Origin of the sequence: Halomonas sp. H33-56, from assembly GCF_040147035.1 — a bacterium.
Taxonomy (GTDB): domain Bacteria; phylum Pseudomonadota; class Gammaproteobacteria; order Pseudomonadales; family Halomonadaceae; genus Halomonas; species Halomonas litopenaei.
Window position 1 is genome coordinate 3780942 of the sequence record NZ_JAMSHP010000001.1, and the last position, 57671, is coordinate 3838612.

Genomic DNA, 57671 nt, shown 5'->3' on the forward strand with positions numbered 1-57671 from the left:
GGCACTGCTGGCGATCCACGAGCGTGCGCCCGGCCAGGCGATGACGGTGATGCGCCAGGACCAGGCGCCGGCGGACGCCCAGCGCTATCTGCAGGCGCTGATCGACGCCCGAGCCGGCCAGACCGGCTCGGCACTGAATACGCTCGACGGCCTGGCACGGGCCCACCCGGATACCGCCCTGCTGCCCGCCAGCGCCGTCCAGGTGGCGCTGGAAGGCGGGCGCGTCGACGAGGCCATCGAGCGTGCCCGGCGTCAGTTGCGCCTGATGCCAGGCTACCCACCGACCAGCCAGCTGCTGGGCGAGGCGCTCTTGCAGCGCGACCCCGACGCGGCCTACCGGGAACTCCACGAACTGGCCCAGCGCCGTCCCGAGGATCCCACCGTGTTCGGGCTGCTGGCGGAAGCCGCCGGGCGCAGTGGCCGCGAAGCCTGGGGCCATCTGGCCAGAGCCGAGCAACTGCAGCTGACCGGTGAGATCGATCGCGCCATTCGCCAGCTGGAGGTCGCCGAGGCGATGGCCGAGCGCGAAGGCGACCTTAACGCCAGGTCAAGCATTCAGCGTCGTCGAGACGCCTTCCTCGACTACCGCCGGACCATGGAGAAATTCCGCTGAGCAGGAAGCTCCGCTGAACCCGACAGCGACGGACGCGGCGACGACACCGTGCTCAGGCGACGCAACGCTCAGGCCCGCCAGCCCACAGACGACTCGGCCCAGGAACAAAAGCGCCCACGAGACTCTCTCGTGGGCGTGGGCTCGTGGGCGCGGGGTGTCACCAGGAAAAGTAACGGCTGACCTCAGGCCTGAAACTCCAGCATACGCGTCAGCGGCTTCAGCGCCTGGGTGCGCAGGGCGTCGCTGACCTGGATTTCACCGCTGCTCTCTCGCAGCGCGGCGGCCAGATTGTCCAGGGCATTCATCGCCATCCACGGGCAGTGGGCGCAGCTTCGACAGGTCGCGCCATTGCCCGCCGTCGGGGCCTCGAACAGGGTCTTGTCGGGCACCGCCTGCTGCATCTTGAAGAAGATGCCGCGATCGGTGGCGACGATCAGCTGCTCGTTGGGCAGCTCCTTGGCCGCCTTGATCAACTGGGAGGTGGAACCGGCGACGTCGGCCAGACTGACCACCGCTTCGGGCGACTCCGGGTGCACCAGTACGGCGGCGTCCGGATAGACCGACTTGAGGTCCTCGACCCCCTTGGCCTTGAACTCCTCGTGGACGATGCAGGCGCCGTCCCACAGCAGCATGTCGGCGCCGGTCTGCTTCTGGATGTAGCCGCCCAGGTGCTTGTCCGGGGCCCACAGGATCTTCTCTCCCCTGGCCTTGAGGTGCTCGATGACGTCCACCGCGATGGAGGAGGTAACGACCCAGTCGGCACGCGCCTTGACCGCCGCCGAGGTGTTGGCATAGACCACCACGGTGCGATCCGGATGGGCGTCGCAGAAGGCCGCGAACTCGTCCTCCGGGCAACCCACGTCCAGCGAGCAGGTCGCCTCCAGGGTCGGCATCAGCACGCGCTTTTCCGGTGACAGGATCTTGGCGGTCTCGCCCATGAAGCGCACGCCGGCCACCACCAGCGTATCGGCCTCGTGGCGTGCACCGAAGCGCGCCATCTCCAGCGAATCGGCGACACAGCCGCCGGTCTCTTCGGCCAGCTGCTGGATGGCGTCATCGGTGTAGTAGTGCGCCACCAGTACGGCATTGTGAGCCTTGAGCAGGCGCTTGATCTCTTCGACGCGCGCAGCGTCTTCCGAGGGAATACGGGTAGGGCAGTACGGGCGCGCGAGATGCTCTCTGATCTCGGCGCGAGAAGTCATGATCGTCATCGTGTCTACCACTGTGATCGACAGGGGATCCCCCTGCTGATGGGACAGTGCCGCGAACGCTCCGTTCGGCGACACGCCAGGAGAACCCTCGAGCGTGGAGCCCGGCGCCGATAGCGCCAGCGGCGACTCCTGATGCGGCGCTGGAAAGGCGTCACTGCCGCTCCAAACCCGCTGCCGGTGGTTCTCTCCCTCGCCCATGCGTCTATCGCAGCGGCGAGTCACTTGACAGTTTAACGCAGGCGGACGGTTATGCCGAGTCTCCACGCATGGTATCGGCCCAAGATTGCGCCTGCGGCATACCTGTTCTCGATTCCCTGTCGACACGATGGCATCGGCTCGACGCCGTCGGCGCGGCGTACTTGCGCCGCTTGAGGAACGGTCTGTTCAGGCTGACAGCGCCGTCGTGGCGGCGGCGGCGGCTCCAACCGCGGACTGCGCACACGAAAAACGGCCCCCGCTGCAAGCAGCGAGGGCCGTGAATCTGGTGGGTCGTGTAGGATTCGAACCTACGACCAATTGGTTAAAAGCCAACTGCTCTACCAACTGAGCTAACGACCCGATCATGACAGGACATCGTCCTGACCATGCACAGGTTCGGATGGTGGGTCGTGTAGGATTCGAACCTACGACCAATTGGTTAAAAGCCAACTGCTCTACCAACTGAGCTAACGACCCTTCCGAACGGGTGCAGATATTACGGATATGCCCCTTTCGACGCAAGTGTTTTTTTCGATTACCGTATCTTTAGCGCTTCTTGTCGCCGCGATCCGGCTTGCCGCCACGCTTCATCGTATGCACCGGGCGACGCTTGTTCTTGTCGCGGCTCCAGCGATTCTTCTCGTCCGGCGTCAACTCAGGCACCTTGCGCGATTCGAGTCCCGCCAGTCCGGCCAGGTCGTCGACCTCGTCCTGGGAAAGCTCGGTCCACTCGCCGGCCTTGGCCCGCTTGTCGAGGAAGATGTTGCCGTAGCGGACCCGCTTGAGGCGACTGACGGTCAGCCCCTGGGACTCCCACAGACGCCTGACCTCGCGGTTGCGGCCTTCCATGATGACCACGTGGAACCAGGTGTTGATGCCCTCGCCGCCGAACTCCTGGACGTCGCTGAAGCGTGCCGGGCCATCCTCGAGCATCACGCCTTCGACCATGGCCACCACGTGCTCGCGCTTGACCTCCCCCATCACTCGCACTGCGTATTCGCGCTCGATCTCGGTGGAAGGATGCATCAGCCGATTGGCCAGCTCGCCGTCGGTGGTGAACAGCAACAGCCCACTGGTGTTGATGTCCAGGCGGCCAATCGCGATCCAGCGCTCGCCCTTGAGGCGCGGCAGGCGGTCGAATACCGTACGCCGCCCCTCTGGATCCTTGCGCGTGCACAGCTCGCCCTCGGGCTTGTTGTACATGATCACCCGCCTTGGCACCTCGTCGGCGGCGCGCAGGGTGATCGGTCGGTCATCGAAACTGACCCGGTCACGGGCCTCCACTCGGTCGCCCAGGGTCGCCACGCTGCCGTTCACCTTGACCCGACCATCGGCGATGGCGGCCTCCATCTCCCGGCGGGATCCCAGGCCGGCACGCGCCAGCACCTTCTGCAGTTTTTCGCTGGTGGTCGTCATTCGTCGTTCTCACTCTCTGTAGGTTCCACCCCCGAGGCAGCGTCATCATCGACGCGGCCCCGGGCGCGTTCGGACAGCCTGGCTTCCAGATCGGCAAAGCTCAGGCGAGCCCGTTCGGACGCCGTCCCGGCGTGCTCGTCGTCGGCCGTCCCGGCCGTCGTCTCGGCTTCCTCGCGGGAAGCCGCCAAATCCTCGTCGTCGGGCATCTTACCCGCCGTCGTCTCGGCTTCCTCGTGGGAAGCCGCCAAATCCTCGTCGTCGGGCGCTTGGCCCGCCGTCGTCTCGGCTTCCCCGCGGGAAGCCGTCACTTCATCCTGATCGGGCGATGATGCCTCGCCTTCCTCGGTCTCGCCTCTTTCGGTTGCAGCTTCAGCGCTGCCAACTTCAGCGCTTCCATCTTCAGCGCTTCCATCTTCAGTGGGTTCACCCTCGGCAGTTTCACCCTCGGCGGTCTCACCATCGTCGTCCAGCGGCTCGTCGGCCTGGGCCAGCAGCGCCGAGGGCGGAGGCGGTGGCTCGTCCTCGGTGTCGAACTGTTCGAACTGCTTGAGCTCGTGCATCGGCGGCAGCTCGTCGAGGGTCTTGAGCCCGAAATCGTCCAGAAAGCCACGGGTAGTGGCGAACACCGCCGGTCGTCCCGGCACGTCTCGGTGCCCGACCACGCGAATCCAGCCACGATCGAGCAGGGTGCGCATGATCGAGCCGCTCACCGTGACCCCGCGGACCTCCTCGATATCGCCCCGGGTCACCGGCTGACGATAGGCGATCAGCGCCAGCGTCTCCAGCAGCGCCCGGGAATAGCGCTGGGGGCGTTCATCCCACAACCGGGCGACCCAGTTGGCCAGCCGCGGGCGAATGCGCAGCTGGTACCCGGAGGCGGTCTCGATCAGCTCCATGGCGCCTCTGAGGTGACGCTCGGACAATCGCTCCAGCGCTTCCTTGAGCGCCCGTCGCGGCGGGCGCTCGTGTTCATCGAACAGCTGTTCGAGGCGGTCCAGCGCCAGCGGTTGGCCGGCGGCCAGCAGCGCCGCCTCTACGATGTCGTCCAACGCATCGGGCGTCTCCATCACGCTCATGCGGGCTCATCTCCCTGTGTCTTGTCAACCGACTGACCGATACGCCGATCCGGTTCACCGGCATCATCGAAGGCGCTGTCGTCGCCCGCCTCGTCGTCAACAGCGCTGTCCTCGGCGGCACTATCGTCCAAGGCATCATCAAAGGCATCGTCAGAGGCATCACCGAAGGTATCGCCGAAGGTTTCGTCGTCGAAGGCGCTCTCGCCATCGTCCTCGAGCCCTTCGTACGGATCTTCGTCGCCGTCCTCGGCCAATCGTGCCCTGACGTGGATCGGTGACATCGGCGCATTCTGGACGATTTCGATCATCGCCTCCTTGGCCAGCTCCAGGATCGCCATGAAGGTCACCACCACCCCGGCCCTGCCCTCTTCAAGCGAGAACAGCGCCTCGAAGGGGGTGTAGTGCTCATGGGTCAGGCGCTCCATGATCGCCAGCATGCGCTCCCGGGTCGACAGCACTTCACTTTCGATCTGGTGGGCCTGGTTGAGTTCGGCCCGGCGCAGAATGCCGGCCAGTGCGCCAAGCAATTCATCGAGCTCGACGTCCGGGTGGATGACCCGTGCCTCCACCGGGGGCAGCGCCGCCCGGGCCGGAAACCAGTCACGTCCAACCCGGGGCAACTCCGCCAGGGCCTCGGCGGCGAGCTTGAGCCGCTCGTACTCCTGCAGGCGGCGAATCAGCTCGGCGCGGGGGTCTTCGTCCTCGTCACCGTCTTCGCTCCTGGGCGGGCGCGGCAGCAGGGTGCGCGACTTGATCTCGGCCAGCATCGCCGCCATCAGCAGGTACTCGCCGGCCAGTTCGATTTCCATGGCCTTCATCAGTTCCACGTACTCGATGTACTGGTGGGTGATGGCGGCCACATTGATCGACAGAATATCCAGATTCTGCCGGCGAATCAGATAGAGCAGCAGGTCGAGCGGTCCCTCGAAGGTCTCGAGAAAGACCCTGAGCGCCTCCGGGGGAATGTACAGATCCTCGGGCAGCTCGGTGATCGGCTCATCGAACAGGCGTCCCAGCACCTGGGCGTGGGCTTCGACCTCGGCGTGAGGGACAGCACCGGCCTGGGCCTGCAAATCGCCCTCGGTGTCAGGCCGAGTCGCTGCACCTTCCTCGTCAGTCCCACCCTGGGGTTGTTGTGTCGTCGGCGAGTCGCTCACGCGTGGGGGACCTGGGTTGCCATGGTAGTGGTTACGATGAACAAGGGAGGATGCGGCCGCTTGGACCGAGGCGCCACCAATCCCCCAGTCTATCAAGCTCCGCGCGATCTGGCTAAATCAGCGAGGCCCAGGCGGCACTTCAGTCGGCGCTATCGGCGGTGCGATAGCGGCCGCGATAGTCGAACAGCTTTTCACGCACCTGCCAGTGACGCCCCACCTTGCGTCCGACCACGAAATCCGGGGCCCTGAGTCTTTGCTGCTCGCGACATACCTGATCGGGTGACGTCGGCGACCAGGGCACTCCGGGCGCCCGGGCGTGATCACGCAGAAACACCGCCTCGAAGGCCCGCCGCTGGGCGGGCGTCTCCAACGCGAACCACTCGGCCAGGGTGGCGCCATCCTCGTCATGGTAGGTGACCTTGAGCCGCGGCAGTCCGCGCCCATTGACGGTGGACTCGAGCAGCATGCCGCTGACCCGCAGCACCCTGGCGTCCTTGAGCTTCAAGGCCTCGCGCAGCTTGTCGTCGGCGTCCACCAGCAGCGTCTGGCAACCATGGCAGCGTCGGGCGGCGATATCGTTCTCGGCGCCGCAGTCGCCGCAGGTCTTGAAGCGAAAACGAAAGTCGCACTGGCGCGCCCCTGGCTCGGCGGCAGCCAGCGCCCTGCCTTCGGCGTCGACCAGGCCCTGGCAGCGACGGCCGAAGTGTTCGATCACCAGCTCGCCGTCGCGCTTGCCCCAGAACAGGTTGGCGTGGCCACACAGCGGACAGGGCACCTGCACCGGCTCGCTGTCGCTGTCCGGCCGCGGGCTGCCCACCTCCGGCGCATACAGGTCCCAGGGATTGCCGGCGTAGTCGAGGATCAGACAGTCGCGCTTGCCGGGCGAGAGCCTGAGTCCCCGCCCGACGATCTGCTGGTACAGGCCGACGGACTCGGTGGGCCTGAGGATCGCGATCAGGTCCACATGGGGCGCATCGAAGCCGGTGGTCAGCACCGAGACGTTGACCAGGTACTTGAGCCGTTTCGCCTTGAAGTCCTCGATCAGCCGGGTGCGCTCGTCGCTGTCGGTATCGCCGGTGATCAGTGCCGAGGCCTGTGCCGGCAGATAGCCGAGGATCTCCTCGGCGTGGGCCACGCTTGCCGCAAACAGCATGACCCCCTCGCGCTCCCGCGCCCGCTCGATCACCTCGGCGATGATGCCTGGCGTGGCCCGGTGCCCGGCCACCACGCGATTGAGCTCTTCCTCGCGATACAGCCCGCCGGTTCCCGGCGCCAGTTGTGAGAAGTCGTAGCGGGCCACCGCCGCATCCACCTTGAGCGGGCTTGCCAGGTAGCCCTGGCGCACCATCAGCCGCAGCGGCTGCTCGAACACGCAGTCGCCAAAGAAGCTGTCCGCGTCACCGCGCACCATGCCGTGGTGGTGGCGGTGGTAGATGAAGCCCTGGCCCAGTCGATACGGAGTCGCGGTCAATCCCAGTACCTTGAGCGAGGGATTGCGAGAACGCAGATGGTCGATGACCCGCCGATAGGAGGAGTCCGCGTCCAGCGATACCCGGTGGCACTCGTCGATCACCAGCAGGGTGAAGGGGCCATGGGCGTTCTGCTCGTCGCTCACCGCGTCCAGGTGGCGGACCACCGACTGCACCGAGCCGAACACCACCTGGCGGGCGCTCTCCTTGCGCCCGAGTCCGGCGCTGAAGATGTCCGCCTCGAGGCCGTAGGCCAGGTACTTGGCATGATTCTGCTCGACCAGCTCACGCACGTGGGCCAGCACCAGAACCCGCCCTCGGGCCAGGCGGGCCAGTTCGGCGATGACCAGCGACTTGCCGCTGCCGGTGGGCAACACCACCACCGCGGGCTCATCGGACTGACGAAAGTGACCAATGACGCGTTTCACCGCCTCGTGCTGATAGGGCCGCAGCTCTGGCCTGACGGAGGCGGGAGGCGACGATGGCGGGAGCCGGGACTCGGTCTGGGGCATGACGACGCCTTTACTCTGCAGGGTTCGGCAAACATTGATCCACGACACATCAGCGTGTACTCGGCGCCAGTAGCATGGGCGGCTGCGCGTCGAACCGACGCACTCTACGCCAAGCGCTCGATGCTCCACAACAGGGCCGGACCCTCCCCACCCTCCGGGCAGCCCTGGGGCACCGGCCTCGGCGAGTCACGCCGCACGTCAAGCGGCTCCGTCTTCAAGGACTCAGCCATGTCGCTTCGCCAACTCTGTCAGATGGCCTCCCTGCTCGTCTTTGCCGGTCTGCCCCTGCTGCAGGGCTGCTCCGAGGGAGATCCGCCCCTGGCCAAGCAGGTCACCCGCCCGGTCAAGCTGCTCACCCTGGACGAGATGGGCAATCGCTCCCTGACTCGCTACCCCGGTGTGGTCGAGGCCTCCGAACGCACCGACCTGGCCTTTCGCATCGGCGGGGAACTCAAGGAGCTGAACGTCCAGGCCGGCCAGGCGGTCACCAGTGGCGAGCGTATCGCCCTGCTCGACGACCGCGACGCCCGCAACGCCTTGTCCAACGCCCAGTCAAGCTACGACCTGGCGCTGGCGACCTACCGCCGCATGCAGATATCGCTGGAAAAAGGTGCCATCAGCCGCGCCGCCTTCGATGAAGCCCGGGCGGCCTTCCTGTCGGCCCAGGCCCAGTTCGACCTGGCCAAGGACCAGCTCGGCTACACCGAGCTCAAGGCGCCCTTCGACGGCGTCATCGCCAGCGTGCCGGTGGACAATTTCCAGGTGGTGGCCCCCCAGCAGACCATCGCGGTGCTGCAGCAGCCCGGCAATATCGACGTGACCTTCGACCTGCCCGAACAGCAGATCCGCCAGCTCGATCTGGAACGCGTGCGTGCCGCCCTCGAGAAGGCCGACAGCGTCGCCTGGGTGCGCTTCGGCGATGACGAGCGTCGTTTCCCCGCGCGCTACAAGGAGCACGATACCCGCGCCTCCAGCGGCACCCTCAGCTACACCGTCACCCTGACCCTGCCGACGCCGGACGACGTCTACGTGCTGGCCGGCATGAGCGCCGTGGTATCGATGGACCTCAACGCCCTGACCGGCGAAAGCGACGGCCTGTGGCGGGTGCCGCTGGGCACCGTGGTCACGCTGGAGGACGACCCCGAGGCCACGGTGGTGTGGCGCTATATCGCCGACGACGAAGCCTCGGGCAAGGTGGAAGCGGTACCGGTACAGGTCCGCACCGCCAGCGACGACGGCATCTTCATCGCCGGCGATCTGGCGGCCGGCGATCGACTGGTCGGCGCCGGCGCCCATCTGATGCGCCAAGGTCTTCGCGTCACCGCCTGGACCCAGGAAGAGGGGCTCTAGGTCATGGTCGGCTATTTTCTGCGCAACAAGACCATCAGCTGGATGGTCACGATCCTGTTGTCGGTGGGCGGTATCGTCTCCTTTCTCGGCCTGGGGCAGCTGGAGTTTCCCGACTTCACCATCCGCATGGCGCTGGTCAGCACCGCCTACCCCGGCGCCAACCCGCAGCAGGTCGAGGAAGAGGTGACACTGCGCCTGGAAAAGGCGATCCAGGAGATTCCCAACCTCAAGCGGGTCAGCTCGGTGAACAGCGCCGGGCTCTCCCAGATCACCGTGGAGCTCGACACCGACGTCCAGGGCACTGCCCTGCCCCAGTACTGGGACCTGCTTCGGCGCAAGATCGGCGACGCCCAGGCGGGCCTGCCCCCCGGCACCTCGGAGTCGCTGGTGGTGGACGACTTCAGCGACGTCTACGGTCTACTGTTCAATCTATCCGGCGATGACTACAGCCTCTACGACCTGAAGAATCAGGCCGACTTCCTGCAGCGCGAACTGCGCCTGATCGAGGGCGTCAAGAAGGTGGTGATCGCCGGCGATCGCCCGGAGCAGGTGACCATCTCGCTCAACCGCGAGCGCATGCAGGCTCTGAACATTCCCCCGGATGCACTGATCGGCCTGCTCAACGCCCAGAACGCGGTAGCCGACGCCGGCAGCGTGCGTCGACACGGCAAGATCATCTCGCTGCAGCCCAGCGGTGAATTCAGAAGCGTCGAGGCGCTGGAGGACCTGATCGTCGGTCGCCCCGGCGCCAACCCGGTGCACCTGGGCGACATCGCCACGGTGACGCGCGCGCTCACCGACCGTCCCGGTCAGCTCTACCATGCCGACGGCAAGCCGGCGATCTCGCTTGGCCTGTCGTTCGTGTCCGGGGTCAACGTGGTCAAGGTCGGCGAGGCGGTGGACGCCCGCCTGGCCGAACTGGAATCCCGCCTGCCGCTGGGCATGCAGCTGACCCCGGTCTACCACCAGCCCCAGGTGGTCAAGGAGGCGGTGTCCGGCTTTGTCATCAACCTGATGGAGTCGGTGGGCATCGTCATCGTGGTGCTGCTGGTGTTCATGGGCCTGCGCTCCGGCCTTCTGATGGGGCTGATCCTGTCGATCACCATCCTCGGCACGCTGATGCTGATGGCCGCCCACGGCCTGCAGTTGCAGAAGGTCTCGCTGGGGGCCCTGATCATTGCCCTGGGCATGCTGGTGGACAACGCCATCGTGGTCACCGAAGGCATGCTGATCGGCCTTGGCAAGGGCAAGAGCAAGCTCGAGGCAGCCAAGGAGGTGGCCGACCAGAACTGGCTGCCGCTGCTCGGCGCCACCGCCATCGCCATCACCGCCTTCGCCCCCATCGGCCTGTCACCGGACGCCACCGGCGAACTGGTGGGCTCACTGTTCTGGGTGCTGTTCTATTCGCTGCTGCTGAGCTGGATCACCGCCCTGACGCTGACCCCCTTCTTCTTCGACATCTTCTTCAAGGACCGGGTGATCGGTGACGGCGACAGTCACGAGGATCCCTACAAGGGAGTGATTTTCCAGCTGTTCGGCTGGCTGGTCGACAAGGGCATTCGCTTTCGCTGGCTGACCATCGCGGTCTGCGTGGGCCTGCTGGTCGGCGCCTTCGCGCTGTCCTCCAACATCAAGAACGCCTTCTTCCCGGATTCCACCACACCGCTGTTCTTCGTCGATGTGTGGATGCCTGAGGGCACCGATATTCTCGAGAGCGAGCGGGTGGCCTCGCGCCTGGAGGCACAGGTGGCGACGATGGACCAGGTCACCCACGTGACCAGCGTGATCGGCGGCGGCGCCCAGCGCTTCACCCTGACCTACTCGCCCGAGGACCGCTATCCGAGCTACAGCCAGCTGATTGTCGAGACCGAGGATCTCGACAGCCGGGCCAGGCGCATGGCCGAGATCATCACCCTGCTGCGCGATGACTACCCCGAGGTGCAGTACAAGGTCCAGGCGCTGCAGGTCGGCCCTTCGGCCAAGGCCAGCCTGGAGGCGCGCCTGTACGGCCCGGACCCGGATACCCTGCGCAAGCTCGCCACCGAGGTCAGCGAGGTGTTCCGCGCCGATCCCTTCGTCGACAGGATCCGCCTGTCCTGGGGAAATCGGGTCGAGGAGCTGACGCCTGAGTTTCTCGAGCAGCAGGCGCGGCGCGTCGGCGTCACCCGCCAGGCGCTGCACCAGGCGTTGCTGATCCACAACGACGGCCAGATGGCCGGCGTCTACCGCGAGGGCTCCGACCTGATCCCCATCGTGCTGCGCGATGAACGGCAAGAGCGCTACGGCCTCAACGACATCGCCAGCCTCAACGTCTGGAGCGCCGAGCAGCAGACCTACATCAGCGCCGGCAGTGTGCTGGGGCCGCTCGAGACCCAGCTGCATGATCCGCTGATCAAGCGTCGCGACCGTCAGCGCATGCTGGCGGTCTACGCCGAGCCGCTACCGCTGTCCGGCGAGACGGCGGCCAACATCCTTGCGCGGCTCAAGCCCCGGATCGAGGCCATCGATCTCCCCGAGGGCTACCACCTGGGCTGGGGCGGCGAGGACGAGACCTCGCGTGACGCCAAGAAGGCGCTGTTCAAGTTGTTGCCGCTGGGCATCCTCGGCATGTTCATCCTGACCATGCTGCTGTTCGGCAACCTGCGCCAGTCGCTGGCGATCTGGGCCATCGTGCCCTTGACCGTGATCGGTATCGTCGGCGGTCTTCTGACCTTCAACGCCCCCTTCACCTTCATGGCGCTGCTCGGCACCCTGAGCCTGGTCGGCATGGTGCTCAAGAACGCCATCGTGCTGGTCGAGGAGATCAAGATCCAGATGCCGCTGTACGAGGCGCCCTTCGATGCGGTGATGGCCGCCGCCATCAGCCGGGTACGGCCGGTATCCATGGCGGCGATCACCACCATGCTGGGCATGATCCCGCTGTTCGGCGACGCCTTCTTCGCCTCCATGGCGGTGGTCATCGTGTTCGGTCTGGGTGCGGCCACCTTGCTGACCCTGGTGATCCTGCCGGTGATCTACGCCACCCTGTTCCGCATCCATCCTCCGTCGCCAGTCGAGGGGCCTACCGGAACCTGACCCCTATCGGAAGGTGACTGCAAGACAAGGCCCTCGCGGGCGATACCCGCGAGGGCCTTGTCGTTGGCTTGCGGCATAGGCCGCCGGCGCTCAATCGAACCGCGGTGGGCGCCCGTCCAGGCGTGCCCGGGTCGCTTCTCGCTGCTCGCGCCCGGCCAGCAGGTTGCGCTGCAGTTCGGCTTCCATGGCCAAGCGTCCGCGCTCATCCAGGCGCGGCGCCTCTCGCCACAGCCGACGCGCCGCGGCCACCGCCTTGGGCGAGCGCCGGGCCATGGACACGGCGAGCTCCAGCGCCGCCTCGCGCGGGTCCTCGTCCAGCCGCGAGGCCAGCCCCAGCACCATGGCCTCGTCGCCGGCCAGATGGCGGCCGGTCAGCATCAGATCCTGAATCACGTCCTGACGCAGCGCGGCGGCGGTGACGCTGACCGCCATATCCGACATCAGCCCCCACTCGATCTCCGGCAGCGCCAGCGTCGCCTCCGGGTGGACGATACGCAGATCGGCACCCAGCGCCATCTGCAGGCCGGCGCCAAAGACGTGACCATGCAGCGCCGCTACCACCGGCGCCCCCAGGTCACGCCAGCCAAGCGCCAGGCGCTGGGCCGGATTGACCCCACTGGCGTCCGGCGTCAGCAGCCAGGCCACGCGCTCGGGGCTTGCCACCACCGAGGCCACGTCCAGTCCCGAGCAGAAGCTCTCGCCCTCGCCGGTAAGCACCACCGCGCGCAGGCCCACCCGTTCGCCCAGCCAGCGCTGGACCTCGAGCAGGGCGTCGATCATCGGCGGATCCATGGCGTTGTGGCGATCTGGCCGCTCGAGATGTACCCGTGCCACATGGTCGATCAGGGAGACGCTCAAGCGGTCATGAAAACTGCGCTGGGTGGATGAGGACATGGAAGCTCCGTCGATAAGGTGGCCGGTCAGGTGATCGATAAAGGGGCGAAACTGTGCAAGCGGGAACTTCAACTTGGCACCTGACGCCGCTCGATACAACACCTGACGTTGTCCCGGATACGACAACGCCGCCCGCAGGCGGCGTTGTCGTGGGTCAGGAGGGACTGGAGGATCAGCCCAGCCACACCCGGGCATTGCGGAACAGCCTGAGCCAGGCGCCGTCCTGGCTCCACTCGGCCGGCCGCCAGGAGTTGGTGACGGCACGCACCACCCGCTCCGGGTGGGGCATCATGATCGTCACCCGGCCATCCGGCGTGGTCAGGCCGGTGATACCGGAGGGCGAGCCGTTGGGGTTGGCCGGGTAGCGGGTGGTGCACTGGCCGTGGTTGTCGATATAGCGCAGGGCCACCTGGCCCGAGCCCTGCATGCTGCGCAGGTGGGCGCTATCGCGAAACTCGGCGCGGCCCTCGCCATGGGCCACGGCGATGGGCAGGCGCGAGCCTTCCATGCCGGCCAGCAGGATCGACGGGGTCTTCTCCACCTGCACCATGGCCACTCGGGCCTCGAACTGCTCGGACTCGTTACGCACGAAGCGCGGCCAGTTCTCGGCGCCGGGGATCAGCTCCTTGAGCTGGGACAACATCTGGCAGCCGTTGCACACGCCGAGGGCGAAGCTGTCGTCGCGCGCGAAGAAGTCGGCGAACTGCTCGCGGGCGCGGGGGTTGAACAGCACCGACTTGGCCCAGCCACCACCGGCGCCGAGCACGTCGCCGTAGGAGAAGCCACCACAGGCGGCCAGCCCCTTGAATTCGTCGAGACCGACACGTCCCTCGAGCAGGTCGCTCATGTGCACGTCGACCGCCTCGAAGCCGGCCTTGTCGAAGGCCCAGGCCATCTCCAGGTGACCATTGACGCCCTGCTCGCGCAGGATGGCGGCACGCGGACGTGCGCTGTTGACGAAGGGCGCGCTGATGTCCTCGTCGACGTCGAAGGTCGGGCTGGCACTCAGGCCCGGGTCACGGGTGTCGAGCAGGTTGTCGAACTCGTTCTTGGCGCACTCGGGGTTGTCGCGCAGAGCCTGCAGGCGGTAGCTGGTCTCGCTCCAGGTGCGCTGGGTCAGCTGCCGGGTGGTCTCCAGCAACGGCTCCTCGAACAGGGTCACGCGGATCTGGTCGTCGTAGCGCGGACGGGCGATGACGCCGCAGGTCTCGATACCGGCGGCGGCGAACTGGGCCAGCACCTCTTCGGTGTGCTCACGGCTGACCTGGATGACCGCCCCCAACTCCTCGCTGAACAGCGCGTCCACCGCCTCGGCGGCCTCGTCGATCAACCAGTCGAGCTTGATCTCGAGCCCGGCGCGGCCGGCGAAGGCCATCTCCAGCAGGGTGACGATCAGGCCACCGTCGCTGCGGTCGTGGTAGGCCAGCAGTCGACCGTCGGCGTTGAGCCCCTGGATGACGCTGAAGAAGGCCTTGAGGTCCTCGGCGTCGTCCAGGTCCGGGCAGTCGTTGCCGACCTGGCCGTAGACCTGGGCCAGGGCGGAGCCGCCCAGACGATTCTTGCCGGCGCCCAGGTCGATCAGCAGCAGGTCGCTCTCGTCCTGGTCGAGGCGAATCTGCGGGGTCAGCGTCTTCATGGCGTCGGTGACCGGAGCGAAGCCGGTGATCGCAAGGGTCAGCGGCGAGGTCACCGCCTTCTGCTCACCGTCCTGCTCCCAGGCGGTGCGCATGGACATGGAGTCCTTGCCCACCGGCACCGCGATGCCCAGCGCCGGGCACAGCTCCATGCCGACGGCGTGCACGGCGTCATACAGCGCCTGGTTCTCGCCTTCATGGTCCGCCGCGCTCATCCAGTTGGCCGACATCTTGATGTCGCCAAGCTGGGCGATCGGGGCAGCGGCCAGGTTGGTGATCGACTCGGCCACCGCCAGGCGTGCGCTGGCGGCGGGGTCGATCAGCGCCACCGGCGACCGCTCGCCCATGGCCATGGCCTCACCGGCGTGGGTATCGAAGCTTGCCGTGGTCACCGCCACGTCGGCCACCGGCACCTGCCAGGGACCGACCATCTGGTCACGCGCGACCTGGCCGGTGATCGAGCGGTCGCCAATGGTGATCAGGAAGCTCTTGGAGGCCACGGTGGGCAGACGCAGCACGCGATCCAGCGCCTCGCGCAGGTCCAGGTTGTCGAGCATCACACCGGGCAGTTCCAGCGGGGCACGCTCGAATTCACGCTGCATCTTGGGTGGCTTGCCGAACAGCACGCTCATCGGCAGGTCCACCGGGCGGGTGTCGAAGTGGCCGTCCACCACCGCCAGGTGGTGTTCTGCGGTGGCCTCGCCGACCACCGCGTAAGGGCAGCGTTCGCGCCGGCACAGGGCGTCGAAGGTCTCGAGATCCGCAGGTGCCACCGCCAGCACGTAGCGCTCCTGGGCCTCGTTGCACCAGATCTCCAGCGGGCTCATGCCGGGCTCGGCGTTGGGCACCTCGCGCAGGCTGAACAGACCACCACGATCGCCGTCCTTGACCAGTTCCGGCAAGGCGTTGGACAGACCACCGGCGCCTACGTCGTGGATAAAGCAGATGGGGTTGTCGTCACCCAGCGCCCAGCAGCGGTCGATGACCTCCTGGGCACGCCGCTCGATCTCGGGGTTGTCGCGCTGAACAGAAGCGAAGTCGAGATCGAAGCTCGACGAGCCGGAGGCCATCGACGACGCTGCGCCGCCGCCGAGCCCGATCAACATCGCCGGGCCACCCATCACGATCAGCTTGCCGCCCACCGGGATCTCGCCCTTGGCCACGTGCTGTTCGCGGATGTTGCCGTAGCCGCCGGCGATCATGATCGGCTTGTGGTAGCCGCGACGCTCGATGCCGCTGGCACCGAGAGCGTCCTGCTCGTAGGTGCGGAAATAGCCGGTGAGGTTGGGACGGCCAAATTCGTTGTTGAAGGCGGCGCCGCCGATGGGGCCCTCGAGCATGATCTCCAGGGCGTTGACGATGCGCTCGGGCTTGCCGTAGTCGAACGCCTCCCAGGGCTGCACGAACTCGGGGATACGCAGGTTGGACACGGTAAAGCCGGTCAGCCCCGCCTTGGGCTTGCCGCCGATGCCGGTGGCGCCTTCGTCGCGGATCTCGCCGCCGGCACCGGTGGCCGCACCGGGATGAGGCGCGATGGCGGTCGGGTGGTTGTGGGTCTCGACCTTGGTCAGGATGTGGATCGGCTCCACTTCCCCGCCGTAGCTGGCGCGCTCACCGTCACGACCGGTCAGCGGGGTGGCGAAGAAGCGACGCGCCTCGCTGCCCTTGATCACCGCAGCGTTGTCGCTGTAGGCCGACAGGATGCCGTCCGGCGAGGCCTCGAAGGTGTTCTTGATCATCTTGAACAGCGAGTGGCTCTGGGCCTCGCCGTCGATGACCCAGTCGGCGTTGAAGATCTTGTGGCGGCAGTGCTCGGAGTTGGCCTGGGCGAACATCATCAGCTCGACGTCGCTGGGGTTGCGGCCCAGCTCGACAAACGCCTCGACCAGGTAGTCGATCTCGTCCTCGGCCAGGGCGAGTCCCAGCTCGCGATTGGCGACCTCAAGCGCAGTACGGCCACCCTCGAGCACGCCCACCTGGCCCAGCGGCGCCGGCTCATGGTGGGCGAACAGGGTGGCGGCGTCGGAGCTGTCTCGCAGCACCGTCTCGGTCATGCGGTCATGCAGGCCGGCGACGATGGCGTCGAAGTGGGCTTCCTTCAGCGTACCGCGCACCTTGATGCGATAGAGGATGCCGCGCTCCAGGCGGTTGATCTGGGTCAAACCGCAGTTGTGGGCAATGTCGGTAGCCTTGGATGACCAGGGAGACTGGGTGCCGATACGTGGCACCACCAGCAACGCAAGCCCCTCCACATCGCTATCCTGCTGTGCCGGCCCGTAGTCGAGCAGGCGCTCGAGCAGGCTCAGTTCGGTGGCATCGAGCTCCCGCTCCAGATCGGCAAAGTGCACATACTCGGCGTGCAGCGCCTCGATCTCGGGGACGGACACACGCAGTTGAGCCAGCAGCTTGGCGTGACGGAAGGTGGACAGGGCGGGCGCTCCGCGCAGTTCGAGCATATCCAGGAGCCTCTGAAGATCAGCGATAAAAGAAGGGGGCCGCGGCGGGCGAGACGGCATATGATACTGGAAACCGACGGGTGCGAGAAATCGATGCGGATGACAGCGCCCCGTGGGCTGGGTAAGGTGGGCGCTCCACCATGAGCGATTTTGCCCCGATGAAGGACGGTTTCCGTCATGCGCGGCGCCTGCGCATCCTTGCCGCCAGTGGCCTGGGCCTGCTGTGGGCGCTCTGGCCAACACCGCCCGGCCCCTCCTCAAGCGCTGCCCTGGAGCGAGTACTGGCACGTGATTTCATCACCGTGCACACCCGCAATACCCCCTTTACCTACTACGAGGGGCGCCAGGGACCTACCGGCTTCGAGTACGAACTGATGCGTCGCTTCGCCGACCGCCTCGGGGTCAGCCTGAACCTGAGCGATGACCACCATGTGCAGAGCGTGCTCGACGCGGTGCGCCACCAGGGCGACCTCGGCGCGGCCGCCCTGCCGCTGGATCCGCTGGCGGAAGGCCTGGTGTTTTCGCGCCCGATCCTGTCGATGCAGCCGATGGTGGTGTATCGCCGAGGACTGCAGCCGCCCAAGGCGCTCGATGACCTCAAGGACTGGAACATCGGCATCGCCAAGGGCACCGGCATCAGCCGCGTCATGCACGAATTGCAGCGCGAGCACCCTCGCCTCAGCTGGAAGGAAGCGGAAGACCTGGAGATCGCCTCGCTGCTCAGGCGCATCGAGGATGGCGAGCTGGACGCCGCGGTGGTGTACGCCCACCAGTTCCGCCTCAATCGTCTGTTCTTCCCCGAAGTGGAAGACGGCTTCGACATCGGCGAGCCGGTGACCATGGCCTGGGCCTTCTCCGGGAAAGACGGTCTGGCGCTGATCGAACGCGCCAATACGTTCTTCGACGAGCTTCGCGCAGACGGTGAACTCGACCGCCTCACCGCCCGCTACTTCGGTCATGACGACTATCTCGAGTACGTCGGCGCCCGGGTCTTCATCAACCACGTCAACAAGCGCCTGCCCCGCTTCGATGCCCTGTTTCGAGAGGCCGCCCGCGCGCAACACTTCGACTGGAAGCTGCTGGCGGCGGTGGGTTATCAAGAGTCCCACTGGGACCCGGAGGCAACGTCGCCCACCGGGGTGCGTGGGCTGATGATGCTGACCAACGCCACCGCCGAGGAAGTCGGAGTATCGAACCGGCTGGACCCGGCCCAGAGCATCGAGGGCGGCGCACGCTATCTGCGCAGCGTCGAACAGCGATTGCCCGAGTCGATCACCGGGGAGGACCGCCTCTACATGGCACTCGCGGCCTACAACGTGGGCCTCGGCCATCTGTATGACGCCCGTGATATCGCCCGCATGCGGGGTGGCAACCCGGATCTGTGGCGTGATGTGCGTGAGGCGCTGCCCCTGTTGCAGGAAAGCCAGTGGCACAGCAAGACACGCCACGGCTACGCAAGGGGTGGCGAACCGGTCATCTATGTGCAGAATATTCGCCGCTATCTCGAGATCCTCGACTACGTCGATCGCAGCCAGCAGCAGTTCCACCAGCTGAATGCCCGCCTGCCCGATCAAGCCGACGCCGAGATCTTCGAACTCGTGCCCCCCATGCCCTAGGACACCTTGCCTTCATGTCTCGAATTGCCCTGTCCATGACGCTGCTGGTCATCCTGCTGGCCACGGCGGGACTGATCGTCGACCCCTCGATGATCCAGGATCAGAGCCACAGCGCCAGCTGGACCCTGCTGCTGCTGACCGGCATCGGCCAGGCGATGTGGTACTGGCGTGGGGTGAGGATGTCGGTCGTGTGTCTGTTGCCGGTGCTGGCGATCCTGCTGCTGGGCCTGGCCAGCTACCTGCTGCCCGAAGCCCTGATCTCTTACGTCACGCTCGACCAATGGGCATCGTGGCTACCCGGGGTCCAGGGCCTCGACGATCTTCGACCGCCCTTGATGGAGCTGCTCATCCTGCTGGCGCTGACTGGCGGGCTGCTGGGACGCACCCGGGCGAGCCTGGCCGCCCCGCTGCTGCAGGCGCTGGCGGCGCTGTTACTGGTCACCGAAGCGCTGCTGGTGATCACCGACGAGATCCGCTCGCCGCAGAACCTGGCAGGCACCCCCGCCAGCATGCTGTTGCTGGCGCTGTTGCTGGTCGCCCAGTTCGTCGGCGTGGTCTCGGGGTGGCGCCACACCCGGATCAGCATCCTGCGCAGCCTGATTCCCTCGCTCGCCCTGGTGCTGGTCAGTCTGTTCGTCTGGAACCAGCAACGTGTGTACGTGGACCAGCAGCTTCAAGACGAGCTGCAGGGCGAATCGGATCGTCTGGCGACTCAGCTTGGCGCCGAGATAACGGCCCACCTGGAGGCAGTGAGACGTTTCGCCAGCTTCTGGAGCCTGCTGGAAGAGGCCCCCAGCGCCGAAGAGTGGGAGCGCCAGGCCGCCTTTTACCACCAGGACTTCAGCTACTTTCTCAACATCGCCTATATCGAAGCCGACGGTACCATCCGCCTTGTCCACCCACGCGATGACAGCAACCGGGCGATCATCGGCATCAATGCACTAGACGTGGACCGCCCCTACGTCGACGCACTGGCGAAGGCACTTTCCGACAACCAGGAGGGCCACACCGGCGTCGTGCCACTGCTGCAGGGGATGCCCGGCATGATCTACTACCTGCCGATCACCTCCCCCGACCAGCAGCGCGTCACCGGCGCTGCGGCCATGGTGCTCAGCCTCCCGGTGCTGGCCGACAAGCTCTACGCCGAGACCCTGCTGGACCGTGAGCATATCCGCATGCGCTTTGCCGTGGACGGTGACACCATCCGCGACTGGCCGACCAGCGAGTCGCCAGGCCCATGGACCACGCTTAGCCTGCTTGCCCTTGACGAACAAGAGCTGACCGTCGCCTTGAACGCCTCCACTGGCTACTTGCTGGGTCTGCGTTCGCGCCAGCCGGTGGCCAGTCTCAGCATCGGGCTGCTGCTGGCTTACCTGCTGTACATGGTGGTATTCGGCCACCACCGCATGTCGGTACAACACTCGTCGATGTACCGCTCCAACGAGGAGCTGCGCCGAGAGGTCCGCCATCGTACCGAACTGCAGCGTGAGGTGGAGTGGCTTGCCGGCCACGACGAGCTGACGCTGCTGCCCAATCGCCGCCTGTTCATGTCGACGTTGCGAGAACAGCAGGAGTGCCGCCCGCTGAGCGTTCTTCTGTGTGACATCGATCACTTCAAGAGCATCAATGACCAGCTCGGCCACCAGGCGGGGGACGAGGCGCTTCGTCGCTTCGCCCGAGTGGGACGCCTGGCGATGCCCGAAGGGGTGGTGCTGGCCCGTTACGGCGGCGAGGAATTCGTGGCCCTGCTGACCGGGGTGGCCGCGGACGAGGCCGTCGAGATCGCCGAATCCCTGCGCCAGAGCGTGATGAACTGCGGCGTTGAGCATGCCGATGGGCGCCCCATGACGGTAAGCATCGGCATCGCCAGCCACGGCGCCGGCGACCTGATCGCCGAAGACCTGCTCCACCGCGCGGATCTGGCGCTTTATCGGGCCAAGCGGCAGGGGCGCAATCGTATCGAGGTTTGTGGATCACCTGCCTGAGCGCGGCCTTGCGCGGATCTGGCACGCGGCCTCAACACCAGGCGCCAACCAGACACCCACCCGCCCCCTCGATGTCCTTGATCTACATCAGGAAAGGCATGGTTCCGCGCCCACTTGGCCGCATTTTCCAGCACAATCCCCCGAACGTCTATTCTTCTCGCTGATCGGTTCGGCGAGATATTTCGCTGACCACAACGTCCAACAACCGCCAGCTCCTCGCCTGGAAAGTGGGTACATGCTACGTCTCAGAATCCCGCTGACGCTGTTGTCCCTGGCACTGTACATTGCGGGGCTCTGCGCCAGCCTCGCCGGCTATACCGCCTCGACCACCTTGCCCACCCTGGTACTGGGCGGCTTGATCGGTCTTGCTCAACTGGCCTGGTACCGCCAGCGGCTGGGCTTGAGTCTGACGCTGGTGGTGGCGGTGTTGGCCGCTCTGCTGATCGGCGTGGCCGGCGATATCCTGCCCCAGGGCTGGCTGTCTCTGGCGACTTTCGATCCACCGGCGCCGCTCGATACTGGCCACCCACGCCTTTCCTGGCAGTGGCCGGGGTTGGCCGACAGCCTGCTGCTGGCGTGCCTGGCCTTGAGTCTTGCCCTGCGCACCCGTGCCAGCCTGGGCACCCCCTTGCTCCACGCCATCGCCGTCCTGCTGTGGGGGAGTCTGGCCTACCAGGTGGCGGCGCCCGAGACACTGCCGCCGCTGGCGCCACCCGCAGGTCCCTGGGCGCTGGCGGGCAGCGGGCTGCTATTGCTGACCCAGTTCCTGGCGGTGGTGACCGGCTGGCGCCATAACCAGGCGAGCCTGTTGCGCGCCCTGGGCCCCGGTCTTCTGATTGCCACGGCAACGGTTCTGCTGTGGTGCCAGCAGGACAGAGAGGCCAATCGACAGCTATTCGAACGTGCCCAGCGGGAGACCGATCGCCTGTCGGCAACGATGACAGACCGCATCGACGACACCCTTCGAGCCATGCATCGCTTCCATCTGGTCTGGGAGATCGATCAACGCCTGCCCTCGGCATCGATGTGGCGCCACGAAGCCCAGAGCTTTATGAACGACTTCCCGGAACTGCCCCTGCTGGCCCTGATCGATCCCTCCGGACGGGTCCAGCACCTCTATCCCGACGACAACTGGCACCAGGCCTACCCGGGCATGCGCTTGCTGGATGGAGCCCTCGACCAGCCACTGATGGAAGTGCTGCAGCAGAGCTTTCACCAGCGCGACGCGGTGTCATCGGATATCCTGCCACTGCCCGATGGGGGCTGGGGCATCATCCACTTTCTGCCGATCCACACGGTTGATGGTGGGCGGCTGCTGGGTTCGGTCGCCATGGTCTTCAGCCTCGACGCCTTAGCTTCCAATCTCCTGCCCGCGCTCGCCGATATACCGGACGCCATGACGCTGACATTGAAAGACGGCGACAGCACCCTATGGCGGGTACCGACGTCAGCGTCGAATTCGCCCTGGAGGCTCGTCAGCGACGTTCGTCTGCTGTCCCATACCCTGCACCTGGAGCTCAGCCCCAACCGCCGTTTGCTGGAGCACCTGAAGCTGCACTATCCGAGTTCAACGCTGTGCACCGGCCTGATCATGGCTCTGCTGCTCTACCTGCTGTTGTTCAGCCGCCATCGGCAGCGCCAGCAGCACCGCCAGATTGCCGATACCAATCTCGAACTACGCCGAGAAATGCGGCGTCGTTCGCGCCTGCAGAAAAACATCGAATGGCTGGCAGGACACGACGACCTCACGGGCCTGGCCAATCGACGCACCTTTCTCGCCAGCCTGCCGACGGACGCCGGACAGAGCCCTCTCAGTCTGCTGTTATGTGACCTCGACCATTTCAAGCGCATCAACGACCAACAAGGCCATCAAGCCGGAGACCAGGCGCTCAAGCGCTTCGCCGCCTGCGCGCAGAAACTGCTTCCACAGGGTGGCGTGCTGGCCCGCTACGGCGGCGAGGAATTCGTGGTCTATCTGCCACAGGGCGATATCGCCTGGGTACATGCCTGGGCAGAACACCTGAGGCGAGAGGTGCAGGCCTGCGGCGTACAACACGAAGACGGCAGTCCCATGACGGTATGTATCGGCCTGATCACCCAGACCGACGGCCCCGTTGTGCCGAGGGACTTGCTGCATCGAGCGGATATGGCGCTGTATCGTGCCAAGCGGCTGGGCCGCAATCGGGTGGAGATCGCCGAGGCGAAGCCCGCTGCTGAGCCCAGCGAGGCCACAGAGCCCAACGGTCTGTTGCACTCCTGACTCAGGTCAACCCCACTGGCGCGAGGCGGCGCACTTCTTCCTGAGTCTCGATCAGCGCCTGGGTAAGCTGGTCGTAGCGCGGCCAGTCAGGCCGCGAGCCGCCAGGGTTGGAATGCCTGAATGTGGTACACCTCGACACCCGTTGTTCGTCACTACCGGCTATTGAGCCAAGGGCTGACCCTGCTCGCCCTGGTGCTGGCAGTCGCCTCCCTCACCGTGCTCGATACTCGGGTAGCCTCTCTGCCGGCGAATCAGACGACCCTGGCGCTGGCCCTTATCGTCGCCATCGGTCAATGGCGATGGACACGCAAGGGGGTCTTCACCAGTGCCCTGGTGCTATGGCCACTGTGTCTGTGCCTGGTCACTCTGCTATTCGGCACCTGTGCACCGGAAGACTGGCTGTCACTGGAGCGCCTGTCCGAACCCTTCCGTTGGCTGACAACACCTTCGACGCTGCTGGACTGGCGCCCGCCGCTGGTCGAACTGGTCGTGCTGACGCTGCTGACCCTGGGGATACTGGCGCGCACGCGCTCGAGCCTGGGCGTCCCCTTGCTCCACATGTCCTGCTTGCTGCTGTTGCTGCTGGACCAGACACCACTGCATCACTGGCTGCCTTCAGCGGCACTGCTGCACGCCCACTCGCTCACCGTCACCGCCGTCCTCGGCCTGTTGCTGGCCGGCCAGTGGGTGGGCGTGGTAAGCGGCTGGCGTCCCACCCGCGACAGCCTCAGGCGTGGGCTTTGGCCTTCGACACTTCTGGTCGTGATGACCCTGGCACTTTGGCAGTACCTGGAGATTCAGGCCGATGGCGAACTGCAATATCTAGGACAGCGCGAAGGCCGTGCCATGGAGGAACGCCTGGCTGGCGAATTCAATGACTTTCGACACTCCCTGCAACATTTGCAGGTTTTCCTCGAACAATCGCCGCTCCCGCCCTCTACCGAACGCTGGCAGCACCTGACGCGACCTCTTCGCGACCACTTTCCCTACCTTGCGACGCTGCGCTACGTCGAAGTGACCGGCGGCAATGTGCGAAGCCCCGCGACCACAGTCGTCCCCAGGTCCACTGATATGCCTCAACCTGCCGCGGTGCTCCCCCCGGCGGCCCAGATCACTACCCTCGCCATCGACGCTCCTGCACCGACGATGAAGATCACGCTCTCGCTACCGATTCGCCGTCCCGGTGGAAAGCCGCTCGGGCACTTGGCAGCGACCTTGTCACTATCAGCCATGGCCGAGAATATGTATACGCATCCCCCCTCGGGGGCGGGGAGCCTGCAGGTCCGACTTACCTACCACAACCGTCTGATCAAGGAATGGCCCATGGAGGGGCATCCGGCCCCGTGGACAGTATCTGTTCCCCTCGACGCCATTCCCCTGCATCGACCCGACAATAAGGCGGTGACAGTCGACACAGCCTATCTACCGCTCGAGCTGACCTTGCGCCCCGATACCCGATTGCTGACGCGCCTGCGCAGCCGTCTTCCGGCTGTCACCCTGATGCTGGGTCTGCTGTTCAGCCAGTTCCTCTATCTGACATTGTTCAGCCAGCACCAGATGGCCTCCCAGCATCGTGCGCTTGCACGCTCCAACGGAGACCTTCGCCGCGAGGTCCGCACTCGCCATCGCCTGCAGCAGCAACTCAGCTGGCTCGCCGACCACGACGAACTCACCGGTCTGCCGAACCGACGTCACCTTCAGGCCACCGCCCAGACCTGGCGGGCGCGCTTGCCCCTTAGCGTTATTCTTGTCGACATCGACCACTTCAAGCGCATCAACGACTGCCTCGGCCATGCCGAAGGCGACAGAGTGCTCAAGGCGGTAGGTCGACTTGCACAGGAGACCCTGGGGGATGACGGCCTGCTGGGGCGCTACGGCGGGGAAGAGTTTCTGGTGATCATTCCCGAAGGACGGCTAGCCGAAGCCAGCGCTGTGGCCGAGCGTCTGCGGCGTGCCGTCCGACAGGCACCGCTGGCTCATCACGACGGCACGCCACTGACCATCAGCCTGGGGGTGGCATGCCAGGACCAGGCACCGCTAGATCTGGCACGCCTGATACAGCAGGCGGACCAGGCGCTCTATACAGCGAAGCACCAGGGACGCGACCGGGTCGAGCTTTTCGTGGATACCGTCGACGGCGCATCGGACCTGGACACACCGCCCTTCACCACCTGAGCAAGGCTCGAAACCTGTAACGGGAGTCTTGAGCAACCCGTCGGCACCGCCGACGTTGCCTCAGTGCTTTGCGCTGCGGCAAAGGCTCATCGGCGCTCGGCAAAAAACGTCTTGAGCAGGCGAGAGGCTCGGCTCGCCAGCACCCCACCTTCGACCTCCACCTGGTGGAAGTGCCAGGGCTGGGCGAACAGGTTGGCTCGGGACTCGACCATGCCGGAACGAGGCTCCGCGGCACCGTAGACCAGACGCCGGATCCTGGCGTGGATGATGGCCCCGGAGCACATCATGCAGGGTTCCAGCGTCACGTACAGCGTGCAGCCCTCGAGCCGATAGTTCGACAGGCTCACCCCGGCGTCCCTGAGCGCCTGAACCTCGGCATGGGCGCTGGGATCATGGCTCGCCACGGGGCCGTTGGCGCCGCGACCGATGATCTCTCCGGCCGCGTCCACCACCACCGCACCGACCGGCACCTCTCCTGCCTGGGCCGCCCGCTCCGCCAGTTCCAGCGCTCGATGCATGTAAAATTCGTCACTGCGCAAGGTGTTGCACTCCCGTACACTGAGCCCAGGCAAATGCTGAACCATTGTCGCGGGCACGGCAATCGCCACCGTGTCACCGCCATCGACTAGCCGGGCTACCCCGGCGCAAGGAGGATACGCGAATGTCGGACGCCTTGAAGGGTCTGGTAGACCTGCTGGGCCTGGAAATGCTGGAAGAGAACCTGTTTCGTGGACGCAGCCAGGACCTGGGGCTTCCCCAGCTGTTCGGCGGCCAGGTACTGGGCCAGGCGCTGTCGGCGGCCACCCAGACCGTCGCGGCGGAGCGTCAGGTGCACTCGCTGCACGGCTACTTCCTGCGTCCCGGCGACGCCGCCATGCCGGTGGTCTATCAGGTCGACCGCGTTCGTGACGGTGGCAGCTTCACCACCCGCCGCATCACCGCGATCCAGAAGGGCCGTCCGATCTTCTTCTGCAGCGCTTCCTTCCATGGCCAGGAACACAGCCTGAGCCACCAGGCCAGCATGCCCGCCCTCGAAGCAACAGAGCCCGGCGACAGCGACGAGATCCTGCGCTTCCCCGGCCACCCGATCGAATTTCGCCATGTGGAAGACACCGCCGAGGACGGCGCGCCCGCGCGCAAGCGGTTGTGGTTCCGGCTCAATGGCGAGCTGCCCGATGACCCCGCTCTGCATCGCTACCTGCTCGCCTACAGCTCGGATTTCAACCTGCTGACCACCGCCCTGGTGCCCCATGGCATCCGTTTCGGCGACCCCAAGCTGCAGATCGCCAGCCTCGACCACTCGCTGTGGTTTCACCAGGACGTGGCCGTCAACGACTGGCTGCTGTACGACATGGACAGCCCCTGGGCCGGCGGCGCCAGAGGCCTGGCTCGTGGCAGCATCTACAATCGAAAAGGCGAACTGGTGGCCTCCAGCGCCCAGGAAGGCCTGACGCGTCTAAGGGAGCCCCGGGACTAGCGCACAGGGGGGCCATCAGGGACGCCTGAAAACCCCGCTAGCCGGGCTGGCGGTAGGCCCGGTGTGATCGAGAAGGTGGTGTCAAGCCGGTGTAGCTCAGCAGGTAGAGCAACGCATTCGTAATGCGTGGGTCGGAGGTTCGAGTCCGTGATGCCCGGTGGTCCCCCCGAACGTCACCCGGTCAGCATGGCCAGGTAGTCCTTGAGTACCACGGCGTTGTTGTGGGTCTCATCCTTCGAGGAAAACACCAGGGTTACCTTGTGCTGCTGGCTGCGCTCGGCCAGGGGTCTGAGCGTTTCCCTCTGCTCCTTCAGCTCAGCCAGATAGCGCTGACGAAACTCGCCCCAGCCCAGTGCTTCGCTGTGAAAGGCCTTGCGCAGGTCATCACTGGGAGCGGCCTCCTTGATCCATTCATCGATACGCGCCTCGTCCTTGGCGATCCCCCGCGGCCAGAGCCTGTCCACCAGCACCCGATAGCCGTCGTTGTCGGCGGGCGCATCGTAGGCCCGCTTGAGCTGAATCGTCATCGTGCCTCCAAGTCCGAGAATGTGCTCCATCCTTAACAGACGCATGGCCCGGCCGTCACCCCGTGTGGCTTTGGCAGTCGCAGCCGATGCCGATGCCGATGCCGATGCCAATGAGACAATCAGACCAGGCGCCAGCGTCCGACTATTCGAGGCGTTCGAGAATGGTGCAGGAGCAATCCCGCTCCCCCACCTCGTCGATCAGTACCCGATAGCGCGGCAGACGTATGTCGTCACCGTCACCTTCGACCAGGGCCGAGGTATCGATGATCTCGGCGGTGTTACCCGAGGACAACTGGTCCTCGGCTACCATGACCAGATCACGGGCAATCAGCAGGGTGTCGCCAATGTGCATGGGGGCTTCCTCTTGATGGCTCTTTTCTCTTGATGGGGAGCGGCCACGCCCAAGGGCGAAGCCATCTACCGACATTGGCTGGCGCCTGATCATCCCAGTGCTGGCGTGCGCTCGCGCGCCGCCAGGTGCTCGGGCCGTGGGGACTTGGCGCCGAAGGGAGTGACCAGGCGGTTGTCGACGCTGTTGTAGACGAAGAACAGGTTGGAGCGCGGCCACGGTGACAGGTTGCTGTTGGACGCATGCAGCGCGTTGCAGTCGAACAGCAGAATCGACCCGGCCGGCCCCTTGGGCGCCTCGATGCCCTGCTTTTCGATGATCGGTCCCAGCTGCTCTCGGGTGGGTACGCCGATGTGCTGCGCCTTGAGCGAGGTCTCCCAGTTCTGGTCCGGGGTGCGTCCCACGGTGGGAACAAACTGGCGATGGGACCCCGGCACCAGCATCAGCGGTCCGTTGAACTCGCCGTTGTCGGTGAGCATCAGCGAGACACTCAGCGCGCGCATGCCGGGCATGCCGTCTTCTGCGTGCCAGGTCTCGAAGTCCGAGTGCCAGTCGAAGCCACTGCCCTGAAAGCCGGCCTTGTCATTGATCCGCGACTGGTGCACGTAGACACCGCCCCCGAGCAGTTGCTCGACGATCTTCAGAAGCTGCGGCGAGCGAGTCAGGCGATCGAAGCGCTCGGACAATTCGTGCATGCCGAACACCGAACGAATGGCACCAGAGACAGGGTCGGTGATGACCTTGTCGCTGCCGGTCAGCTCGGGATCCCGCTCCATGGCGCTTAGTTCATCGAAGAAGGGCTCAATGTCGTCGGCCTCGAAGAAGCTGTCGAACCAGAGAAAGCCGCGTTCTTCGAATGCGGCCAGCTCCTGCTCGTCGAGCGGCCCGGCCTGGCGCTGCTCGGGCGTCGCATGGACGACCGGGCAATGGCGGGCGATATTGCCCATTGGCGCGTCGAGGCGTGTGGGATAGCCATCATCCGAACGGATCGACAGTTGGTTGGGTGCGTAAGTCATGACTCCGCCTCCGTAACGATTCCAGAATGGATCGCCGTGACCGGAGACGCTGTGCCTTGACCGACCTCGGCGATGGACCCCCATCCTGGGCCTGTATCTACCGCGCCGACATAACCTGAGTTAACGTAAACCCCTAATACGCATTCTCCATCGAGCCTGTCGTGCAAGGAGCCTTGCCGTGTCGAACCGGGACAGCTGCATCGTCAAGCATTTTCGCCACTATCACCCGCTCAGCGATGGCGATCGCCAGCTGCTGGGCGCGCTCGAGAAGTCACCGCTGGAGGTCAAGGCCGGCGATAGCCTTTGGGAGGAACGCGATCCTGCCCAGGACTTCTTCACCCTGAGCCAGGGCTGGGCCTTCTCCTACCGGCAGCTGGAAGACGGCGCGCGCCAGATCCTGGAGGTCTACCTCCCTGGCGACGTGATCGGGCTACGCGAATACGCCTTTCATCAGCGTCTTACCGGCGTCCAGATGATCGAGGACGGCACCATCTGCCGCTTCCCCCACGCCCGTCTGACCGACATCTTTCAACAGTCGACCACCCTGACCTCGATCCTCTTCGCCATGGCCAGCCGCCAGCAGGTGCTGCTGACCGAGCGCCTGGTCAATCTGTCGCGACGCAGCGCCAGACAGAAGCTGGCTCACTTCATCATGGAAATGTACGAGCGCCTGGCCAAGACCGCCGGCCGCCAGGAAGACCACAGCATCCGTCTGCCACTGTCCCAGGAAATGCTGGCCGACGTGCTGGGGCTGAGTCCGGTGCACGTCAGTCGCACCTTCAGCGCACTCGACGAGGAGGGCCTGCTGCACCGGAACCGTCATCGTCTGCTGCTGCCTGATCCGGCCGCCCTGGCCGATGCCGGCCAGTTCGACGAACGCTACCTGGCCGACAGCGTATTCGCGGCCAACGACGCGGTGGGCTAGGACTGGCCCACCACCGGGGAATCACCAGACGCTGCATGCAATTTCGACCAAAAGTCTAACTTCGCCCAGCCATAAAGCCCTCTACTCTTACGATTGTATGCAATGTAAGAGATTTCCTCGTGACTCCGACCACCCCGCTCGAAGCCAGCGGTGCCCGCACGGCCACCGCCCAGGTCCATGAAGCCATCAAGCAACGCATCCTCGACGGCGCCTATCGACCGCTCGAATTCGTGCGTGAGGCGGCGGTTGCCCGGGAACTCGAGGTCAGCCGTACCCCGGTCCGCGAGGCGCTGCGGGAGCTGGTCTCCGAGGGCTGGCTCGAGGCCATCCCCCATCAGGGCGCCAGGGTGACCGAGTGGACCGAAAAGGACGCTCGTGAAGTGTTCGAACTGCGCCTGGTACTCGAACCCATGGCGGTCGGACTCGCCTGCCGACACATCGACGCTGACACCCTCGCCCATCTGGACGACCTGGCCTCGCGCATGGAGGCCCTGACCGAGAGCCCCCTCGATGGTGCGGGCCACAGCGAGCTGGCCTCGCTCAACCACGAGTTTCACCGCCTGTTGATCCATGCCAGCGACAACCAGCGTCTGGCCCAGATCCTCGAGAGCGTGGTGCGTACCTCGATCATCCGACGCAATTTCGCCAGCTACGACCGTTCGGCGCTCAAACGCAGCATGCAGCACCACCGCGAGATGCTGATCGCCATCGGCGCCGGCAACGCCGCCTGGGCGGAGAACGTGATGCGCGCCCACCTGCTGGCCGCGCGGGTATTGCACGTGACCGTCGACACCTCGACCGCGACCTCATCGCCCCCGTGATCCTCCCGGCGCGGCCCTTTTTTGCGTTTCACCCTTCATCTTCCACCCTCGACCTCTGACCACGGACCTCCAACATGAACGAGCTTATCGCCTCACTCCCGCTGGACGACCTCAAGGTGCTCGAACTCGGCCAGCTTATCGCCGGGCCCACCTGCGGCCAGGTACTGGCCGACTTCGGCGCCCAGGTGGTCAAGATCGAGCCACCGGGCAAGGGCGACGCCATGCGCCAATGGGGCCAGACCGACGAGAGCGGCGAACCGCTGTGGTGGAACGTGATCGCCCGCAACAAGCAGTCGCTGACCCTCGATCTGCGCAAGCCCGAGGGCCAGGACCTGCTGCGGCGCCTGGCGGCCAAGGCCGATGTGCTGATCGAAAACTTCCGCCCCGGCACCATGGAGCGCTGGGGCCTGGACTATCAGAGCCTGTCGGCCGACAACCCGGGGCTGATCATGGTGCGGGTCACCGGCTTCGGCCAGGACGGTCCCTACGCGTCGCGTGCCGGCTTCGCGGCGGTGTGCGAAGCCATGGGCGGGCTGCGCTACATCAGCGGCTACCCGGACCGCCCCCCGGTCAGGGTGGGGATTTCGCTGGGCGACACCCTGGCCGGGGTCCAGGGCGCCATGGGCGCGTTGCTGGCGCTGCACCAGCGCGAGAAGACCGGGCGTGGCCAGGTGGTGGACAGTGCCATCTTCGAGGCGGTGATGGCGATGATGGAGAGCCTGATCCCCGACTACGCCCGGGCCGGCAAGATCCGTGAGCGCGCAGGCAGCTTCCTGCCCAAGATCGCGCCGTCCAACGCCTATCCCGCCAGGGACGGCCGGGACGTCATCATCGGCGCCAATCAGGACACCGTCTTCCGCCGGCTGTGCGAGGCCATGGGTCAGCCCACCCTGGCCGATCATCCGGACTACGCCGACCATCGCGCGCGAGGCGAGAACCAGCAGGCCATCGACGAGCTGATCGCCGCCTGGACCGCCCACCACGATGCCCAGCATATCGTCGACCTGCTGGCCGACGCCGGTGTCCCGGCGGGCCTGGTGTACACCGCCAAGGACATGCTCGAAGACGAACACATCAAGGAGCGCGGCTCCATCGTCGAGGTGCCGGACCGCCACGGCAAGCCGCTGCCGATGCAGAACGTCTTTCCGCGGCTGTCGCAGACGCCTGGCAAGGTACGCCAGGTCGGTCCGGCCCTGGGCGAACACACCGAGGCGGTGCTCGGCGACTGGCTGGAACTCGACCAGAACAGCATCGATGCCCTGCGCAAGGACAGCGTGATCTAGCACCGCCAACCAGCGACCACTCTGCCGACAACAACAACCTAGAGGCTCTTGCATGGAACCCCTACTCGTCCTGGCGCTGCTGATCGTATTGATCGCCGTCGGCCTGCCGATCTTTCTGTCCCTGGGGCTGGCCGGGCTCGCCGGCCTGTACATGGCCCGGGGCTCCATGGCGTTCTTCTTCGCGCCGTCATCGCTGTTTGGCCAGCTCAATGCCTTCGAATTGATCGCCCTGCCGCTGTTCATATTGATGGGCAACCTGCTCGGCGCGACGCCGGTGGGCAACAACCTGTTCCAGGCGGCGGTGAGGTGGCTGCACTGGCTCAGGGGTAGCCTGGCGATCTCCTCGGTGGGCGCCTCGGCGGTGTTCGGCGCGGTGTCCGGGGTGAGCCTGGCCGGCGTCGCCGCGGTCGGTTCGATCGCCGTACCGCAGATGCTCGAGCGCGGCTACAGCCGCTCGCTAGCCGCCGGTGCGGTGGTCAGCGCCGGCGCCCTGGCGATGCTGATCCCGCCCAGTGTGCCCTTCATCATCTATGGCGCCGTGGCCAGCGTATCGGTGGCCGACCTGTTCATCGGCGGTATCGTCCCCGGGGTGGTACTGGCCCTGGCGCTGTCGCTCTACATCTTTATCCGGGTGAGTCTGAAGCCCGAGGAAGCGCCCAGCGTCGAGCAACGCTTCAGCTGGCGCGAGCGCTTCGCCAGCCTTGCCCACATCTGGCACGCCGCCCTGCTGGTGCTGGTGGTGCTTGGCTCTATCTATTCTGGACTGGCCACCCCCAGCGAGGCCGCCGGCATCGGCGCCTTTGGCGCCTTCGTGATCGCCGCGCTGATCTTCCGCTGCCTGACGCTTGCCTCCTTCGGCCGCATCCTGGCCAGCACCGCACGAGTCAGCGGCGCCATCCTGCTGATCATCGGCTGCGCCAAGATCTTCGGCGACTACCTCAACATGGTGCGGGTGCCGCAGCTGCTGACCGAATCGCTGACCGCCTCGGGCCTGCCGGACTGGGCGATCCTGCTGGCGGTCATGCTGCTGCTGATCCTGCTCGGCATGATTGTCGATGCGGTCTCGCTGATCGTGGTCACCACGCCGGTGCTGCTGCCGCTGATCCAGGCCATGGGCTATGACCCCCTGTGGTTCGGCATCGTCATGGTGCTGAACCTGGAGATCGCGGTGATCACCCCGCCGGTAGGGCTAAACCTCTACGCGCTCAGGGGGGTCTGCCCGGAGCTGTCGGTGGAGGAGATCATCAAGAGCGCGCTGCCCTTCGTGGCGGTGCAGTTCCTGGTGCTGATGCTGTTCGTGTTCTTCCCCAGCATCAGCCTGTGGCTACCGAGCCTGATGCACTGAAGGGGCCCCGATTCACTCGCCCCGCTGGCCAGGGGCAACAACGACAATGACAAGACGGAGACATTCCCATGAACCTGACCCGCCGCCAACTGCTCAAGACCACCGCCTTCGCCACCGCAGGGGCCTCGCTGCTGGGCCCCCAGGCGCTGATGCCACGCCATGCCCGCGCCGCCACCACCTTCACCGGCGTGACCTACCTGCCACCGTCCTACAAGGCGCTGACCTACGGCTCCGCCGGCTTCGTCAACTACCTGCGCGACAACGGCGGCGACGTGCTTGAGGTCGATTTCTACGACTCGGGCCAGCTGCTCAAGGCCGACGAACAGCTTCCCGCGCTGCGCTCGCGCAATATCGACTTCATGTTCCACACCACCTCCTACATCACCCGCTCGCTGCCGATCCTCGGCATCACCGGGCTGCCCGGTGTCGTCGGCGAGCTGTACCGCCACCCCGAGCGGCTGCGTCAGGGCAGCCCGCTGTTCGACCTGATCAATGAGGAGCTGGCCAAGGAAAACCTCTACATGCTGACCTCCGGCGGCGGCATCCTCGAGCCCGAATACATCTGGAGCACCCAGGACAACGCGGTGCGCAGCCTCGAGGACATTCGCGGCAAGAAGGTCAGGGTGGTCAGCTTCGAGGCCACCTCGGCGCTGGAGGCCTACGACATCGGTGCGGTGCGCATTCCTTCGTCCGAGACCTACATGGCGCTGCAGCGCGGTACCGTGGACGCCGGCGTGTTCAATATCTCCACCATCATCGGGCGCAGCCTGCAGGAGCAGGTGGACGTGTGCTACCAGCTGCCGATCACCGGCTTCTCGGTGGCGCCCTTCATGCTGCGTGACCGCTGGGACAGCCTCGACGACGACAGCCGTGCGATCCTCGAAGATGCCGCCCGCTGGTACGACGAGAACTTCATCAGCCACTGCAACGACGATATCTATCCCAACGAGTACTGGCCTCAGGTGCGCGAGGAGAACGTCGAGATCATCGCCCCCAGCGACGAGGATCTGGCCGCCTTCAACGAGGCCACCCACAAGGTATGGGACCACTGGAAAGGCGAGGTCGGTGAGGAACTCGGCGAACGTGCCATCAAGCTCGCGCTGGGACAGGCCTGAGGTCGCCATGAAAGCGCACGCACAGAGGATCCCCCTCAAGGGCTGGGATGGCGTACTCGCCATCCTGCGCCTGGCCTCGATGGCGGTGCTGGTGTTCATGACGGTGTCGATCTGCTACGACACTGTCATGCGCTACGCCTTCTCCGCCCCCACCCACTGGAGCCTGGAGATCAACTCCTTCCTGCTGGTGTATCTGGCGGTGATGGGCGCCGCCGAGGCCCAACGCTTCGACGCCCATATCCGTATCACCTTCTTCAAGGACAAGCTTCCCGCCAAGGCGCGTCGCCTGCTGGAAGTGTTCACTGGTCTTGCCGGGATGACGTTCTGCGCGATCCTCGCCTGGCGCGGTTATCTGATGGCGGCCCAGGCCTTCGAGTACGGCGAACGGGTGTCCAGCGCCCTCGGCACCCCCATGGGCATCCCCTACGCGCTGCTGCCGATCGGCTTCACCGCACTCGGCCTTCAGTTTCTGATCGACACCCTGGCGAGCCTTTCCCGCGGCGCCCCACTGCCGCCGCCGGACGGCTCCGATCACATCGATGCCACCCACCCTTGAACCCGACGGAGACTCCCGCATGACCACCACGTCACCCGCCCCGATCGAACTGGTCGAGGTCGCCCCACGCGACGGCTTCCAGTCGATCGCCGATCCGCTGCCGACAGAGCGCAAGATCGAGGTCATCCAGGCGCTGCTCGACGCCGGCATCCGACGCATGGAGATCGGCTCCTTCGTCAGCCCCCGGGCGATTCCGCAGATGGCGGACACCGGCGAGCTGATCCGCGCCTTCGCCCATCGCCGCGATGTGAGATTCTCCGCGCTTGTTCCCAACCTCAAGGGAGCCGAGCTTGCGCTTGAACACGATGTCAGCGAGCTGGTCTACGTGGTCTCGGTGTCCGAGGCGCACAACCGCAACAATGTGCGCCAGTCGGTGGATGAATCGTTGGAGGCCTTCGCCCGTGTGGTCGAGGCGGTGCGCGCCAAGGGCAACACCGCCCTGCGCCTGGACCTTGGCACCAGCTTCGACTGCCCCTTCGACGGCAGGGTCGACTGGCGCCGGGTCGATGAGGTGCTCACTAAGGCGCTCGCCATCACCGGCGAGTTGCCGGTGGAAGTCGCCCTGTGCGACACCACCGGTCGCGCCACGCCCTTCCAGGTGGCGGACCACTTCACCGAGCTGACCGAGCGCCACCGATCCCCCGCCCTGTCCTGGGCGTTCCACGGCCATGACACCTTCGGCATGGGCGTGGCCAACGCCCTGTTCGCGGCCCGCCACGGTGCCGCCGCACTCGACGCCGCCTGCGCAGGACTCGGCGGTTGTCCCTTCGCTCCGGGGGCCACCGGCAACACCGCCAGCGAAGACCTGGTCTACGCCCTGCAGGGGGGCGGGATGGCAGGTGACATCGATCTTGGCGCGCTGCTGCACGCGGCCGACTTGATCGCGGCACTGCCCGGCGGCAAGACCGAAAGCCACCTGCGGCGGGTTCCACGTGAGGGCCTGGCCGGGGCAGACGCGGGGGCATGAACCAGCAGACGGCGCCCTCTCCAGCTCCCTCTTCACCGCCCTCTCCGCCTCCCCAGGTCGGTATCGCGCTGCTGGCAACGACCCTGGTGCTGGCCTTCTCGTCGCTGGTGGCGCTGTTTCCCTCGGCGATCGCGCCGACCCTGGCGGACTCGCTGGGGGTTTCCACCGCCACCGTAGGTATCCAGGTCAGCCTGATCTTCGGTGGCGCCATGCTGACCTCGCTGGTCGGCGGGCCTCTGACCCGACGCTATGGCCCCTGTCGAGTCAGCCAGCTGGCGCTGGGGCTGCTTGGCGGCGGCGCGGCGCTGCTGACCCTGCCGTCGCTGGCCACCTTCGCCCTGGCCTCGCTGATCGCCGGGCTCGGCTATGGCCTGACCAACCCCTCCGCGTCGCTTTTGCTGTTTCGGGTTACTCCGCGTCACCGCCAGGGCCTGGTGTTCTCGCTCAAGCAGACCGGGGTGCCCTTCGGTGGCGTGCTGGCGGGCCTTGTCGCCCCCGCCCTGGCGCTGGCCATCGGCTGGCAGGCGGCTCTGGGCTGCCTGTTCCTGGTCGCCGTCATCGGTATTCTGCTATTGCAGGTTCAGCGCCATCACTGGGACCGCGAGCGCGACCCTCGCACTCCTTGGCTGACCACCCCCCTGGCCGGGCTCCAGGTCGTCTGGCAGCGCCCGGCGCTGCGCTATCTGGCCCTCTTGAGTCTCTGCTTTTCTGCCATCCAGCTATCGGTCTCGGCCTTCACCGTGGCGCTGCTGGTCGAGGATCTGGGCGTCGGCCTGGTCGTCGCCGGCGCCACCATGTCCGCGGTCCAGGTCTTCGGCATCATCGGCCGAGTGCTGTGGGGCCTTGTCGGCGATATCCTCGACGATCGCCTGATCACCCTGATGGGGCTGGCCTGCCTGAGCGCCGGTAGCGGCCTGGCCATCGCCACCATGGACGCCGACTGGCCGCGCTGGGCAATGGTCGCGGTGCTGTGCCTCATGAGCCTGTCGGCGCTTGGCTGGAACGGCGTGTTCATGGCCGAGATCACCCGTCTGGCCCCCGCCGAACGGGTGGCCGACGCCGCCGGTGGCTGCCTGGTGCTGACCTACAGCGGGGTGCTTGTCGGGCTACCCCTGCTGGGTGCGCTACATGGGCTGTTCGGCAGCTATACCGCCCTGTTCGGGCTGTTGGCGGGGCTTGCCCTGGTGGGCCTTGGCTTTCTGCTGAAGGCGCGACGGGCCATCGCCGCTCCCGGCTGACCGTCGACGCGGTGTGACCAGCGTTCGGCGGCCAAGGGTCGTTGAAGCGGCTGGCTCAAGCGGCTGGCTCAAGTGGCTGACGGGGCCTAGATAAAACGCCAGCGCTTGAGCACCACCAGCTCCACCGCCACCAGCACCACCATGAAGGTGCAGAACAGGGCGAAGGACATGGGATTGTCGACGCCAGGCATGCCGCCGATATTCACGCCCAGCAGGCCAGTCAGAAAGCTGATCGGCAGGAAGATGCCGGAGATGATCGACAGCAGGTAGGTGTTGCGGTTGACCTTTTCGGTGTGCTGATGGGTCTGGTACTGCTGAACCATGCCTACGTGCTCAAGATAGAAGTCCACCGACTCGTTGATTCGCTGGATGGTGTCGCGGGCATTGGCCAGATCGAATCGATCATCGGCAAGCAGCGGTGGCAGGCTGTCGATCATCGCTTCAATGGCGTAGCGCTGGGGCTTGAGGAAGCGACGCAGCTTGATCAACCGCTTGTTCAGCGACATCAGGACGGCGTTGTCGGCCTCAGGCTCTTCTTCCTGGGCGGCGATGGTGGCGTCGAAGGGCTCGACGAAATCCTCGATGCGCTCGTGGAGCTTCTCGATGATATCCACCACCACTGCTCCCAGATCGTCAGGCCCCTTGCCCTGCTCGAGCTCACGGCGTATGTCGGCGATAGCCCGGGAAGGCAGCTTGCGGGTGGAAATCAGCACCCCATCGTAATAGAGGATGCGGATACTGAGCATGTCGTCGGGCTGCTCGCCCTGGTTGAGGTTGACCCCACGCAGAATCAACAGGAAGTTGCCGTCGCCGAGGGTCTCGAAGCGCGGCCGGGTGTCCTCGGCCAGCACGCCGTCGATGGCGGATTCGGGGATTCCTGCCAGCTCGAGGCGCTCGCAGGTAGCATCGGCATCCCGCTGAAAGTGGTACCAGGCGCCTGCCTGAAGCGGACCTGGCGCTGGCTCGGGCAACTGGCGGACTTCCTGGCCAAACGACCAGGCGTCGATGAAAAAAGGCGCGGTCATGCAGGCTCCATCAGGTGTTCGTCAGGCGGGCCGCGCCCGCCGCTTACAAGGTCGAGAAATCAAGCTCGGACAGCGGCGCCGGCTGTCCGTACAAAAAGCCCTGGTAGCGGTGGCAACCGTGTCGATGAAGCCAGTCCCGCTGCTCCGCTGACTCCACTCCCTCGGCGATCACATCAAGCCCCAGGCTGCGCGCCAGGGCAATGGTGCTTGCCACGATGGCGGAGCTGGTGGCGTTGTCGAGCACGTCGCGAACGAAGGACTGGTCGATCTTCAGCTCGTCCAGCGGCAGACGCTTCAAATAGGCCAGCGACGAGTAGCCGGTGCCGAAGTCGTCCAGCGCGAAGGTCACGCCCAGTGCCTTGAGCCGCGTCATGGTGCGCTCGACCCCGTCGCGATCCGCCACGAACAGCGACTCGGTCACCTCAAGCTTGAGACGCCGGGCCGGCGCCCCGGTGCGCGCGAGGATATCACTGACCCGGGCAACGAAGCCGGGATCCTGAAACTGCCTGGGACTGACGTTGACCGACACGGTCCTGGTGGTGTCATCACCCTGCTGCACCCAATCCACCAGCGTCAGGCAGGCCTGCTCGATGACCCAGAGACCGAGTTCATGGATCAGTGGGCGCTCCTCGGCCAGCGGAATGAACTCGGACGGCGGAACGAGGCCCCTGTCGGGGTGTCGCCAGCGGATCAGCGCCTCGACCCCGGTGACACAATCAAGCTGATCGACCTGTTTCTGGTAGACGAGATACAGCTCAGAGCGCGCCAGCGCGCCAAGCAGGTCTTCGTATAGCTGAGCACGCTGCTGCATCCGTCGCTGCATCCCCGGGTCGAAGAAGCAGACGTCGCTGGCGGTCTGACTCTTGGCCTGGAACAAGGCCATGTCGGCCTGCTGCAACAACCGTTCGCGAGAGACCTCGTCGCGAAACGGACTGATACCGACGCGCGCATTCGGCGACACCGGACGTCCTTCGATCCAGACCGGCATATCCAGCGTGTTCAGCAGCTTGCGAGCAACGGTATCGGCCACGCGCACCGCGGTCTCGAGTTCCACGCCCACGCCTTCGAGGACCACCACGAACTCATCGGCGCTGAGACGTGCCAGAGTATCCTCCTCGCGCAATACCGACTCGAAGCGACGGGCGGCTTCTCTGAGCAGCTCGTCACCGCCGTGGTGGCCGAGGGTATCGTTGACCTGCTTGAAGTTATCGAAATCAATGAGCAGCAGTGCGCCGTAACAGCCATCCCGCTGACAACGTTCCAGTTTTTCGCCGAGTCGATCGAGCAGCAGGCGTCGATTGGCCAGGCCCGTCAGCGGGTCGAAGAAGGCAAGCTGATGAATTTCTTCCTCCGCCGCCTTGCGCTCGGTGATGTCGCTGAGCGTCGCCACGTAGTTGCGCAGCTGGCCCCGCTCGTCACGCACCGCGCTGATGGTCAGCCATTGAGGATAGATGTCTCCGCTCTTGCGACGATTCCAGATCTCGCCCTGCCAGGCACCGGTATCGCCGATCCGCTGCCATAGCTGTCGATAGAAGTGTTCGTCATGTCGCCCCGAGCGCAGGATGTCTGGGCGACTCCCCTGGACCTCGTCTTCGCGATAGCCGGTGATGTCGGTAAAGGTCCGATTGACCTTGAGAATGCGGCCATCGACATCGGTGATCATCATGCCCAGGTGGGTCTCGAAGGCTACCGCGGCAATGCTCATGTTGGCCTGATGCAACCGCTCCAGGGTGACATCACGCACTACCAGCAGGACACCGTCATGCTCCCCATCACCGCTGAGCAGCGGACTGATCAATGCACTGAAGTCACGGGGGCCGCCACCTACGGTCAGAGAATAATCAAACCGACGTACTTCACCGCTGGCCGCCACCTCGGCCAGCGCCTCGTCCAGACGTCTGGCGATGTCCGGCGGCAGAAAGGCGCGGTAGTGGCTGCCGACCAGGACCTCCGGCGGTGCCAGCAGCAAGGCTTCGTCTCCGGCATGGACAAAGGAGAAGTGGCCACCGCGATCCAGCACCAGTACCAGGTCCTGCATGGAACCGATCAACGCCTTCAAGCGAGCTTCACGGCGGTGGGCGGCCTGTTCGGCGCGCTGCCGTTCGACCACCTCCCCCTGCAACGCCAGCTGGGCACGCCCCTGCGCCAGCACGTGACGCAGCAACCATAATCCGAGCAGGGCCAGCAACGCCCCCAGCACTACCAGTGGCCACAGGCGCTGGCTCCAGCCCGACAGCAACGCCTCGTGACTGTAGCCCAGCACCAGCCACAGAGGCAGTTCGGCCACTCGCCTCGCCACGAACAACCGCTCCTGACCATCCAGCGGGGATTGCTGACGAAAGTGAAGCGTATCCGGCGCGTCCGCGGTCAGCGATCGACTTCCCGCCTGCGACACCAATTCTCCCGGCGCCAGCCCAGCCGCAGGCACGCGGACCACCAGCCGTGCCTCGCTGTCGACCAGGGCGATGCTTTCTCCCTGCATCAGGCCGAACCCCTTGATCGCTTCCGCCAGGGGCCGAGGGTCGATCGATGCCATGGCAACATGCATCTGAGTGGTCTCTGCCGTGCTCCGTTGCACCAGAGTCATGCGATATTCGCCGGCAGACGGCGAATAGTGCAGAGACGAAACCAGGGTCTCTCCCCTCCTCAATCCGGCCAACTGTCGAAGAAACGCATCCTGGGGTAACCAACCCTCGAAAAAGCGAGCTTCTGCGCTTGTCGGGTCCGAGAGGATCGCCAGGTCTTCTACCAGGGGAAGGGACCTGGTTCGCTCCCTGAGCAAGGGTGCCATCGGCGGTCCATTGCCGGCAGGATTGATCATTTCATCGAGAGCCAGTAGCCCGGCAAGCGCGTGAGTCGCGACGTCAAAAGGCTCGGCCACCAGCGCCTCGACCACCTCCGCTCGCGCGTCGAGACGTTGCTCCACACGCTCCACCTCGGCCAGATACTGGCCCCTGAGGGTCCACACGATGCTGGCGACCAGCAGCATCAAGGCGGTCACATAGAGCGCAATGGCACGACGACGCCCCGAGTCGGACGCATTCGTCACAAAGGGGGATGGATCAACTGACACGGACACGTCGTCGTTTCGCCTCTAGAGCATTCATGTGGAAGGTGCGCATCCAGATTCCGTCGACTGTCTTGGGCATGGACGAGTGATCATAGCCAACCCTGCACTACTTGCGCAGTACTTGCGCACCACTCGCGCATTAAACCGCCTAGTTTCTTGATCACACCAAGCTGACCATGGTCCGTCATTCCCCCAGAAAACCTCCGACCTGGCGGCGCCACAGGGAAGCATAGAGGCCATCCCGGGCCAGCAAAGATTCGTGCTCACCCATCTCGACGATGCGCCCCTTGTCGATGATTACCAGTCGATCGAGCATGGCGATGGTCGACAGGCGATGGGCGATGGCGATGACGGTCTTGCCCTCCATCAGGGTATAGAGATGCTGCTGAATTGCCGCTTCCACCTCGGAGTCCAGCGCCGAGGTGGCCTCGTCGAGCACCAGGATCGGCGCATCCTTGAGCAACACCCGAGCGATGGCGATCCGCTGGCGCTGCCCCCCGGACAGGGTCACACCGCGCTCTCCCACCTGGGCATCCAGGCCCCGACGCCCATGAGGATCGACCAGATCCTCGATAAACTCGTGAACATGCGCCTGACGCACCGCCTGCCACAACCTTTCTTCGCTGCAGTCTCGACAACCGTAGGTCAGATTCTCGCGCAGCGATCGATGCAGCAGGGACGTATCCTGGGTCACCATACCGATCTGTCGACGCAGCGATGCCTGGGTGACCTCGGCGATATTCTGACCATCGATCGTTATCTGCCCGGCCTGCAGATCATGAAAGCGCATCAGCAGCGACGCCAGGGTCGACTTGCCGGCGCCGGAGCGGCCGATGATGCCCACCTTTTCGCCCGGGGAAATGTTCAGATCGAAACCGTCGAACACCCTGGGGCCCACCTGGCTTCCCCGGGCGTAGCCAAAGACCACGTCCTCGAAACGAATCTCGCCGTGCTGGACCCGCAGCGCAGGGGCCGCTGGTCGATCCTGCACTTCGGGGATACGCGACAGGGTGTTGATACCGTCCTGAACGGTGCCGACATTCTCGAACAGGCCAGCGACTTCCCACAGGATCCAGTCGGACATGGAGCGCACCCGCATGACCAGACCGATCGCCACCGCCGTTTCACCAAGGGACACCCAGCGGTGATACCAGGCCAGTACGACCAGTCCCGCCATACCCACCAGCAGCAGGGTATTGAGGGTCGCCAACGACACCGATAGCCAGGTGGCCAGGCGCATCTGCCGATGTACCGTTCCCATGAAGCCATCCATGGCTTCCCGGGCGTAGGCCCGCTCCGCCCCGGCATCGGCAAACAGCTTGATCGTCTGGATATTGCTGTAGCTGTCCACGACCCGCCCGGTCATCACTGCCCGCGCGTCCGCCTGGGCCATGGACACTCGGCGCAGCCGGGGGATAAAAACCCTCATCAATGCCAGGTAGCCCGCAAGCCATAGCACCAGAGGAGCCATCAACCAGGGCTCGGCGGCCCCCAGCACCACCAGCGCGCCGGTGAAATACACCAGCACATAGACCAGCATGTCGAGCACCTTGGTGACGGTCTCGCGCATGGCCAGCGCGGTCTGCATCACCTTCTGCGAGACGCGCCCGGCAAACTCGTCATGAAAGAACGACAGGCTCTGCTCGAGCATCAGCCGATGGGAGAGCCAGCGCCCGAGCATGGGGTAGTTGCCGAAGATTCCCTGGTGGGTGATCAACGACAGCAAAAACACCAGAAGTGGCAGTCCTGCCAGCACCGCCGCTCCCAGGCCGATCAAGCTGGTCAGGTGGGTGTCGACAAAGCCCTCACGGTCGGCTTCGGCCAGCCAGTCCACCAGTTCGCCCATGGCGGTGAAGAACACCACCTCGGCGATGGAGACCAGCGCCGTGACCACCGCCATGGCCGCCAACAGCCCGGTGAAGGGACGCGAGTAGTGGAGCACGAAGGGCCACAACCGGTCCGCGGGTACCGACTCGGGCTGGTCGGGATAGGGATCCACCAGCCTCTCGAAAAAACGCAGCATGTTCCGCTCTCGTATCGCATGACGCCAGCCGCTCATCATACCCTTGTGCCGTTCATGCGGCGTGTCCTGTCAAGGTCGGTGCACCAGTGCCATGTCATGGTCGGTCAGGCGCATCGCGCCTCGATCGGTGACCCTCACCGTATTGCTTAGACCGATGCCGAAACCTCCCGGCAAGCGCAGACACAGCGGCAGGTGGAAGACCATGTTGCGGGCAAGCGGCGTGGTCTGCCCGGCGGCGAGAAAACCAGTGCCTTCCACCCAGCTCGGCGGAAACTGGGCACCGACCGCGTAGCCGTAAACCCCCGAATGGAAGAAGCGTTCGCGGTGTGGCGCCAGGATAGCATCGGCGAGCCGGGCGACGTCTTCGAAAGGTGTGCCCGGCGTCATGGCCTCGCACATGCGGGCCTCCATCTCGACACACAGGTCGGCGGCGAGGCGCATCTCGTCGCTGATCGGCCCGACCACCACCGTGCGCATGGTCGGCGCGGTGTAGCGCTGCCAGACGGCGCCAAACTCGAGGAACACCGCATCGCCCGAAGCGATGCCCCGGCGCTTGTGGTTGACGTGGATGATGCCACTGCGCGACCCGCTGGTGACGATCGGGGCCAGGCTGAAAAATTCGCTGCCGGCCTCGAGCATCACCTGGGCACCGACGGCGGCCACCTGGTTGTCGGTGACACCGGGCTCGACCACCTCGATGGCACGCGCAAGCCCAAGCGATGTCATCTTGGCGCTGCGCGTCAGGCAATCGAGTTCGGCGTCGCTCTTGACCAGTCTCAGGCTCGCCATCAGGCCACCGGCACGATCATGGAAGCGATCGCCACCGAGTCGCCCCTGCAGATGACGCATCAGGCCAAACCGTAGACCGCTACTGCTGCCATCGATGCCGATGTCGTGACTGTCCGCCAAGGCGTCAGCCAACGGATCGATCACCTCATCGAGGGCTTCCCAGCGATAGCCGACCACTTCATCGACCCTCGCCGTCACCACGGCGGGCCCGGTCTCGATGGACGCCACCTGCAGCAGCGTGTGCGAAGGGGTGACCACCAGGGCCGCGTGCACGGAGACTTCGAAGGTGTGATAGCCACACAGATAGAAGATGTCCGCCGCCTGGCACAGAAGCAGAGCGTCCATCCCCTGTCGCTGCATGGCATCGCGAGCGCGCGCCAGCCGGCGATCGAACTCCTCGGCGGCAAACGGCAGTTCGCTTCCGGCGTGCTCTACCGCCAGGGCCTGGCGGTACTGATGGTGATCCATTGGCCGTCTCCTTGATCGATTCACCACAGTGTAGACAGTCAAGCCGGTTCGTCTTCCAGGCGATCCCGGGCAAGCCGAGGGGAAATAAGACTTCTCGCCGAGGGGCGGACTCTCGTAGAATTCCAGACTCGTGTAGACACGCCACAGGAATACGCAATGGGCAGGGCCTTCCAGAACCGCAAGGAATCCATGGCCAAGACGGCCGCCGCCAAGACCAAGGTCTACAGCAAGTACGGACGCGAGATCTACGTCTGCGCCAAGTCCGGAGGCGTCGATCCGAACGCCAATCTGTCGCTGCGCAGCCTTCTCGACCGCGCCAAGAAGGACCAGGTACCGGGTCATGTCATCGATCGGGCGCTGGAGAAGGCGTCGGGCGTCGGCGGCGAGGACTACTCGCTGGCACGCTATGAGGGCTTCGGTCCCGGCAACGCCATGGTGATCGTCGAATGTCTGACCGACAATCCCAACCGGACCTTCGGCGACGTTCGTGCCTGCTTCACCAAGACCAAGAGCAAGATCGGCACACCGGGCAGCGTCAGCCACATGTTCGACCATCTGGCGATCCTCGCCTACACCGGCGAGGATGAAGAAGCCGCGCTGGAAGCCTTGATGGAAGCCGACGTGGATGTCACCGACATCGAGAACGAGAACGGCCTGATCACCGTGTTTGCTCCGCCGACCGACTACGCCAAGGCGCGTCAGGCGCTGCGCGAATCCCTCGGCGCCGAGGAGTTCGAGATCGACGAGATCCAGTTCCTGCCCCAGGCCACCACGCCGGTGGAGGGGGATGACCTGGCCATGTTCGAAAAGCTGCTCGACATGCTCAACGACCTCGATGACGTCCAGAACGTTTATCACAGCGCTGAATTACCGTAGCGCAGCGACGCCTTTCGACTGACGAAACTGCTACAGTTAAGTAGCATCGCAGTGCCCGGCAGGGGCTCGTACCCAGGCATGAGCCCTGCCCTGACACTGCTTCCGGGCACGGGATTCGATAGAACTGCGAGGACTCTACCGTTCGTTGGAACGCTTCGACGACTACTTCCACCGAGAGCGAGTTTCCGTGCATGGCCCCATTTTCCCCCCTGACCCAGGCTGCCGCACAACGCCCGGACAACATTCGACACCGCAATCTTCGCAAGCACCTGCTCACCCGCTGGGCCAGTCTGATGGGTGCGGCGGTGCACTTCCTCTTCATTCCACTGTTCTGGGTGCTCGATCACTCGCTGCTGGCACTGATCAACGTGATCAGCGTCGCCATGTGGCTTGGCGCCTATCTCGCCAATCAACATGGCGAGCAGGACCGCGCGGTCTACCTGATCACCACCGAGGCTTACTGCCACGCCATCATCGCCACCGTGATCCTGGGTACCTCCGCCGGCTTTCACTTCTACCTGCTGACACTGTCCTGCTGGGCGGCCGTCACCCACTCGGTCAAGTGGGTCGCGCTGGTGCTCGGCCTGATGGGGATGCTGATCTTCCTGTTCCTGGAGTTCCCGCTGTCCCAGATGTTTCCGCTGGAAAGCGGCCCCGGCTTCCCGCTGATGCTGGCGACCCTGAACCTCTCCTGTGCGCTGTTCACCATGGTCGGCTTCGCCATGCTGGCCCGCCACGTCTACGAGACCCAGGAAGAAACGCTGACCAGCATGGCGACCCGTGATGCCCTCACCGGCCTGCACAACCGTCGTTTTGCCGGCGAATACCTGCGCCAGTTATCAGGCGACAGACAGGATGGCACCAACACGCCCTACAGCCTCGCGCTGATCGATATCGATCATTTCAAGCTGATCAACGACAAGCATGGGCACAAGGTCGGCGACCAGTGCCTGATCCAGATTTCCGATCTGCTGGTGCGCCACTTTCGCCGCTCGGATGTACTCTGCCGCTGGGGCGGCGAGGAATTCCTGCTGATCTTCCCCGGCGCCGACTTGAACGAGATCCTGCCGGTGCTCGAAGGTTTCCAGGAGCGCCTTCGCAGCCTGCCCATCATGCACAACGGCGACGTCATTTCCTTGACCGTCAGCGTCGGCGTGACCAGCCATACGCCCGGCATGCACTATGATCTGCTGATCAATCGCGCCGATCACCTGCTTTACCGAGCCAAGGCCGAAGGTCGGGACCGGATCATCAGCGATGAGTCAGAGGAGCAGGTCCCTCCGCCGCTCTAGCCGGCAAGCGCCAAGCGACCACCCGGACAGCGCCAGGTCATCGCTCCCACGCCAATCTAATGCCGCCCGTCAAAGCCTGCCTTGAGGCAGGACTCAGGTCAGGTGCACCACCTCGAATCGCGCCAGCACCTTGTCATTTTCATCGAGCAGTTCAAGTTCATCGGCCAGTAGACGAAACGCTCTGGTGGCCCCCAGTGCCTCGACCAGCGCGCGCTCCTGGGCCATGACAGGCCCCTGGCAGGCCTTCCTGGTAGTGGCCAGCGGGGCCAGCGACAGCGCATCCCCCTCCCGCTGGTAACTTCCCATCAGGCGGTTGCACCCTCCGGATCCGGCCAGACGGCCCTCCTGGGTGTGCAGCACGATATGCGCAGAACCGTCGACAGCGACTTCTCCGTCGACTTGCACCAGCTTCCAGTAGCGCTCTTCCAGTGGTTCGTGCAGCGGTTCGGGCAGCCGCGCCAGGCGGGCAGCCTCGCCATCTGGCGTACGCGACGCCTGCGACACAAGATCGCCACCCTGCACGACTTGCCACCGCTGCGCCGCCTCCGGGGCGGGCTCGCCCAGCGACAGTTCGCCATCCGTCAACTGCCACTGACCACGGTGGCGGCGGCGAGGTTGCTCGCCGGGTCCCAGATGCGTCTCCTTGAGCAGATATCGCCCCCCGTCATCGAGCGCCAGATCGAGACGTACCGCCTTGCAGTCATCACAGGACAGTTCACCACGAAAGCTCGCAGGAAGTGGCGCCAGGCTGGACGCCTCTGCCTGGAACGACTCGCTCGACCCGGTGCCACTCGACGACGCCCCGGTACAACCGGCCATCAGCAGCAACAGCCAGGCCGTCCCCCACAGACGCGACTGGCGTAGAGTTCCTGGAGTCGGTTTCATGGTGCCCCCTTGGTGTTGAAGAAACGATGCTGGCACACTGCTGTGGCAACATGTGACGCATCTTGGACCGCCATCCTGCCAAGGGTTCTCCGCCTGCGCATGTCGAAGATCAGGGAACCGGCCAGACGCCAGACTTCAGAAGGTACCTTCATGAGGTTGTCGAGGCGACGCCACCGGAGGCATTCAGCACCACCCGATCGCGGCCGGCGTACTTGCCTCGATACAGCGCCTGGTCGGCCCGCCGCAACAGTGCTGAGGCGCTCTCGCCCTCCAGTCGTTTGGCCACCCCCAGAGTACAGGTCAACAACACCTGCTCTCCGGTGAGCAGCGTCAAGGGCGTTGTCGCCAGACCCTTGCGAATGCGTTCGGCGATATCCAGCGCCTGATGCTCGTCGCGCTCCTTGAGCAGAATCACGAACTCTTCTCCCCCGTAACGACACACCGGATCGATGTCGCGCACGACCTCCTCGATCACCTTGCCCAGATGCTGCAGCGCGCGATCACCTTCGGCATGCCCCCAGCCATCGTTGAATCGCTTGAAGTTATCGATATCCAGCATGATCAACGACAGTGGTCGCCCGCTTACCTCGGCCTGGGCCACCGCAGCGGGCAAGGCTTCATCGAGATAGCGGCGATTGTGCACACCAGTAAGACCATCGAGATAGCTCATGCCGTGCAACCGCGCCTTCTCCTCCAGCAGCGTCTCTCGCTCGCGCTGCAACAGACTGATGCGATCGGCCAGGGCCAGCGACAAGAGGATGGCCTCCAGCGCGGAACCGATCTGGAAACCGTGCAGCGTCCAGAAGTTGTGGGGGGACAACCCATAGGTCACCAGCAGCAACAGGACCACCCCGACCACCAGCACCGACCATGCCATCAACAGCCACTGAGCGGGGCGAAAGCCACGCCACAAGCCACGCACCGACGACAGCAGAAAAGCCGTTAGCGTCAGCACCCCCAGCAGCGAATAGAACACCACGGTCAAGAAGCTCGGCAGCAGCCAGGCGATGGCGGCGGCCAGCGCCAGGAGCCAGCACAGCCACCGCATCAACGAGTCCACTCTCGGGTCCTGGCGCGCCGTCATCAGAAAACGCCGGCAGAACTGCAACCCGCAGATGCTGATCACCGACAGGGCCGTCAGCAGCAAGGCCTCGTTCAGGCGTGCCCCCATCTGCGGAAAATAAAGCAGCAGCAAGCCGTTCTGACACAAGAAGTAAGCGCCCGCTCCACTCAAGAACCCCAGATACCAGAGGTAGTTGGTATCGCGAAGACTGAACAGCAGAAGGCTGTTGTAGATCACCAGGCCCGCGATCAAGCCGAAATAGAGCCCCTGCCCCAGCAACAAGTCACGCCAGTAACGGTGTAGATCGACGTCATCCAGTACCTGCACATTGAAGCGTATCGCCTGATCGGTCTCGACGCGCAACAGCAGTTCATTCGTTGCCACAGGCAAGCGGAACTGGGGCAAGGCAGCAGCGAGCCCCGGATCATCGGCAAAATGCGTCTCCCTCGCGACGGGGCGACACCCCGATTCGTCACAGACCAGCAGCTCGACTCCCTGAACCAGAGGATTGGACAGCACCAGGCGCTGCCCGGGCAGAGCACCCACCACCCTCAGTCGCAGCCATACCGGATGCGCCTTGAGTCCCAGGCTGACCTGCTCATCGAGAGACTCTGCGGTAACCGTAGAAAGCGCTCCTTTCTCCGGTGGTTGCTGCCCCTGGTGGTCGAGTACCCACAGCGACACATTGGGCTGTGGGCGAGAGGCCTCCCCCGCCAGCTCCCACGCCAGCAGCACCACCATCGCGGTCAACAAAAGCCAAATCCGCCCCATGCCTCTGCCCGACTCACCTCCCCCGCCCCACTGCATCGCAGCACTCCTTGTCGCCCAGACTCAGTGTAGCCGCTTCCTTCCGGCATACCTTTCCTGCGGCACTGTGCCGCCAGCGAAGTTTCAACCCAGAGGAAGGATAGTGCCCAAATCCCCCAGCAAGGACTCACTTACACGAGACGACCCAACAGGGTTGAGGTAGCGCCCCCGAGGGAGGGAGTGGCAAGGACGTCATATGCGAGTATGCTGGGACCTGAACGTGATGAAAGAACAGGAGATCGCTCACTTCACCAGCAAGGAGGTTCACATGAAGGTCTACAAACCTCAGTGGCAATGTACCCTCAACGTGACCGAGGGCGCAGAGCAGACCGCAAGCTGGAAGAATCGCCTGGCCTGGCAGCTCAGGCAGATGGCAGACCGTCTCGAAGGAGGCCGCCGCACCCTGATTCTGGATGTGGATGTCCAGCCCTCCATCGCCAAGGACGATGTGGATCGTTGCCTGGGCAAGGGCTTTGCCCTTTCCCAGACCCTGATGACCGAGCTGGCCCAGCAGGCCGCCTGCGAGGACATCATGCGTGACGCCAAGGCAGAACTGTACGAGAGCGATTGAACGACAGAGTCCCCGACCGGCGCGGCTTGATGGTGCGCCAGGCCCGGGCCAATAGTCTGCACCTGAACGCACAACACCCGCCAAGTGGCGGGTGTTGTGGTTTATGGAAGCTCGATTTCAGAAACGCCAGCATTCTCAAAGATGGTCGGGCGGTGTTCAATATCGCTGGAAACAAGTATCGACTCGTCGTCTGGATCAACTACGCCTACAGGGTTGTCTACATCCGTTTCATCGGTACCCATGCGCAGTATGACAAGATCGATGTACAGACGGTCTGAACTTCGGAGGGACATCATGGATATCAAGCCGATCAGAACAGAGGCCGACTACCATGCGGCGCTGACAGAAATTGAAAGCCTGATGATGGCCGAACCGCACACGCCAGAAGGCGAACGACTGGACGTCATGACTACCCTTATCGAGGCCTACGAATCCAGACATTTCCCGATGGATCTTCCTGACCCCGTGGAGGCAATCAAATTTGAAATGGAGCGCAGGAGCCTGAGCATCAAGGATCTTGAGCCCATGATTGGTAAACGTAACCGATCATCCTCACCCACATGACGTTTCCTTGCTGGCCACAGAGCCAGTGAAGGTCGTAACGATAGTCCGACCGTATATGCGACGGGCCCTGTTACGGGCCATGTTATGGGCTATAAGAAGGACTAGGCGGTCAGAAGCTCCATATCCCCACCGGTATGCACGGGGTGGCGCTGGGTCTCCTTGGCAATATTCACCGTCAAAGCCACCTTCGCCACTTCCAGCACACCGGCATCTATCGTGTAGCCTCCCCTGCCCTTGAGCCACTCAAGCACCTCGGCGAGATGCCAGATCGAGGCGCTACCTTCGTGAACCGGAACGGGAAACGTCGCTCGGTGGGAAAGCATCAACTTGCGCATTGCCTGTCGGGAAACACCCACAACATCCGCCACATCGGTCAAACCCACCAGGTCCGGCGAAGCCTCGATAAGACGTGCCGACGACACGGCGCTCTTGACGTCGGACAAGGCAGAGCGCATCGCCTCTTCGGCACTGTCTGCTTCCCGGGAAAATTCCAGCGCCAGGCGCCCCGGCAGTCCCACGCCCACCAGAGCATCGTCACAACCCGCAGCGCCAAGGCGCTCCACCAGGGCATCCGGGTCGCAGTCGTGGTCAGCCAGTTGGTATTTCAGTGTAAAAATATACTCCACGGCTCAATCCTCCGGTTCCGTTCCGCCCTGGCGCCTATGCATGGCGCACTTGTCCACCACCCTGCGTAGCGCCCGGGCGTGGCTACCAGGATTTTTCGGTGTACTCCACACACTCGCGATACAGAACTCACCACAGCGGCAGTCGTCGTCATTGTAGGGACAGTAGATCCTTCCCCAGGCATGTCCACCACCCACTTCAACTCGCCAGCCCTCCCCTTCCGCGTGCCTGATCGCGGCTTCAATCTCCTTTTTCGGGTGCGATGGACGAGTCATTCCTTGCCTCCAGTATGGGAACGGCCACTCATGGTTGTCAACTGACAACCCTCACCCGCCCCTTGTGCCAGAAAAACTCCTTCGCGATGGCTTCACCCCAGTCACCAAGGGTGTACGACGGCTTCAATCAAGCCGGCGCCAATACGGACATGGTGAGGGGGGATGGGGACCAGCAGTAGCGTTCCTTCCCACAGGGGATCAATAACCATCAAACTCACCTGTTTCAGCGTATTCATCGACACCCACGCCATGACAGATCGAGAGCCGGTACCGGGCACCACCGCGTTGGAGCCAGTCAGATGACCCGCCTGGCCCGGTCCAATCGTCTGCACCTGAACGCACAACACCCGCCAAGTGGCGGGTGTTGTGGTTTTCGATCATTGCACCGACGCTGTCAGGTCGTCGGAGAAGGGATCATTCCCACTCGATCGTCGCCGGCGGCTTGGACGAGACGTCGTAGGTGACGCGGGAGACTCCGGACAGTTCGTTGATGATGCGGTTGGAGACCTTCTCCAGCAGTTCGTAGGGCAGGTGCGCCCAGCGGGCGGTCATGAAGTCGATGGTCTCGACGGCACGCAGGGCGATGACCCATTCGTAGCGGCGGCCATCACCGACCACACCGACGGACTTGACCGGCAGGAACACCGCGAAGGCCTGGCTGGTCTTGTGGTACCAACCGGAGTTGTGCAGCTCTTCGATGAAGATGGCATCGGCCTCGCGCAGGATGTCGGCGTACTCCTTCTTGACCTCGCCGAGGATACGCACGCCCAGGCCCGGCCCCGGGAAGGGGTGACGATAGACCATGTCGTAGGGCAGGCCGAGTTCCAGGCCGAGCTTGCGCACCTCGTCCTTGAACAGCTCACGCAGCGGCTCGACCAGCTTGAGCTTCATCGTCTCCGGCAGGCCACCGACGTTGTGGTGGGACTTGATCACGTGGGCCTTGCCGGTCTTGGCGGCGGCCGACTCGATCACGTCCGGGTAGATGGTGCCCTGGGCCAGGAAGTCCACGCCCTCGATCTTGGCCGCTTCGCTGTCGAAGACGTCGATGAAGGTGTTACCGATGATCTTGCGCTTGGCTTCGGGGTCGGCCTCTCCTTCGAGCTTGCCGAGGAACAGCTCTTCGGCGTCGACGCGGATCACCCGCACGCCCATGTGCTGGGCGAAGGTCTCCATCACCTGGTCGCCTTCGTTCTTGCGCAGCAGGCCGTTGTCGACGAACACGCAGGTCAGCTGATCGCCGATGGCCTTGTGCAACAGGGCCGCGACCACCGAGGAGTCGACCCCGCCTGACAGTCCCAGCAGCACGTGGCGGTCACCGACCTGGTCGCGCACCCGGGCGATCTGGTCCTCGATGATCTTGGCCGGCGTCCAGTTGCGCTCGGCGCCACAGATCTCCAGCACGAAGTGCTCGAGGATGCGCTGACCCTGCAGGGTGTGGGTGACCTCGGGGTGGAACTGTACGCCGTAGAAGCGCTTTTCCTCCCAGGCCATGGCAGCGATCGGGCAGCTCGGGGTGGAGGCGGTGACGGTGAAGGTCTCCGGCACCTGGGCGACCTTGTCACCGTGACTCATCCACACGTCCAAAAGGCCGCGCCCGCTATCCGGATCGACGTGATCCTTGATGTCCTTGAACAGCGCCGTCTCGGCGTCCAGGCGGATCTGGGCGTAGCCGAACTCGCGCTTATTGGAGCCCTCGACCTTGCCACCCAGCTGCTCGGCCATGGTCTGCATGCCGTAGCAGATACCGAACACCGGCAGCCCCATCTCGAACACGCAGGCCGGCGCCCGCGGCGAGTCCAGCTCGGTCACCGACTCCGGGCCACCGGCCAGGATGATGCCGTTGGGGCGATACTCGCGGATCTCCTCTTCGGTGATGTCGAAGGCGCGAATCTCGGAGTAGACGCCGATCTCGCGCACCCGGCGAGCGATCAGCTGGGTGTACTGGGAGCCGAAGTCGAGGATCAGGATCTTGTGGGCGTGGATATCGGTCATGGGGACTTACCTTGCAGGCAGTGGGGCCGGTGGGCCGAGCAATCGAAAAGCGAAAAGCTGGAAGCGGCGGACCGCTTCCAGCTCAGGGCGACGAGGGGCGAGTCGCCCCGCGCGCCCTCTGGTGCGACGCGTCTGGTGCGATACGCCTGGCGCGTCACGTCAGCGCCTACCCTGCTCGATAGTTGGGCGCTTCCTTGGTGATCTGGACGTCGTGAACGTGGGACTCGTTGAAGCCGGCGCCAGTGATCTTGACGAACTCGGGCTTGGTGCGCATCTCGTCGATGCTGGAACAGCCGGTGTAGCCCATGGAGGCACGCAGGCCACCCATCAGCTGGTGCACGATGGCACCCATCACACCCTTGTAGGGCACCCGGCCTTCGATGCCTTCCGGCACCAGCTTTTCGACGCCGTCGTCCTTGTCCTGGAAGTAGCGATCGCTGGAGCCCTGGGTCTGGGACATGGCGCCCATGGAACCCATGCCACGGTAGGCCTTGTAGGTACGCCCCTGGAACAGCTCGACCTCGCCCGGCGCCTCCTCGGTGCCGGCCAGCAGGCCACCGACCATGATGCAGCTGGCACCGGCGGCTACCGCCTTGGCGATGTCGCCGGAGAAGCGCACGCCACCGTCGGCGATCAGCGGGATGTCGAACTCCTTGAGCGCCTCGGCCACGTTGGACACCGCGGTGATCTGCGGCACGCCGACACCGGCGACGATGCGGGTGGTGCAGATGGAGCCGGGACCGATGCCCACCTTGACCGCGTCGGCACCGGCCTCGGCCAGCGCCCGGGCGGCGTCGGCGGTGGCGATGTTGCCACCGATGACCTGGATCTGCGGGAAGTGCTCCTTGACCCAGCGCACCCGCTCGATCACGCCACGGGAATGACCGTGGGCGGTATCGACGACGATGGCGTCGACGCCGGCCTCGGCCAGCGCCTTGACCCGGTCAGGGGTTTCCGGACCTGTGCCCACGGCGGCGCCGACCAGCAGGCGGCCATCGGCGTCCTTGGCGGCGCTGGGGAAGGTGCGCGCCTTCTCGATGTCCTGGAAGGTCACCAGGCCACGCAGGCGGAAGTCGCCGTCCACCACCAGCATCTTCTCGACCCGGTGCTCCTGCATCTTGCCCTTGATGACGTCCAGCGGGGTGCCTTCCGGCACGGTCACCAGGCGATCGCTCGGGGTCATGATGTCGGCGACGCTGTCGCCATGGTTGGGCTGGAAGCGCATGTCACGCTCGGTCACCAGGCCGACCAGGGTCTCGCCCTCGACCACCGGAAAGCCGGAGAAGCCGTGTTCCTTGGCCATCGCCAGCAGGTCCTGCAGCTTGGCCTTGGGTCCGACGGTGACGGGATCCTTGACGATGACGCTCTCGTGCTTCTTGACCTTGCGCACTTCCAGCGCCTGCTGAGCGATGCCCATGCTCTTGTGGATGATGCCGATGCCACCTTCCTGGGCCATGGCGATGGCCAGGCGGGCTTCGGTGACGGTATCCATGGCGGCGGAGGCGAGGGGAATATTGAGGAAGAGGTCGCGAGTCAGGCGGGTCCGGAGACTGACGTCCTTGGGGAGAACGTCGGAATAGCCGGGAACGAGCAATACGTCGTCAAACGTAAGTGCTTCTTGGGCCATACGTAGCATAATCGGCAACACCCACTGAGGCTTTAGAGGGAGGGAAGAAGTTAATCGCCCATTATAACGTTCCGCCCCGGCCTCCGGCAATGTGCCAGCTTGACACTTCGATGCTCCTCGGTTGCCATCCGCCGTCTACTCCGGCGCCAGCGCCCCGCTACCCCGTTCGACCGCTTCATCCAGCGCCTGCTCGCCCTGAAAACGCGCTCGCCAGTGGTCGGTGAAGGCCTCCCGGCGGGCAGGATCGACGAAGGCCAGCAAGGTGGCGTTGGGCAGTATCGGGTAGAGCCGCTCCCCCACCTGGGTGCGCAGCCTGGCGGCGGTGTAGGGGCCGGTCACCCCCGGCAGCACGCTGAACAGAGGCGTCTGCCCCGCCAGTACTCGCTGGCCACGCTGACTCAGCAAAAACTTGACGAAGGTCTCGGCGGCCTCGACGTGGGGGGCATCGCGATGCACGAAGGCCATGCGCATCAGCACCAGCGAATAGTCCCTGGGCACCTGCACGATCACCTCGGGATGTTCCTGGGCGTAGACCATGGCGTAGGAACCCAGCAGGTTGTAGCCGAGCCAGTAGCGTCCCTGGCTGAGCCCTTCGAGCATCGCCCGGGTGCTGGCCTCCAGGCGGGTATCGACACGCCCCATGGCACCGACCAGCTCCCAGAAGCGCGAGGAGTAGCGCGCATCCTGCTGGGCCAGGGTGTAGCCCACCCCGCTGGAAAGCGGCGAGTAGGTGGTCACCTTGCCCGTCAGCCAGCGGGCCTGGGTCGCCAGCAGCGCGTGCAGGTCGCCATGGGTCTGGGGCGGCAGCATATGCCGCGACAGATCCAGCCGATAGGCCATCACCACCGGCTCGAAGGTGAAGGCGAAGACCTCGTCGCGCCAGCGCGCCCACTCGGGCCAGCGCTCGATCTCCGGGCCACTCAGGCGCCGCGCCAATCCTTCATTGACCCGGGCCATCTGCCACGGCATCGCCGAGCTGATCACCACGTCAGGCGCTCTGCTCGCCCCTTCGCCCGTCGCCTGGCCTCCCTGAAGATGTCCCACCACGCTGTCGTCCACCTCCCGGGTGGTGCGATCCTCAAAGCGCAGGGGAATCTGGGGATAGGCCTGGCGAAAGGCGTCCAGCAGCGGCGCCACCACGTCGAGATCCAGCGCCGCCGAGATCACCAGCGGATCGTCATCTGAGGGGGTGCGGCTGTCGCCGCTGTGACAGCCACCCAGCAGCAGAAGCATGAGCAGTAAAAGCGGCAGCCACTGCGACACCACCAGGGGCTGCCGCCGTGTGACCTGCGTCGCACACCGGGCCGGGAGACGTTCACAGGATCGAAGGCGTTGTCCGGGCTGCAGGGACATCAAGTACTCTCTCCTGGATTCACGCCGGCCGCAAAGGCACCGGTGACATCCTGTTCGTCCTTCGCCAGCGGCAGCCACAGCACCACCTCGAGTCCCTGCGGCGAGCGGTTGGCGAATTGCACGCGGGCGCCCATGCGCCGGGCGGTGGTATCGACGATGGCAAGACCAAGCCCGGAGCCCTCGGTGTCCTGGCGCCCACCCCGCTGAAACGGCTGCCCCAGCGTCGCCAGCGCCGCGTCGGCGACACCAGGGCCGTCGTCGACGATCGACAACCGCGCCCAGTCGCCCTCGCGCGCCAGATGCAGGGTGATCTCGCAACCTGTCGGCGTGTAGCGCAGGGCGTTGTCGATCAGGTTGCCCAGGGCTTCGCGCAGTGCCCAGTCCTCGACACAGACCTTCAGCGGCTCGGCTGGCAGGCTGCCAAGCCCGAGGTCATGCTCCGCCGCCCGCTCCCGCGCCGCCCAGTCCAGGGCGACGTCGCGTACCAGCTCACCCAGGTCGAGCGCAGGCAGCGCCGTCTCCCGGTCGAGGTGGCGCAGTCGTGCCAGCGACAGCAATTGGCCGGCCAGTCGACTGGTGTCCTCGGCCCGGGCGTGAACGCGCATGAGCGCCTGGCGCCATTCATCCGGATCACTGCTGCGAAGGCCCAGCTCGCTGACGGTCTTGAGTCCCGCCAGCGGCGTCTTGAGCTGGTGGCTGGCGTCGGCGGTGAAGCGCAGAAGATCCTCGCGTCCCTGGCGCTGACGGGCGAACAGGTGGTCCAAGGCCTGGGCGAGCTCATGAAGCTCCTTGGGCACCCTGGTCGCCAGCGGACTGAAGTCATCGGCGCCGCGCCCACGAATCTGGCGGCGCAGGCGGCGCAGGGGAGACAGCGCCGCGCGCATGGTCAAGCCCATCAGCACCCCGGTCAGCAGCACCATGGCAATAAAGCGCGACAGCGAACGCTCGAACAGTGAGCGGGCCAGGGCTCGGCGCCCCTCGAGGGTATGCCCGACCCACACCTGCACCGGCAGCTGGGTGACCCAACCCGCCGAGGCCACCCGCTGGGCATGCAGACGCAGCTCTCCCAGCGTCGTGGTCAGGTCCCGCGACATGCCGCCTTCATCCAGCGCCTGCTGCCAGGCGGTGGGGATGTCCACCGGCCAGTTACGCGACAGCGTCCTGCCTTCATCGTCCAGCACCGCGTAGAACACCCGCGCCTGGCTGTCGGTGGCGAGGATCTGCAGCGCCGCCGCCGGCACCACCACCTGGGGGATGCCGTCCTGCCAGCGCACCGCCTCGGCGATGGTCAGCGCCGCCGCCTGCAACTGGGCGTCGAAGGCCCGCGCCGCCGCCCGCTGACTGCTGACCCAGGCCTCCACCATCAGCGCCAGCCCCAGCACTCCGACGGTGACCACCAGCCAGCCACCGAGCCGACGCTTGAGTGATCCATCGACCTCGATCACCCGTCGTCCTCTTCCAGACGGTAGCCGAGACCGCGAAAGGTGCGGATACGCAGACCAGCGCCCTTGAGCCGCTTGCGCAGCCGGCTGACGTAGACCTCCAGGGCGTTGGAGCCCACCTCGCCGAAGCCGAAAAGACGGCCTTCCAGGGTCTCGCGAGGCGCGATGGCTCCAGCGTGCAGCAACAGGCTTTCAACCAGCAGCAGCTC

Annotated in this window: 44 protein-coding genes and 2 tRNA genes (2 of these 46 cut by a window edge); 21 read left to right on the top strand and 25 right to left on the bottom strand. The window is 65.1% G+C overall.

From position 1 onward, the window contains the following. Window positions 1-613, top strand: the 3' end of a protein-coding gene (locus NFH98_RS16120) for a M48 family metalloprotease (protein WP_239452522.1). It extends 950 nt beyond the left edge of the window; 613 of the gene's 1563 nt are visible here — the last part of the coding sequence; its start codon lies off the left edge, out of view; the stop codon is at window positions 611-613. A gap of 182 nt (window positions 614-795) precedes the next feature. On the opposite strand, the gene nadA is transcribed toward NFH98_RS16120, so the two are convergent. From nadA to radD, 7 genes are all read right to left on the bottom strand, one after another. Beyond that, entirely contained in the window at window positions 796-1824 is a 1029-nt protein-coding gene (gene nadA, locus NFH98_RS16125; RefSeq protein ID WP_348827022.1) for a quinolinate synthase NadA, read from the bottom strand. A gap of 482 nt (window positions 1825-2306) precedes the next feature. After that, window positions 2307-2382: transfer RNA gene (locus NFH98_RS16130), tRNA-Lys, on the bottom strand. 41 nt (window positions 2383-2423) lie between these two features. Then, window positions 2424-2499 (bottom strand) — tRNA-Lys (locus tag NFH98_RS16135). A 69-nt stretch (window positions 2500-2568) separates the two neighbouring features. Further along, the gene (gene rluB / locus NFH98_RS16140) at window positions 2569-3438 is read right to left on the bottom strand and encodes a 23S rRNA pseudouridine(2605) synthase RluB (RefSeq protein ID WP_045991996.1); all 870 of its coding nucleotides are present in this window, start codon (window positions 3436-3438) and stop codon (window positions 2569-2571) included. Beyond that, window positions 3435-4514 carry an SMC-Scp complex subunit ScpB gene (scpB, locus tag NFH98_RS16145; RefSeq protein WP_349622943.1) on the bottom strand — a complete coding sequence of 360 codons (1080 nt, stop codon included), beginning with the start codon at window positions 4512-4514 and terminating at the stop codon, window positions 3435-3437. Before scpB ends, rluB begins: the two co-directional genes overlap by 4 nt. Further along, entirely contained in the window at window positions 4511-5587 is a 1077-nt protein-coding gene (locus NFH98_RS16150; protein ID WP_348828146.1) for a segregation and condensation protein A, read from the bottom strand. The genes scpB and NFH98_RS16150 overlap by 4 nt, the downstream gene beginning before the upstream one ends. Before the next feature lie 223 nt (window positions 5588-5810). Next, window positions 5811-7652 carry a DNA repair helicase RadD gene (gene radD / locus NFH98_RS16155; RefSeq protein WP_348827024.1) on the bottom strand — a complete coding sequence of 614 codons (1842 nt, stop codon included), beginning with the start codon at window positions 7650-7652 and terminating at the stop codon, window positions 5811-5813. 228 nt (window positions 7653-7880) lie between these two features. Between radD and NFH98_RS16160 the strand changes: the two genes are divergently transcribed. Further along, window positions 7881-9002 (top strand): efflux RND transporter periplasmic adaptor subunit, encoded by a 1122-nt coding sequence (locus NFH98_RS16160; protein WP_213229929.1) that lies wholly within the window; start codon window positions 7881-7883, stop codon window positions 9000-9002. Between the two features lie 3 nt (window positions 9003-9005). After that, on the top strand, window positions 9006-12077 hold the full coding sequence (locus tag NFH98_RS16165) for an efflux RND transporter permease subunit (protein ID WP_349622944.1): 3072 nt from the start codon (window positions 9006-9008) through the stop codon (window positions 12075-12077). Between the two features lie 90 nt (window positions 12078-12167). Here NFH98_RS16165 and NFH98_RS16170 read toward each other — a convergent pair whose 3' ends face one another. Then, window positions 12168-12971 carry a crotonase/enoyl-CoA hydratase family protein gene (locus NFH98_RS16170; RefSeq protein WP_045992008.1) on the bottom strand — a complete coding sequence of 268 codons (804 nt, stop codon included), beginning with the start codon at window positions 12969-12971 and terminating at the stop codon, window positions 12168-12170. A 172-nt stretch (window positions 12972-13143) separates the two neighbouring features. Next, window positions 13144-17061 (bottom strand): phosphoribosylformylglycinamidine synthase, encoded by a 3918-nt coding sequence (gene purL, locus NFH98_RS16175; protein ID WP_306168888.1) that lies wholly within the window; start codon window positions 17059-17061, stop codon window positions 13144-13146. Between the two features lie 140 nt (window positions 17062-17201). Between purL and mltF the strand changes: the two genes are divergently transcribed. From mltF to NFH98_RS16195, 4 genes are all read left to right on the top strand, one after another. Further along, complete coding sequence (gene mltF / locus NFH98_RS16180) at window positions 17202-18677, top strand: membrane-bound lytic murein transglycosylase MltF (RefSeq protein ID WP_045991989.1); 1476 nt, start codon at window positions 17202-17204, stop codon at window positions 18675-18677. A gap of 14 nt (window positions 18678-18691) precedes the next feature. After that, the gene (locus tag NFH98_RS16185; RefSeq protein ID WP_306168887.1) at window positions 18692-20662 is read left to right on the top strand and encodes a GGDEF domain-containing protein; all 1971 of its coding nucleotides are present in this window, start codon (window positions 18692-18694) and stop codon (window positions 20660-20662) included. Between the two features lie 235 nt (window positions 20663-20897). Next, window positions 20898-22922, top strand: a complete 2025-nt coding sequence (locus NFH98_RS16190; protein WP_349622945.1) for a GGDEF domain-containing protein — start codon at window positions 20898-20900, stop codon at window positions 22920-22922. Between the two features lie 120 nt (window positions 22923-23042). Next, window positions 23043-25097 (top strand): GGDEF domain-containing protein, encoded by a 2055-nt coding sequence (locus tag NFH98_RS16195; RefSeq protein WP_306168885.1) that lies wholly within the window; start codon window positions 23043-23045, stop codon window positions 25095-25097. 86 nt (window positions 25098-25183) lie between these two features. Here the strand turns inward: NFH98_RS16195 and tadA are convergent, their stop codons facing one another. Then, window positions 25184-25636 (bottom strand): tRNA adenosine(34) deaminase TadA, encoded by a 453-nt coding sequence (gene tadA, locus NFH98_RS16200; protein WP_045991988.1) that lies wholly within the window; start codon window positions 25634-25636, stop codon window positions 25184-25186. Window positions 25637-25758: 122 nt separating this feature from the next. Between tadA and NFH98_RS16205 the strand changes: the two genes are divergently transcribed. Continuing rightward, the gene (locus NFH98_RS16205; protein ID WP_108132364.1) at window positions 25759-26574 is read left to right on the top strand and encodes an acyl-CoA thioesterase; all 816 of its coding nucleotides are present in this window, start codon (window positions 25759-25761) and stop codon (window positions 26572-26574) included. A gap of 173 nt (window positions 26575-26747) precedes the next feature. On the opposite strand, the gene NFH98_RS16210 is transcribed toward NFH98_RS16205, so the two are convergent. The 3 genes from NFH98_RS16210 to thpD all read right to left on the bottom strand — a co-directional run bounded on the left by NFH98_RS16210 (window position 26748) and on the right by thpD (window position 28466). Next, on the bottom strand, window positions 26748-27101 hold the full coding sequence (locus tag NFH98_RS16210; RefSeq protein ID WP_045991984.1) for a DUF488 domain-containing protein: 354 nt from the start codon (window positions 27099-27101) through the stop codon (window positions 26748-26750). A 142-nt stretch (window positions 27102-27243) separates the two neighbouring features. Next, window positions 27244-27453, bottom strand: a complete 210-nt coding sequence (locus NFH98_RS16215; RefSeq protein WP_108132360.1) for a hypothetical protein — start codon at window positions 27451-27453, stop codon at window positions 27244-27246. Between the two features lie 89 nt (window positions 27454-27542). Continuing rightward, window positions 27543-28466, bottom strand: a complete 924-nt coding sequence (thpD, locus tag NFH98_RS16220; protein WP_348827026.1) for an ectoine hydroxylase — start codon at window positions 28464-28466, stop codon at window positions 27543-27545. A gap of 178 nt (window positions 28467-28644) precedes the next feature. On the opposite strand from thpD, the gene NFH98_RS16225 reads away from it, so the two are divergent. The 8 genes from NFH98_RS16225 to NFH98_RS16260 all read left to right on the top strand — a co-directional run bounded on the left by NFH98_RS16225 (window position 28645) and on the right by NFH98_RS16260 (window position 36716). Next, on the top strand, window positions 28645-29391 hold the full coding sequence (locus NFH98_RS16225; RefSeq protein ID WP_045991981.1) for a Crp/Fnr family transcriptional regulator: 747 nt from the start codon (window positions 28645-28647) through the stop codon (window positions 29389-29391). A 119-nt stretch (window positions 29392-29510) separates the two neighbouring features. Further along, a complete protein-coding gene (locus NFH98_RS16230; RefSeq protein WP_348827027.1) occupies window positions 29511-30212 on the top strand; it encodes a GntR family transcriptional regulator in 702 nt (233 codons plus the stop codon). Window positions 30213-30286: 74 nt separating this feature from the next. Further along, window positions 30287-31495, top strand: a complete 1209-nt coding sequence (locus NFH98_RS16235) for a CaiB/BaiF CoA transferase family protein (protein ID WP_045991075.1) — start codon at window positions 30287-30289, stop codon at window positions 31493-31495. Window positions 31496-31547: 52 nt separating this feature from the next. Next, window positions 31548-32840, top strand: coding sequence for a TRAP transporter large permease (locus NFH98_RS16240; protein WP_108132357.1), 1293 nt, complete (start codon window positions 31548-31550; stop codon window positions 32838-32840). A 68-nt stretch (window positions 32841-32908) separates the two neighbouring features. Then, window positions 32909-33955 carry a TRAP transporter substrate-binding protein gene (locus NFH98_RS16245; protein ID WP_045991077.1) on the top strand — a complete coding sequence of 349 codons (1047 nt, stop codon included), beginning with the start codon at window positions 32909-32911 and terminating at the stop codon, window positions 33953-33955. A 7-nt stretch (window positions 33956-33962) separates the two neighbouring features. Continuing rightward, entirely contained in the window at window positions 33963-34511 is a 549-nt protein-coding gene (locus NFH98_RS16250; RefSeq protein ID WP_108132356.1) for a TRAP transporter small permease, read from the top strand. 19 nt (window positions 34512-34530) lie between these two features. Next, the gene (locus NFH98_RS16255) at window positions 34531-35478 is read left to right on the top strand and encodes a hydroxymethylglutaryl-CoA lyase (protein ID WP_348827028.1); all 948 of its coding nucleotides are present in this window, start codon (window positions 34531-34533) and stop codon (window positions 35476-35478) included. After that, complete coding sequence (locus NFH98_RS16260) at window positions 35475-36716, top strand: MFS transporter (RefSeq protein WP_348827029.1); 1242 nt, start codon at window positions 35475-35477, stop codon at window positions 36714-36716. The genes NFH98_RS16255 and NFH98_RS16260 overlap by 4 nt, the downstream gene beginning before the upstream one ends. Window positions 36717-36802: 86 nt before the next feature. Here NFH98_RS16260 and NFH98_RS16265 read toward each other — a convergent pair whose 3' ends face one another. The 4 genes from NFH98_RS16265 to NFH98_RS16280 all read right to left on the bottom strand — a co-directional run bounded on the left by NFH98_RS16265 (window position 36803) and on the right by NFH98_RS16280 (window position 44091). Continuing rightward, a complete protein-coding gene (locus NFH98_RS16265) occupies window positions 36803-37741 on the bottom strand; it encodes a CorA family divalent cation transporter (protein ID WP_348827030.1) in 939 nt (312 codons plus the stop codon). A 43-nt stretch (window positions 37742-37784) separates the two neighbouring features. Beyond that, a complete protein-coding gene (locus NFH98_RS16270) occupies window positions 37785-40814 on the bottom strand; it encodes a bifunctional diguanylate cyclase/phosphodiesterase (RefSeq protein WP_222570049.1) in 3030 nt (1009 codons plus the stop codon). Window positions 40815-40995: 181 nt separating this feature from the next. Continuing rightward, a complete protein-coding gene (locus tag NFH98_RS16275) occupies window positions 40996-42834 on the bottom strand; it encodes an ABC transporter ATP-binding protein (RefSeq protein ID WP_108132352.1) in 1839 nt (612 codons plus the stop codon). Window positions 42835-42903: 69 nt separating this feature from the next. Next, a complete protein-coding gene (locus NFH98_RS16280; RefSeq protein ID WP_348827031.1) occupies window positions 42904-44091 on the bottom strand; it encodes a M24 family metallopeptidase in 1188 nt (395 codons plus the stop codon). A 156-nt stretch (window positions 44092-44247) separates the two neighbouring features. Here NFH98_RS16280 and NFH98_RS16285 point away from each other — a divergent pair, with 156 nt between their 5' ends. Continuing rightward, window positions 44248-44967 carry a YebC/PmpR family DNA-binding transcriptional regulator gene (locus NFH98_RS16285; RefSeq protein ID WP_108132350.1) on the top strand — a complete coding sequence of 240 codons (720 nt, stop codon included), beginning with the start codon at window positions 44248-44250 and terminating at the stop codon, window positions 44965-44967. Between the two features lie 191 nt (window positions 44968-45158). Beyond that, window positions 45159-46259 carry a GGDEF domain-containing protein gene (locus tag NFH98_RS16290; protein WP_348827032.1) on the top strand — a complete coding sequence of 367 codons (1101 nt, stop codon included), beginning with the start codon at window positions 45159-45161 and terminating at the stop codon, window positions 46257-46259. Window positions 46260-46352: 93 nt separating this feature from the next. Here NFH98_RS16290 and NFH98_RS16295 read toward each other — a convergent pair whose 3' ends face one another. After that, a complete protein-coding gene (locus NFH98_RS16295; RefSeq protein WP_348827033.1) occupies window positions 46353-47144 on the bottom strand; it encodes an META domain-containing protein in 792 nt (263 codons plus the stop codon). A gap of 148 nt (window positions 47145-47292) precedes the next feature. Continuing rightward, window positions 47293-48960, bottom strand: coding sequence for a diguanylate cyclase (locus NFH98_RS16300; RefSeq protein ID WP_348827034.1), 1668 nt, complete (start codon window positions 48958-48960; stop codon window positions 47293-47295). A gap of 322 nt (window positions 48961-49282) precedes the next feature. Between NFH98_RS16300 and NFH98_RS16305 the strand changes: the two genes are divergently transcribed. Genes NFH98_RS16305 through NFH98_RS16315 form a run of 3 tightly spaced genes read left to right on the top strand, consistent with a single transcriptional unit; the run spans window position 49283 to window position 50149 of the window. After that, window positions 49283-49585, top strand: a complete 303-nt coding sequence (locus tag NFH98_RS16305; RefSeq protein WP_045991267.1) for a hypothetical protein — start codon at window positions 49283-49285, stop codon at window positions 49583-49585. Next, the gene (locus NFH98_RS16310; RefSeq protein ID WP_348827035.1) at window positions 49582-49863 is read left to right on the top strand and encodes a type II toxin-antitoxin system HigB family toxin; all 282 of its coding nucleotides are present in this window, start codon (window positions 49582-49584) and stop codon (window positions 49861-49863) included. The genes NFH98_RS16305 and NFH98_RS16310 overlap by 4 nt, the downstream gene beginning before the upstream one ends. 16 nt (window positions 49864-49879) lie before the next feature. Continuing rightward, the gene (locus NFH98_RS16315) at window positions 49880-50149 is read left to right on the top strand and encodes a helix-turn-helix domain-containing protein (protein WP_502878753.1); all 270 of its coding nucleotides are present in this window, start codon (window positions 49880-49882) and stop codon (window positions 50147-50149) included. A gap of 101 nt (window positions 50150-50250) precedes the next feature. Here NFH98_RS16315 and NFH98_RS16320 read toward each other — a convergent pair whose 3' ends face one another. The 6 genes from NFH98_RS16320 to NFH98_RS16345 form a co-directional block, all read right to left on the bottom strand. After that, on the bottom strand, window positions 50251-50775 hold the full coding sequence (locus tag NFH98_RS16320; RefSeq protein WP_287164291.1) for a helix-turn-helix transcriptional regulator: 525 nt from the start codon (window positions 50773-50775) through the stop codon (window positions 50251-50253). Window positions 50776-51462: 687 nt separating this feature from the next. Further along, the gene (gene guaA / locus NFH98_RS16325; RefSeq protein ID WP_045991086.1) at window positions 51463-53040 is read right to left on the bottom strand and encodes a glutamine-hydrolyzing GMP synthase; all 1578 of its coding nucleotides are present in this window, start codon (window positions 53038-53040) and stop codon (window positions 51463-51465) included. Between the two features lie 166 nt (window positions 53041-53206). Beyond that, the gene (guaB, locus tag NFH98_RS16330; RefSeq protein WP_348827044.1) at window positions 53207-54676 is read right to left on the bottom strand and encodes an IMP dehydrogenase; all 1470 of its coding nucleotides are present in this window, start codon (window positions 54674-54676) and stop codon (window positions 53207-53209) included. 126 nt (window positions 54677-54802) lie between these two features. Continuing rightward, entirely contained in the window at window positions 54803-55933 is a 1131-nt protein-coding gene (locus tag NFH98_RS16335) for an ABC transporter substrate-binding protein (protein ID WP_348827045.1), read from the bottom strand. Window positions 55934-56019: 86 nt separating this feature from the next. Beyond that, on the bottom strand, window positions 56020-57465 hold the full coding sequence (locus NFH98_RS16340; RefSeq protein ID WP_348827046.1) for a sensor histidine kinase: 1446 nt from the start codon (window positions 57463-57465) through the stop codon (window positions 56020-56022). Next, a protein-coding gene (locus tag NFH98_RS16345) for a response regulator (RefSeq protein WP_045991089.1) crosses the window boundary here: on the bottom strand, window positions 57462-57671 show its 3' end. Its footprint extends 459 nt past the window's final position; the window shows 210 of its 669 coding nt (coding positions 460-669); its start codon lies beyond the right edge, outside the window; it ends in the stop codon at window positions 57462-57464. Before NFH98_RS16345 ends, NFH98_RS16340 begins: the two co-directional genes overlap by 4 nt.

Excerpts from the sequence above, each read along its gene's own strand:
- nadA (WP_348827022.1), bottom strand. The coding sequence starts at position 1,824 with ATGACGATCATGACTTCTCGCGCCGAGATCAGAGAGCATCTCGCGCGC.
- rluB (WP_045991996.1), bottom strand. The coding sequence starts at position 3,438 with ATGACGACCACCAGCGAAAAACTGCAGAAGGTGCTGGCGCGTGCCGGC.
- scpB (WP_349622943.1), bottom strand. The coding sequence starts at position 4,514 with ATGAGCGTGATGGAGACGCCCGATGCGTTGGACGACATCGTAGAGGCG.
- radD (WP_348827024.1), bottom strand. The coding sequence starts at position 7,652 with ATGCCCCAGACCGAGTCCCGGCTCCCGCCATCGTCGCCTCCCGCCTCC.
- NFH98_RS16160 (WP_213229929.1), top strand. The coding sequence starts at position 7,881 with ATGTCGCTTCGCCAACTCTGTCAGATGGCCTCCCTGCTCGTCTTTGCC.
- NFH98_RS16165 (WP_349622944.1), top strand. The coding sequence starts at position 9,006 with ATGGTCGGCTATTTTCTGCGCAACAAGACCATCAGCTGGATGGTCACG.
- NFH98_RS16170 (WP_045992008.1), bottom strand. The coding sequence starts at position 12,971 with ATGTCCTCATCCACCCAGCGCAGTTTTCATGACCGCTTGAGCGTCTCC.
- purL (WP_306168888.1), bottom strand. The coding sequence starts at position 17,061 with ATGCTCGAACTGCGCGGAGCGCCCGCCCTGTCCACCTTCCGTCACGCC.
- mltF (WP_045991989.1), top strand. The coding sequence starts at position 17,202 with ATGAGCGATTTTGCCCCGATGAAGGACGGTTTCCGTCATGCGCGGCGC.
- NFH98_RS16185 (WP_306168887.1), top strand. The coding sequence starts at position 18,692 with ATGTCTCGAATTGCCCTGTCCATGACGCTGCTGGTCATCCTGCTGGCC.
- NFH98_RS16190 (WP_349622945.1), top strand. The coding sequence starts at position 20,898 with ATGCTACGTCTCAGAATCCCGCTGACGCTGTTGTCCCTGGCACTGTAC.
- NFH98_RS16195 (WP_306168885.1), top strand. The coding sequence starts at position 23,043 with ATGTGGTACACCTCGACACCCGTTGTTCGTCACTACCGGCTATTGAGC.
- NFH98_RS16205 (WP_108132364.1), top strand. The coding sequence starts at position 25,759 with ATGTCGGACGCCTTGAAGGGTCTGGTAGACCTGCTGGGCCTGGAAATG.
- NFH98_RS16210 (WP_045991984.1), bottom strand. The coding sequence starts at position 27,101 with ATGACGATTCAGCTCAAGCGGGCCTACGATGCGCCCGCCGACAACGAC.
- NFH98_RS16215 (WP_108132360.1), bottom strand. The coding sequence starts at position 27,453 with ATGCACATTGGCGACACCCTGCTGATTGCCCGTGATCTGGTCATGGTA.
- thpD (WP_348827026.1), bottom strand. The coding sequence starts at position 28,466 with ATGACTTACGCACCCAACCAACTGTCGATCCGTTCGGATGATGGCTAT.
- NFH98_RS16235 (WP_045991075.1), top strand. The coding sequence starts at position 30,287 with ATGAACGAGCTTATCGCCTCACTCCCGCTGGACGACCTCAAGGTGCTC.
- NFH98_RS16240 (WP_108132357.1), top strand. The coding sequence starts at position 31,548 with ATGGAACCCCTACTCGTCCTGGCGCTGCTGATCGTATTGATCGCCGTC.
- NFH98_RS16245 (WP_045991077.1), top strand. The coding sequence starts at position 32,909 with ATGAACCTGACCCGCCGCCAACTGCTCAAGACCACCGCCTTCGCCACC.
- NFH98_RS16250 (WP_108132356.1), top strand. The coding sequence starts at position 33,963 with ATGAAAGCGCACGCACAGAGGATCCCCCTCAAGGGCTGGGATGGCGTA.
- NFH98_RS16255 (WP_348827028.1), top strand. The coding sequence starts at position 34,531 with ATGACCACCACGTCACCCGCCCCGATCGAACTGGTCGAGGTCGCCCCA.
- NFH98_RS16260 (WP_348827029.1), top strand. The coding sequence starts at position 35,475 with ATGAACCAGCAGACGGCGCCCTCTCCAGCTCCCTCTTCACCGCCCTCT.
- NFH98_RS16265 (WP_348827030.1), bottom strand. The coding sequence starts at position 37,741 with ATGACCGCGCCTTTTTTCATCGACGCCTGGTCGTTTGGCCAGGAAGTC.
- NFH98_RS16275 (WP_108132352.1), bottom strand. The coding sequence starts at position 42,834 with ATGCTGCGTTTTTTCGAGAGGCTGGTGGATCCCTATCCCGACCAGCCC.
- NFH98_RS16280 (WP_348827031.1), bottom strand. The coding sequence starts at position 44,091 with ATGGATCACCATCAGTACCGCCAGGCCCTGGCGGTAGAGCACGCCGGA.
- NFH98_RS16285 (WP_108132350.1), top strand. The coding sequence starts at position 44,248 with ATGGGCAGGGCCTTCCAGAACCGCAAGGAATCCATGGCCAAGACGGCC.
- NFH98_RS16290 (WP_348827032.1), top strand. The coding sequence starts at position 45,159 with ATGGCCCCATTTTCCCCCCTGACCCAGGCTGCCGCACAACGCCCGGAC.
- NFH98_RS16295 (WP_348827033.1), bottom strand. The coding sequence starts at position 47,144 with ATGAAACCGACTCCAGGAACTCTACGCCAGTCGCGTCTGTGGGGGACG.
- NFH98_RS16305 (WP_045991267.1), top strand. The coding sequence starts at position 49,283 with ATGAAGGTCTACAAACCTCAGTGGCAATGTACCCTCAACGTGACCGAG.
- NFH98_RS16315 (WP_502878753.1), top strand. The coding sequence starts at position 49,880 with ATGGATATCAAGCCGATCAGAACAGAGGCCGACTACCATGCGGCGCTG.
- guaA (WP_045991086.1), bottom strand. The coding sequence starts at position 53,040 with ATGACCGATATCCACGCCCACAAGATCCTGATCCTCGACTTCGGCTCC.
- guaB (WP_348827044.1), bottom strand. The coding sequence starts at position 54,676 with ATGCTACGTATGGCCCAAGAAGCACTTACGTTTGACGACGTATTGCTC.